Annotated in this window: 56 protein-coding genes, 1 pseudogene and 1 riboswitch (2 of these 58 only partly in view); of the genes and pseudogenes, 14 read left to right on the top strand and 43 right to left on the bottom strand. The window is 32.2% G+C overall.

The features are described 5' to 3' along the window. The 5 genes from ACVBFA_RS01010 to ACVBFA_RS00990 all read right to left on the bottom strand — a co-directional run. Positions 1-189: the 5' end (the start) of an ABC transporter ATP-binding protein gene (locus tag ACVBFA_RS01010; protein WP_002446392.1), read on the bottom strand. 507 nt of this gene lie to the left of the window's left edge; 189 of the gene's 696 nt are visible here — the first part of the coding sequence; the start codon lies at positions 187-189; its stop codon lies beyond the left edge, outside the window. A 2-nt stretch (positions 190-191) separates the two neighbouring features. Then, positions 192-968, bottom strand: a complete 777-nt coding sequence (locus ACVBFA_RS01005; protein ID WP_002487226.1) for an ATP-binding cassette domain-containing protein — start codon at positions 966-968, stop codon at positions 192-194. Beyond that, positions 931-1,785, bottom strand: coding sequence for a nickel transporter permease (gene nikC, locus ACVBFA_RS01000; RefSeq protein WP_002487215.1), 855 nt, complete (start codon positions 1,783-1,785; stop codon positions 931-933). Before nikC ends, ACVBFA_RS01005 begins: the two co-directional genes overlap by 38 nt. Next, the gene (gene nikB / locus ACVBFA_RS00995; protein ID WP_002499320.1) at positions 1,775-2,776 is read right to left on the bottom strand and encodes a nickel ABC transporter permease; all 1,002 of its coding nucleotides are present in this window, start codon (positions 2,774-2,776) and stop codon (positions 1,775-1,777) included. Before nikB ends, nikC begins: the two co-directional genes overlap by 11 nt. A 178-nt stretch (positions 2,777-2,954) precedes the next feature. After that, positions 2,955-3,293 (bottom strand): hypothetical protein, encoded by a 339-nt coding sequence (locus tag ACVBFA_RS00990; protein WP_070845941.1) that lies wholly within the window; start codon positions 3,291-3,293, stop codon positions 2,955-2,957. 247 nt (positions 3,294-3,540) lie between these two features. Between ACVBFA_RS00990 and pepF the strand changes: the two genes are divergently transcribed. Next, positions 3,541-5,352, top strand: a complete 1,812-nt coding sequence (gene pepF / locus ACVBFA_RS00985) for an oligoendopeptidase F (protein ID WP_126122776.1) — start codon at positions 3,541-3,543, stop codon at positions 5,350-5,352. A gap of 92 nt (positions 5,353-5,444) precedes the next feature. Here pepF and phoU read toward each other — a convergent pair whose 3' ends face one another. From phoU to cvfB, 6 genes are all read right to left on the bottom strand, one after another. Beyond that, on the bottom strand, positions 5,445-6,092 hold the full coding sequence (gene phoU, locus ACVBFA_RS00980) for a phosphate signaling complex protein PhoU (protein ID WP_002446398.1): 648 nt from the start codon (positions 6,090-6,092) through the stop codon (positions 5,445-5,447). A 6-nt stretch (positions 6,093-6,098) separates the two neighbouring features. After that, positions 6,099-6,974: a phosphate ABC transporter ATP-binding protein PstB gene (gene pstB, locus ACVBFA_RS00975; RefSeq protein ID WP_002446399.1), complete on the bottom strand. Its 876-nt coding sequence runs from the start codon at positions 6,972-6,974 to the stop codon at positions 6,099-6,101. Between the two features lie 87 nt (positions 6,975-7,061). Continuing rightward, a complete protein-coding gene (gene pstA, locus ACVBFA_RS00970; RefSeq protein WP_002446400.1) occupies positions 7,062-7,967 on the bottom strand; it encodes a phosphate ABC transporter permease PstA in 906 nt (301 codons plus the stop codon). Position 7,968: 1 nt separating this feature from the next. Next, entirely contained in the window at positions 7,969-8,895 is a 927-nt protein-coding gene (gene pstC, locus ACVBFA_RS00965) for a phosphate ABC transporter permease subunit PstC (RefSeq protein WP_001830936.1), read from the bottom strand. Between the two features lie 206 nt (positions 8,896-9,101). Continuing rightward, entirely contained in the window at positions 9,102-10,079 is a 978-nt protein-coding gene (locus ACVBFA_RS00960; RefSeq protein ID WP_002490009.1) for a PstS family phosphate ABC transporter substrate-binding protein, read from the bottom strand. Between the two features lie 617 nt (positions 10,080-10,696). Continuing rightward, complete coding sequence (gene cvfB / locus ACVBFA_RS00955; protein ID WP_002489980.1) at positions 10,697-11,593, bottom strand: RNA-binding virulence regulatory protein CvfB; 897 nt, start codon at positions 11,591-11,593, stop codon at positions 10,697-10,699. Positions 11,594-11,803: 210 nt separating this feature from the next. On the opposite strand from cvfB, the gene ACVBFA_RS00950 reads away from it, so the two are divergent. From ACVBFA_RS00950 to lysA, 9 genes are all read left to right on the top strand, one after another. Continuing rightward, positions 11,804-13,411 (top strand): ABC-F family ATP-binding cassette domain-containing protein, encoded by a 1,608-nt coding sequence (locus ACVBFA_RS00950; protein ID WP_002446403.1) that lies wholly within the window; start codon positions 11,804-11,806, stop codon positions 13,409-13,411. A 345-nt stretch (positions 13,412-13,756) separates the two neighbouring features. Next, positions 13,757-13,936, top strand: a riboswitch (Lysine riboswitch). Between the two features lie 53 nt (positions 13,937-13,989). Continuing rightward, entirely contained in the window at positions 13,990-15,222 is a 1,233-nt protein-coding gene (locus ACVBFA_RS00945) for an aspartate kinase (RefSeq protein WP_002446404.1), read from the top strand. Between the two features lie 70 nt (positions 15,223-15,292). Next, entirely contained in the window at positions 15,293-16,282 is a 990-nt protein-coding gene (locus tag ACVBFA_RS00940; RefSeq protein ID WP_046044544.1) for an aspartate-semialdehyde dehydrogenase, read from the top strand. A gap of 1 nt (position 16,283) precedes the next feature. Then, the gene (dapA, locus tag ACVBFA_RS00935; protein WP_002446406.1) at positions 16,284-17,168 is read left to right on the top strand and encodes a 4-hydroxy-tetrahydrodipicolinate synthase; all 885 of its coding nucleotides are present in this window, start codon (positions 16,284-16,286) and stop codon (positions 17,166-17,168) included. Further along, entirely contained in the window at positions 17,168-17,890 is a 723-nt protein-coding gene (gene dapB / locus ACVBFA_RS00930; RefSeq protein ID WP_126122645.1) for a 4-hydroxy-tetrahydrodipicolinate reductase, read from the top strand. Before dapA ends, dapB begins: the two co-directional genes overlap by 1 nt. Positions 17,891-17,911: 21 nt before the next feature. Next, positions 17,912-18,634, top strand: a complete 723-nt coding sequence (gene dapD / locus ACVBFA_RS00925; RefSeq protein ID WP_002490004.1) for a 2,3,4,5-tetrahydropyridine-2,6-dicarboxylate N-acetyltransferase — start codon at positions 17,912-17,914, stop codon at positions 18,632-18,634. A gap of 156 nt (positions 18,635-18,790) precedes the next feature. Beyond that, positions 18,791-19,942 carry an amidohydrolase gene (locus tag ACVBFA_RS00920; protein WP_002476112.1) on the top strand — a complete coding sequence of 384 codons (1,152 nt, stop codon included), beginning with the start codon at positions 18,791-18,793 and terminating at the stop codon, positions 19,940-19,942. A 5-nt stretch (positions 19,943-19,947) separates the two neighbouring features. Next, on the top strand, positions 19,948-21,021 hold the full coding sequence (locus ACVBFA_RS00915; protein WP_002476122.1) for an alanine racemase: 1,074 nt from the start codon (positions 19,948-19,950) through the stop codon (positions 21,019-21,021). Next, positions 21,022-22,287: a diaminopimelate decarboxylase gene (gene lysA, locus ACVBFA_RS00910; protein WP_002476125.1), complete on the top strand. Its 1,266-nt coding sequence runs from the start codon at positions 21,022-21,024 to the stop codon at positions 22,285-22,287. Positions 22,288-22,418: 131 nt separating this feature from the next. On the opposite strand, the pseudogene ACVBFA_RS00905 reads toward lysA, so the two are convergent. From ACVBFA_RS00905 to msaA, 3 genes and pseudogenes are all read right to left on the bottom strand, one after another. Then, positions 22,419-22,619: pseudogene (locus ACVBFA_RS00905) on the bottom strand (hypothetical protein); the annotation flags it as partial. 418 nt (positions 22,620-23,037) lie between these two features. Then, entirely contained in the window at positions 23,038-23,238 is a 201-nt protein-coding gene (gene cspA, locus ACVBFA_RS00900; RefSeq protein ID WP_001831260.1) for a cold shock protein CspA, read from the bottom strand. 180 nt (positions 23,239-23,418) lie between these two features. After that, the gene (gene msaA, locus ACVBFA_RS00895) at positions 23,419-23,727 is read right to left on the bottom strand and encodes a regulatory protein MsaA (RefSeq protein WP_002446415.1); all 309 of its coding nucleotides are present in this window, start codon (positions 23,725-23,727) and stop codon (positions 23,419-23,421) included. A 158-nt stretch (positions 23,728-23,885) separates the two neighbouring features. On the opposite strand from msaA, the gene ACVBFA_RS00890 reads away from it, so the two are divergent. Genes ACVBFA_RS00890 through ACVBFA_RS00880 form a run of 3 tightly spaced genes read left to right on the top strand, consistent with a single transcriptional unit; the run spans position 23,886 to position 25,974 of the window. Next, on the top strand, positions 23,886-24,155 hold the full coding sequence (locus ACVBFA_RS00890; RefSeq protein WP_126122560.1) for an acylphosphatase: 270 nt from the start codon (positions 23,886-23,888) through the stop codon (positions 24,153-24,155). Between the two features lie 39 nt (positions 24,156-24,194). Further along, a complete protein-coding gene (locus ACVBFA_RS00885) occupies positions 24,195-24,821 on the top strand; it encodes a 5-bromo-4-chloroindolyl phosphate hydrolysis family protein (RefSeq protein WP_033862497.1) in 627 nt (208 codons plus the stop codon). 22 nt (positions 24,822-24,843) lie between these two features. Beyond that, positions 24,844-25,974, top strand: a complete 1,131-nt coding sequence (locus tag ACVBFA_RS00880) for a toxic anion resistance protein (RefSeq protein WP_126122565.1) — start codon at positions 24,844-24,846, stop codon at positions 25,972-25,974. A 75-nt stretch (positions 25,975-26,049) separates the two neighbouring features. Here the strand turns inward: ACVBFA_RS00880 and brnQ3 are convergent, their stop codons facing one another. From brnQ3 to ACVBFA_RS00855, 5 genes are all read right to left on the bottom strand, one after another. After that, on the bottom strand, positions 26,050-27,393 hold the full coding sequence (brnQ3, locus tag ACVBFA_RS00875; protein WP_002457648.1) for a branched-chain amino acid-like transporter carrier protein BrnQ3: 1,344 nt from the start codon (positions 27,391-27,393) through the stop codon (positions 26,050-26,052). Positions 27,394-27,579: 186 nt separating this feature from the next. Next, the gene (locus ACVBFA_RS00870; protein WP_126122561.1) at positions 27,580-29,469 is read right to left on the bottom strand and encodes a vWA domain-containing protein; all 1,890 of its coding nucleotides are present in this window, start codon (positions 29,467-29,469) and stop codon (positions 27,580-27,582) included. Positions 29,470-29,481: 12 nt separating this feature from the next. Continuing rightward, positions 29,482-30,273: an ATP-binding protein gene (locus ACVBFA_RS00865; protein ID WP_002457650.1), complete on the bottom strand. Its 792-nt coding sequence runs from the start codon at positions 30,271-30,273 to the stop codon at positions 29,482-29,484. Between the two features lie 177 nt (positions 30,274-30,450). Further along, positions 30,451-30,654: a DUF6501 family protein gene (locus ACVBFA_RS00860; protein ID WP_001831030.1), complete on the bottom strand. Its 204-nt coding sequence runs from the start codon at positions 30,652-30,654 to the stop codon at positions 30,451-30,453. 24 nt (positions 30,655-30,678) lie between these two features. Further along, positions 30,679-31,488: a VOC family protein gene (locus ACVBFA_RS00855; RefSeq protein WP_002491006.1), complete on the bottom strand. Its 810-nt coding sequence runs from the start codon at positions 31,486-31,488 to the stop codon at positions 30,679-30,681. A gap of 200 nt (positions 31,489-31,688) precedes the next feature. On the opposite strand from ACVBFA_RS00855, the gene ACVBFA_RS00850 reads away from it, so the two are divergent. Beyond that, positions 31,689-31,862, top strand: coding sequence for a hypothetical protein (locus ACVBFA_RS00850; protein WP_001831077.1), 174 nt, complete (start codon positions 31,689-31,691; stop codon positions 31,860-31,862). 829 nt (positions 31,863-32,691) lie between these two features. Here ACVBFA_RS00850 and ACVBFA_RS00845 read toward each other — a convergent pair. The 24 genes from ACVBFA_RS00845 to ACVBFA_RS00730 all read right to left on the bottom strand — a co-directional run. Further along, on the bottom strand, positions 32,692-33,522 hold the full coding sequence (locus ACVBFA_RS00845; protein ID WP_002446423.1) for an ATP-binding cassette domain-containing protein: 831 nt from the start codon (positions 33,520-33,522) through the stop codon (positions 32,692-32,694). Positions 33,523-33,663: 141 nt separating this feature from the next. Next, complete coding sequence (sucB, locus tag ACVBFA_RS00840; RefSeq protein ID WP_002476124.1) at positions 33,664-34,926, bottom strand: dihydrolipoyllysine-residue succinyltransferase; 1,263 nt, start codon at positions 34,924-34,926, stop codon at positions 33,664-33,666. 18 nt (positions 34,927-34,944) lie between these two features. After that, positions 34,945-37,749 carry a 2-oxoglutarate dehydrogenase E1 component gene (locus tag ACVBFA_RS00835; RefSeq protein ID WP_002446425.1) on the bottom strand — a complete coding sequence of 935 codons (2,805 nt, stop codon included), beginning with the start codon at positions 37,747-37,749 and terminating at the stop codon, positions 34,945-34,947. A gap of 411 nt (positions 37,750-38,160) precedes the next feature. Next, a complete protein-coding gene (locus tag ACVBFA_RS00830; RefSeq protein ID WP_002446426.1) occupies positions 38,161-39,531 on the bottom strand; it encodes a HAMP domain-containing sensor histidine kinase in 1,371 nt (456 codons plus the stop codon). Continuing rightward, on the bottom strand, positions 39,528-40,187 hold the full coding sequence (locus ACVBFA_RS00825) for a response regulator transcription factor (RefSeq protein WP_002476128.1): 660 nt from the start codon (positions 40,185-40,187) through the stop codon (positions 39,528-39,530). Before ACVBFA_RS00825 ends, ACVBFA_RS00830 begins: the two co-directional genes overlap by 4 nt. 560 nt (positions 40,188-40,747) lie before the next feature. Further along, positions 40,748-41,515 carry a DeoR/GlpR family DNA-binding transcription regulator gene (locus ACVBFA_RS00820; RefSeq protein WP_126122562.1) on the bottom strand — a complete coding sequence of 256 codons (768 nt, stop codon included), beginning with the start codon at positions 41,513-41,515 and terminating at the stop codon, positions 40,748-40,750. 6 nt (positions 41,516-41,521) lie between these two features. Beyond that, entirely contained in the window at positions 41,522-42,847 is a 1,326-nt protein-coding gene (locus ACVBFA_RS00815) for an MATE family efflux transporter (protein ID WP_002490011.1), read from the bottom strand. Continuing rightward, the gene (locus tag ACVBFA_RS00810) at positions 42,834-43,688 is read right to left on the bottom strand and encodes a metallophosphoesterase family protein (protein ID WP_002446430.1); all 855 of its coding nucleotides are present in this window, start codon (positions 43,686-43,688) and stop codon (positions 42,834-42,836) included. Before ACVBFA_RS00810 ends, ACVBFA_RS00815 begins: the two co-directional genes overlap by 14 nt. A gap of 13 nt (positions 43,689-43,701) precedes the next feature. After that, entirely contained in the window at positions 43,702-44,598 is an 897-nt protein-coding gene (locus tag ACVBFA_RS00805) for a carbohydrate ABC transporter permease (protein WP_164539697.1), read from the bottom strand. Between the two features lie 15 nt (positions 44,599-44,613). Beyond that, positions 44,614-46,302 (bottom strand): extracellular solute-binding protein, encoded by a 1,689-nt coding sequence (locus ACVBFA_RS00800; protein ID WP_164539696.1) that lies wholly within the window; start codon positions 46,300-46,302, stop codon positions 44,614-44,616. An 11-nt stretch (positions 46,303-46,313) separates the two neighbouring features. Beyond that, the gene (locus ACVBFA_RS00795) at positions 46,314-47,270 is read right to left on the bottom strand and encodes an ABC transporter permease (RefSeq protein ID WP_002470606.1); all 957 of its coding nucleotides are present in this window, start codon (positions 47,268-47,270) and stop codon (positions 46,314-46,316) included. Next, positions 47,267-48,358 (bottom strand): ABC transporter ATP-binding protein, encoded by a 1,092-nt coding sequence (locus ACVBFA_RS00790; protein WP_002446434.1) that lies wholly within the window; start codon positions 48,356-48,358, stop codon positions 47,267-47,269. Before ACVBFA_RS00790 ends, ACVBFA_RS00795 begins: the two co-directional genes overlap by 4 nt. 350 nt (positions 48,359-48,708) lie before the next feature. Further along, positions 48,709-49,323, bottom strand: a complete 615-nt coding sequence (locus tag ACVBFA_RS00785; RefSeq protein WP_002476105.1) for a phosphatase PAP2 family protein — start codon at positions 49,321-49,323, stop codon at positions 48,709-48,711. A gap of 12 nt (positions 49,324-49,335) precedes the next feature. Then, complete coding sequence (locus ACVBFA_RS00780; RefSeq protein ID WP_002457662.1) at positions 49,336-50,409, bottom strand: undecaprenyldiphospho-muramoylpentapeptide beta-N-acetylglucosaminyltransferase; 1,074 nt, start codon at positions 50,407-50,409, stop codon at positions 49,336-49,338. Between the two features lie 17 nt (positions 50,410-50,426). Beyond that, positions 50,427-50,930 (bottom strand): GNAT family N-acetyltransferase, encoded by a 504-nt coding sequence (locus ACVBFA_RS00775; RefSeq protein WP_002446437.1) that lies wholly within the window; start codon positions 50,928-50,930, stop codon positions 50,427-50,429. A 334-nt stretch (positions 50,931-51,264) separates the two neighbouring features. After that, on the bottom strand, positions 51,265-52,740 hold the full coding sequence (locus tag ACVBFA_RS00770; RefSeq protein WP_002489972.1) for a S41 family peptidase: 1,476 nt from the start codon (positions 52,738-52,740) through the stop codon (positions 51,265-51,267). A gap of 344 nt (positions 52,741-53,084) precedes the next feature. Continuing rightward, positions 53,085-53,309, bottom strand: a complete 225-nt coding sequence (locus ACVBFA_RS00765) for a YozE family protein (protein ID WP_001831241.1) — start codon at positions 53,307-53,309, stop codon at positions 53,085-53,087. After that, positions 53,309-53,809: a PTS sugar transporter subunit IIA gene (locus ACVBFA_RS00760; protein WP_002446439.1), complete on the bottom strand. Its 501-nt coding sequence runs from the start codon at positions 53,807-53,809 to the stop codon at positions 53,309-53,311. The genes ACVBFA_RS00765 and ACVBFA_RS00760 overlap by 1 nt, the downstream gene beginning before the upstream one ends. A 12-nt stretch (positions 53,810-53,821) precedes the next feature. Beyond that, positions 53,822-54,250: a peptide-methionine (R)-S-oxide reductase MsrB gene (gene msrB, locus ACVBFA_RS00755; protein ID WP_002490000.1), complete on the bottom strand. Its 429-nt coding sequence runs from the start codon at positions 54,248-54,250 to the stop codon at positions 53,822-53,824. Beyond that, complete coding sequence (msrA, locus tag ACVBFA_RS00750; RefSeq protein WP_002457665.1) at positions 54,243-54,770, bottom strand: peptide-methionine (S)-S-oxide reductase MsrA; 528 nt, start codon at positions 54,768-54,770, stop codon at positions 54,243-54,245. Before msrA ends, msrB begins: the two co-directional genes overlap by 8 nt. Positions 54,771-54,872: 102 nt before the next feature. Continuing rightward, complete coding sequence (fakB2, locus tag ACVBFA_RS00745) at positions 54,873-55,721, bottom strand: fatty acid kinase binding subunit FakB2 (RefSeq protein WP_002446442.1); 849 nt, start codon at positions 55,719-55,721, stop codon at positions 54,873-54,875. 9 nt (positions 55,722-55,730) lie between these two features. After that, positions 55,731-56,216: a trimethoprim-sensitive dihydrofolate reductase DfrC gene (dfrC, locus tag ACVBFA_RS00740; RefSeq protein ID WP_126122262.1), complete on the bottom strand. Its 486-nt coding sequence runs from the start codon at positions 56,214-56,216 to the stop codon at positions 55,731-55,733. A gap of 40 nt (positions 56,217-56,256) precedes the next feature. Continuing rightward, positions 56,257-57,213 (bottom strand): thymidylate synthase, encoded by a 957-nt coding sequence (locus ACVBFA_RS00735; protein ID WP_002446444.1) that lies wholly within the window; start codon positions 57,211-57,213, stop codon positions 56,257-56,259. Positions 57,214-57,534: 321 nt separating this feature from the next. Further along, positions 57,535-57,671: the end of an ABC transporter ATP-binding protein gene (locus tag ACVBFA_RS00730; RefSeq protein ID WP_447158756.1), read on the bottom strand. It continues 526 nt past the right edge of the window; only the last 137 of its 663 coding nucleotides appear in the window; its start codon lies off the right edge, out of view; it ends in the stop codon at positions 57,535-57,537.

Here is a 57,671-nt window from a genome sequence, read left to right as displayed (position 1 = left end):
AGAATTGATAATTATTTTACCTTTTGTTGGCTTTAATTGACCTAATATTAAAGAACCAATGGTACTTTTTCCAGCACCGCTTTCTCCTAAAATCCCTATTTTTTCTCCACGTTGAATACTTATATTAATATCTTTTAAAACAGGCTGTTTTCGATGATACGAATAATCTACATGATCAAATTGAATCATAATTAGATATTATCCTCCTTTTGCAGCTTGCTTCTATAGTTTAATAATTGTTCTGTATACCGATGAAGATGGTGGTGATTAAATAATTTGTCTATTTCTCCGGATTCAATCATCATGCCATTTTTCATTACATTAAAATAATCAGCATATTTGAGGACATGATTCATGTTATGAGTGATGAGTAATACAGTATTATGATGATCTTTAACAATATGTTGAAGGAGTTGCATTATTTGATGACCGTTCACTACATCTAAAGATGCAACAGGTTCATCTGCAATAATTAATTCTGGATCTAACATTAAAACGCTAGCAATATTAACTCGCTCTAATTGTCCCCCTGAAAGTTGGAAACTATATTTATTAATGATTGATTCATCATTTAAGTTAACCCAAGTTAAAGCTTTTTTTATCTTTTTCAATGCATTATCCTTAGAAACATTAAAATGATAACGATAGATAGCTATAAGTTGTTTATCTAACCGAGTATATTCATTAAAACTTTGAGCATAATTTTGAGAGATATAGCCGATATGTTTACCTAAAAGTTGCTTGATACCAGAAGTATTTTGACCTTGCATTTTAAATTCATCGAAACTCATATGTAACTGAGTAGGTAAATGATTTAATATTGCTTTAACAGTCAAACTTTTTCCAGCACCACTTTCACCTATAATGACATTTAGAGATTGATGATATATATTTAAGTCGACATTTTTAATAATTGCTTGCCCTTCTTTATCACTGATGTTTAGATTTTTTATTGTTAAAAGTTTCAACTTGTACACCTCTTTGTTCTAATAAACGATCTCTTACTGCATCACCAGTTAAATTAAATATCAATATTGTACCTGATATCAAAGATGCTGGAGCGATAATCATGATAGGATGTGAAGTAATAAATTCACGCCCTGCTTGTAACATTGCCCCCCACTCTGGAGATGGTGGTTGTGCACCTAAACCTAAAAATGATAATGAACTAATGTATAAAATGATTTTTCCAAAATCAACTATCATAATAACAAATATCGATGGTAAAACTTTTGGTAGTAAGTGTTTAAATAATATATTCAAGGTTGAGACATTAAAAAATTGTGCCATCTGTATATACGATTGATTCATTTCGGTATTAACAATCCCTCTTGTCACACGAGTATAATTCATCCATTTTATGATTGTAATAGCTATTACTAAATTCCAAAGACTAGGATGAAAAAAACTTGCTAAAGCAATCATAATAACGAATTCTGGTATGCTTAATCCTATATCAATAATTCGCATGATAATCGTATCAACCCAACCTTTTTTATAGCCTGCAAGTAACCCTAAAGGTACTCCAACCACAACAGTGAACAGTAAAGTAAGTAGTGTAACAAACAATGTTGCGCGAGAGCCCACGACTAAACGACTGAATAAATCACGTCCGTAATCATCTGTGCCAAGTAAATGATTCATACTTATAGGTTCAAATGAGTTTGACAAATGGACCTGATACGCAGCTTTATCATTGACTATAAATTGTAATACAATAAGACATATAATATAGACCGTAAAAATGATAAATATAGTGTTTTTCTTTGGCGACTTAAACTTCATCGTTACGACCTTCTTTTTTATGTGAATTTAACCATTTAAACTTTAATGTTTCTTTTTGAGTAATAGTATAACGTTGTTTAGGATCGATGAGTAATGAAAGTAAATCTGCAATTGTGTTTATAATCACAACAAAGAAACCAATAAATAATACACAACCTTGAATGACTGGATAATCTCTCGACTTTATACTATCAACTAAAAAATAGCCTAACCCAGGAATATCAAATAAATTTTCAATGACTACTGTGCCACCTATCAAACTCCCAATGGATAAACCTAATAGAGGTATGATTGGCAGTATCGTAGGTTTTAGGATATCTTGAAAAAGTATATATCTTTCGGGCATACCTCTGAGACGAGACGATTCAACTATAGGTGTTTGATATTGATCTAATAAAGTAGAACGAATAAATCGAATATAATAAGCACACATTCCAATACTCATGGTAATTATTGGTAAAATATATGAAGCGAAACGCCCCTCATCTGACGTTGGCAAAACATTCAATTTTAAGCTAAATATATATAATAAAATAAGACCAATAAAAAATGATGGTAGGCTTACGGATAATGATGTCATAACACGAATTATCCTATCCCAAATTTTATGATAGTAAATCGCTGCTATAATCCCTAATGGTATAGAAATAACTAACGACATTATAAGCGTACCAAAAGTAATTATAAGTGTAGGACCAAGATAATTTGCTATTTCTCTGATTACAGGCTCATTTGTTTGATAACTTGTTCCTAAATCAAAATGAAACAATTGATTTAACCAGTGCAACCATTGAATAAAAATAGAATCATTTAAGCCAAGCTTATTCTTTGTTGTTTCTATTTGCTCATGAGATACATGTGAAATATCAAGATGTAATATTTTGTCTACAGGATTACCTGGAGAGAGTTTCATTAATATAAATGTGATTGTAGTTAATATAAATAGTACGACAATCATTTGTGAAAGTTTATAAATTATCATTTTAAACATATATTAGCATCCTTTCACTTTCAACGAATAGGAAAAATATTAAATAATAAATTTCATTAAATTGTTTTCATCAACATCTATTATAGTATGACTTTTTTTAATTAATAATAAAAGAGATAAAAAAAGAAATAAAAAACAACTTTGCTTAAGATAAGATGATAGCAAAGTTGAAAAGTTGTTATTTATGATGACGACGAAGTGACTCTTCATCATCATATTTGCGAATCTCTTTTTCCAATTTTATTTTTCTACGATTTTTTCTCCAGTTTCTAGAGAAATACCAAATAAGAAAGCTTATAATTAAGCTCATTATGCCTAAGAATCCCGCATATCCAAGCAGTGGTTGATACGAAATGCTTTGAAAATTTGGTATAAAAAAGGCAAGTACTGCTAAAATTACAAAAGTAATGATTGCAGATTGAAACCATTTATTTAATACAAGTGTGTAAAATACAGTTAATAAAATCATACCAAGAATGGTAATCCACAAATAGTTTGGCATATCAAATATTGTCATTGCACGTGCTCCTATAAGTAAAGTTTACTTACTATTATACAACTTATTAATATAATATCATTCAGACTTAAGAAGTAATCATTTTTTAACATTATTTATTTAACAAGATTATGTTAATACTTATAACATGATTATACTAATTATAACATTACTAAATGTTACATAACATCTGTTTAGGCGTCCTTTGTGAGATTGTTATTGAATTTTAGTATAATGTCATTAAATGATTTATAAAGGAGTGTCAAAAATGAGTGAAGGTTTACCTTTGAGAGAAGAGATTCCGGTAAGAGAAACTTGGGATTTGAAAGATTTATTTACAAGTGATCAAGCATTCTATCAAACATTGGAACAAGTAGTACAAATGTCTTTAGATTTTAATCATACATATTATCAAAAACTTAATAACATAGAAACAATAGAAAAGGCATTAGATGAATATGAAAGGATACTTATAGAAATAGATCGTTTATATAATTATCCAGAACTTAGATTAAGCGTTGATACGTCTAATGAAGAAGCACAAAAAGTTAACGCAAAACTTAATACGACTTCTGGAAAAATTGCTAGTTTATTATCTTTTGTAGATTCCGAAATTTTGGAGTTATCTGATGAGATAATAAGTGAATTAAGGTCTCAAACCAAATACCCACATTTTATTAAACAACTTCAAGATCGTAAGCCATATCAATTATCTGCTGATGTTGAAAAAGTATTAGCTACATTAACACCAACATTGAGAAGTCCGTTTGAATTATACGGTACTACAAAAAGTTTGGATATTAATTTTGAATCGTTTGATTATGAGGGTGTTACCTATCCATTGGATTATGCAACTTTTGAAAATGAATACGAAGATCATCCATCTCCTGAATTTAGACGTAAAAGTTTTAGAGCTTTTAGCGATGCATTAAGACAATATCAACATACGACGGCTGCAACATATAATATGCAAGTCCAACAAGAAAAGATTGAAGCGGATTTACGAGGATATGATTCTGTTATTGATTATCTTCTACAAAATCAAGAAGTAACAAAAGATATGTTCGATAGACAAATTGATGTCATTATGAGTGATTTAGCCCCAGTTATGCAAAAGTATGCAGAGATTATTCAACGTGTACATAACCTGGATAAAATGCGATTTGAGGATTTAAAAATTTCAATAGACCCTAACTTTGAACCAGAAATATCAATTGAAGAATCGAAAAAATACATTTATGGAGCGCTCAATGTACTTGGTGATGATTATGTGAAAATGTTAAAGTCTGCCTATGATTACCGCTGGATTGATTTTGCTCAGAATAAAGGAAAAGATACTGGAGCATATTGTGCAAGTCCATACGTTACACATTCATATGTGTTTATTTCATGGACTGGGAAAATGGCTGAAACATTCGTTCTTGCACATGAATTAGGACATGCAGGTCATTTTACATTAGCGCAGAAACATCAAAATTTGCTGGAATCTGAAGCGTCTATGTACTTTGTAGAAGCACCTTCCACAATGAATGAAATGTTGATGGCAAATTATTTATTTAATAGTAGTAATGATCCTCGATTTAAACGTTGGGTTATTGGTTCGATTTTATCTCGAACTTATTATCACAATATGGTTACTCACCTTTTAGAAGCAGCGTATCAACGTGAAGTGTACCGCCGCGTCGACAATGGAGAATCATTAACTGCCCCACTTCTAAATGAAATAATGTTGAACACATATAAAGCATTTTTCGGTGACACTGTTGAAATGACTGATGGGGTTGAATTAACATGGATGAGACAACCACATTACTATATGGGATTGTACTCATATACTTACTCTGCTGGATTGACAATAGGTACAGTTGTATCACAATGTATCAAGAATGAAGGTCAACCGGCTGTTGATCGTTGGTTAAAAACACTACAAGCTGGTGGTAGTCAATCTCCAATTGAATTGGCGCAAATAGCTGGCGTCGATATTACGACTGACGCCCCTTTAAAAGAGACAATTAACTATATTTCAAATTTAGTAGATGAATTAGAAGTATTAACATATCAAATAGAAGAAAATTCATAATGGTTAAAGCAAAATATCAAACCCCACCTGAAACTGTGGCATAGAATTCAGGTGGGGTTGCTCATTATAGAAATACAATAGGATTTGATAATTTAATCAAAAGTTTCAAAATGTTGACCTGTTAAATAATAATAAACACTTTCAGCAATATTGCTTATATGATCACCTATTCGTTCTAAGTGTCTAGCCGCTAAGTGTGCTTGACCAGCTACGAATGGGTCATTATCGATTAAGTAACTGGTATTGACGATGTTAACGTATAAATCATCAATATCTTCATCTCTTTCAATGACTTCTTTTATCAGTGGTAAATCTTTGTTTCTAATAGCGTTATTCAAATCTTCTAACATGAGCATCGCTAATTTACCCATGGTTTTTAAACGTGTAAACACATAGTTATCATTTATTTTAACTCTTAAACGTATATGAGCAATACTAGCGGCATTATCTCCCATTCGTTCAAAATCTGTAGAGATTTTGAGTGCTGCCATCATCATACGTAAATCTGTGGCAATAGGTTGTTGTCTAGTAATTAGCATGATTACCTTCTCGTTAATTTCATGATCTAAATGGTTAATTTCCTTGTCTTTCTCAATGGTTTGTCTTGCGAATGATTTCTTTTCTTCCCCTAAAGACACTAGTGCATTGTTAATATTAAAATATACACGAAGACCAAGACGCCGTAAATCTTTAATTAATCCATCTAGCTGACCTTCATATTTTTGTCTAATAATTGCCATTGCATCTTATCCAAAACGACCAGATATATAATCTTCAGTTTGTTTGTCTGCAGGATTTGAAAAGATTTTATCAGTATCATCATATTCATTGACATATCCATTTAAGAAGAAAGCAGTTTTATCTGAAACACGCGCAGCTTGTTGCATGTTGTGTGTAACCATAATAATTGAGTAATTTTCTTTTAATTCTTGTACAAGTTCTTCAACTCTTAATGTAGAAATAGGATCTAATGCTGACGTAGGTTCATCCATTAAAATGACATCTGGTTCAATTGCTAAACATCTAGCTATACAAACACGTTGTTGTTGTCCACCTGATAATCCATAAGCATTTGTATGCAATCTATCTTTTAATTCATCCCATATTGCAGCGCCACGTAATGATTTTTCTACGATTTCATCTAGAATTTTTTTGTTTTTAATACCGTGAGTCTTAGGACCATAAGTAATATTATCATAAATTGATTTAGGGAATGGGTTAGGTTGTTGAAAAACCATTCCAACGTTAGTACGTAGCTTCTCTTTAGAATACTTTGCATCAAATATATTTTGGTCACGATACAAAATTTTGCCTGCAGTTTTCACAGATGGAACTAATTCGACCATTCTATTTAAAGCTTTGATGTATGTAGATTTACCACATCCAGATGGTCCGATTATTGCAGTCACATTATTTTCCAATATATCTAAATTAATGTTTTGTAAAGCATGATTTTCTCCATACCATAAATCTAGATTTTGAGTTGAATAAACAATCTTCTTTTCACTGTCTGGAATTGTATATTTCTTATTGTTTTCAGTAGTAACTATTGTGGCAACTGAGTCTTGATTATTTGTTTGTGCGTCTAATTTCTCTTTGTCTGCTACTTGTGAATTAACCATAATTAAAAACTCCTTTATATCTTGAGACCTAGATGATATAGGTCAATAACGTTTATTTATAAAAATGCATTTCCCTTATAAGTTCGATTAGAATTTTTTACTAAATTTATTACGTAGAAGTATCGCTATAGCGTTCATCAATAATAAGATAACGAGTAGAACGATAATGCCTGCTGATGCAACGTTTTGGAATTCTGCTTGAGGCATTTTTGCCCATGTATAAATTTGAGTTGGTAACGCAGAGAATTGGTCGAGTAATCCGCTTGGTGTTGCTAAAAGTATCGTTGGTATACCTATCATTACAAGTGGTGCTGTTTCTCCTAATGCGCGTGATAAAGATAAAATGAAACCTGTTAAAATACCAGGTAATGCTGCCGGTAAAACAACTCTTCTAATTGTTTGCCATTTATTAGCACCAAGACCATATGATGCTTCTCTGACTGAACTAGGAACTGCTCTGATAGCTTCTTGACTAGCAACGATAATAACAGGCAAGATTAGTAGTGACATTGTAAGAGCAGCTGCTAACACGCTATTACCTAAACCTGCCGCGCCCACAAACAATGTATAACCTAGTAAACCGAACACAATTGAAGGAACACCAGCTAAATTAGATATACTCACTTTTACGATTTGTGTGAAAATATTGTCTCTTGCGTATTCTTCTAAATAAATGGCTGTACCTATTCCTAAAATGATGCTAATTGGAATAATACTTAAGATTAACCAAATGGAACCTACTAATGCCCCTTTAATACCAGCATCTGCTGGTGTTGAAGATGAAAAATTAGTGAAAAATTCGGGAGTTAGATGTCCCGCCCCTTTAACGAAGGTTTGAATTAATAGTGCTACTAAAACAATGAGCCCTATTAATGTACATAATAAAAATAACCATTTGTTTACCGAGTTTTTCTTATCACGAGAAGAAATATTTTTTTCTACGGCATCTTTATCAATCAATGTTTTATTAGCAGTATTTGAATTTGTAGACATATTAATACTCCTCTCTGAATCGTTTAGAGATCCATTGTGATAATAAATTCATAATTAAAGTGAAAATGAAAAGTGTAAATCCTACAGCGTAAATACTATAGTAAATATCAGAACCAAATGCTGCATCACCTGTAGCAATTTCAACAATATATCCTGTCATCGTTTGAATTGAACTTGTTAAACTTAGAGATGATGTTGGTGAACTACCAGCAGCTAAAGAAACGATCATTGTTTCCCCTATTGCTCTTGATATACCTAATACAATTGAAGCAACAACGCCTGATGTCGCCGCCGGTAATACAACTTTTGTAGCGACTTCAAATTTAGTTGCGCCTAATCCAAATGCACCTTCACGAATTTTATCAGGTACAGATGACATCGCATCTTCACTCATACTTGTAATCATAGGGACGATCATTATACCCACAACAATACCAGGACTGATTGAATTAAACTCTCCTAAGTTAGGAATTAGATTCCTTAATATAGGTGTAACAAATGTTAAAGCAAAGAAACCAAATACAATTGTAGGAATCCCAGCCAAAATTTCTAATATTGGTTTAATGATTCTACGTGAACGATCAGATGCATATTCATTAAGGTAAATAGCTGCACCTAAACCAATTGGAACTGCCACGATTGTAGCAATAACAGTAATTTTCAATGTGCCAATGATGAGTGCCCAAATTCCAAATTCTGGCGATGAACCAGTTGGGTTCCAGGTACCAGATAAAAAGAATTTAGATAATGGTACTCGTGTGAAGAACGTAATCGTCTCAGTTAAAAGTGTAAATAAAATAGCAATTGTAGTTAATATAGATATAGCTGAAATAATAGCTAAAATAATTGGGACAATTTTATCACTTAGTCCGCCCTTTTTAGCATTATTCTTAGCTATCATTTCTCTCACCTTTGTTTGTGAAGCCATGTAAAACCCTCTCTCTTATCTCCCAAAATAATTTAAAAAAAGAGTGGGAATTGCTTTTATGAGAAAATGAGTTTATTCATATTTATTAGAATATTTACTCATTATCTGCAAAGCTGAAAAGGGTTCGACAAAGTGGCACATTGACCACTTTGCCTGATACCCTTTCAAAAATTCCCAACCCTAGGTGTTTATTACCTTAGTATTCATCATTTATCTTCTGATTTTTTGTCGTCTTTCTTATCAGACTTTTGATGTTTATCTAAAAAATCTTTTAAGTCATCTAATTGAGATTTATAAGTTTTCTTAGGTGAAGCTACATAACCAGCGTCTTCAGCTGCTTGACCTTCATCTTCAAGTACAAATTTCATGAATTCTGACATTACTTTATTGTCTTTTAATGATTTGTCTTTAGCATAGATAAATAATGGTCTGCTTAGTGCGTATGAACCGTTTTGAATTGTTTTCTTAGTTGGTTCTGTAACTTTGCCATTGTCATCTTTGATTTTAACTTCTTTTAATTTATCTTTATTTTGTTCGTAGAAATTATAACCGAAGTAACCGATACCTTCTTTGTTTTTAGTTACTGAAGATACAATCGCGTTAGTATCAGCATTCTTCTCAGCTTTGATATCTTGTTTATCCATAACTTCTTCTTCAAAGAAGTCGTAAGTACCATGACTTGAGTTAGGTGAAACAGCATTGATTTTTTTATCTGGCCAACTAGAGTTAACGTCTTTCCATGTTTTAGCTTTTCCAGAGTAAATATCTTTTAATTGTGATTTAGTTAATTCTTTAACAAAGTCGTTATCTTTATTAACTGCAATTGTTACACCATCTTGTGCAATTTTGAATTCGTGATATTTAATCCCTTTATCTTCTAATTTTTTCTTTTCTTCGTCTTTAATAGGTCTTGAAGCGTCTGAGAAATCAGTTTCGCCAGCAATGAATTTTTGGAAACCAGCACCTGTACCAGCTTGACCTGAAGAAATTTTAGCGTCTTTATGATCTTTAGCCCATTTTTCGTTTAATTTTTCAACGATAGGAGCTACTGTAGACGATCCTTCACCTTTAGCAGAACCTTTAAGATCTTTGCCGTCTCCTGAACCTCCATTATTTCCGCCACAAGCGCCAAGTAAAACCGAAGCACCTAATACAGTAGTACCGACTAATTGCCACTTTTTCATTGAAACATCCTCCTAATGTAAATAACCTATAATGGTATATGTATTTCTTACAGTTCTCATGTTACATATCTTTTATTAAATCAAAATAGAGTTATTGTAAATTTTTTGTTAAGAATGAGATTTGAATTAATGTAACGTGTATTAAAATTTAATTTGCTAACATAGTTTTAAAAAGAATAAAAATACTTGATTGAATGAATAGATGAGACATTGGGGATTATTATAGTGGAGAGAGAATTTTAATAAATTGTATCTAATCTGGTCCTTTAAGGTCATATTATTTCTTTAATTAATTACGTTAACGAAATGATTTAGTTCTTTAAATGAAGCACTTTAAAATATATATCATTTAGGATTTTAAAATAAGTGTTAAACGTAAAAAAACACTTGAGTTATCAGTTGATATCTCAAGTGTGTATAACGTATAGGTAATATTATGATTAAATTAATTAAAAGTACGCTATTATTAAATTTTTTATTGTCAGTCAAGTTTTCCAAAATATAGAATGCTATAAATACTGTAATTTAGAGCTTATTTTCATGATGAGATAACGAATTCAATAAGAATTACTTTCTATCTCTACATTAATTAAGTGTATTAATGGATTTCATCCTCTTTAATCATCGACACGGCTCCACCCTTTTTTAGTAAGAGTGATTTTTCCTGTTTCTATATTGATTATCTTTTTCTTATATAAATGTCCAATTGCACGTTTAAACGAGCCTTTACTCATATTAAAGACTTCTTTGATTGCATCAGGACTAGATTTATCCCAAAAAGGTAATTCACCATCATACTCAACAAGTAAATCAAATATGACCTGTCCATCATCATCAAGACGTTCATGAGCTAATGGTAAAAATGACCCATTTAATTCACCTTTTTCATTATGACCTATAATTCGGACCTCTACTTCTTCACCTAACCTTGGCTCATGTTTGCGTTCTGATTCGTGAACAAAAATTTTATAACCCTCATTACTTAATAAGAAGCTACCTACTCTGAGTAATCTATAAGCACGTGCAGAAATATATTCGTTTTGTTTACTATCGTCATTTACTGGCGTGAACATCGACTCAACAATCGTTTCACTAGCTAATCGTCCAAACATTTGATTCGTACTGTCTATTCTTAAAGTAACTAGCAAGTAGTCACCTGCTTGAGGCCAAAGTTCTTTAAGTTTCGGTAAATCTTCCCATGGAACTAAGACTTCACGAGGAAGTCCTACGTCGATATGTGCACCGTCTCTATCGGTTTTTATAACTTTAGCAAAATCATATTTATCTTTTGTAATATCAGGCATGTTTTGAGTCGCAAATAAATCGCCTGATCGGTTTGGATAAACGAAAAAACTATATTCCTCACCTATTTCAAAATCATCTTCATCAGCAACTTCTGACTGATTGAGTTTGACACTTTCGTCATTTGGCCCTTTAAGTAAATATGTTGACCCTTGTAATCCTACAACTTCTAAAAATTCTATTGAACCTACTATATCTTTATCTAATGCCATTCTATTCTCCTTAATCTATTATTCACTTTCATTTACTTTTTTCTATTTAAATAGTTAGATTTAACTTAATAAACTATATTCGTATCTATAAAATTCTTATTAATTATAACATGAGTTACTTATTCTATCATTAGCTTAATTGTCAGGTCGAAACTCTAATTATTATATGATATAATTTCTCCGTTAGAATAACCAAAAAGGAGCAGATGAATGTTACAAGTAACTGATGTAAGTTTACGTTTTGGTGATCGTAAACTATTTGAAGATGTAAATATAAAATTTACAGAGGGTAATTGTTATGGATTAATTGGTGCAAATGGTGCTGGAAAATCTACATTCTTAAAGATTTTATCAGGCGAAATTGATTCACAGACTGGTCATGTATCTCTAGGTAAAGACGAGCGTTTGGCTGTATTAAAACAAGATCATTTTGCTTATGAAGATGAACGTGTTTTAGATGTTGTGATTAAAGGACACGAACGTTTGTATCAAGTGATGAAAGAGAAAGATGAAATTTATATGAAACCTGATTTCAACGATGAAGACGGTATTCGTGCTGCAGAACTTGAAGGAGAATTTGCAGAAATGAACGGTTGGAATGCTGAAGCTGATGCCGCTAATTTATTATCAGGATTAGGCATAGAACCTGACTTACATGATAAAAATATGTCTGAACTTGAAAATAATCAAAAAGTTAAGGTATTGTTAGCTCAAAGTTTATTTGGTGATCCTGACGTTCTTTTACTAGATGAGCCTACCAATGGTTTAGATATACCAGCAATAAGTTGGTTAGAAGACTTTTTAATTAATTTTGAAAATACTGTCATTGTCGTTTCGCATGACCGTCACTTCTTAAATAATGTTTGTACTCATATAGCTGATTTAGACTTTGGCAAAATTAAACTTTATGTTGGTAACTATGATTTCTGGTATCAATCAAGTCAATTAGCACAAAAAATGGCACAAGAACAAAATAAGAAAAAAGAAGAAAAAATGAAAGAGTTACAAGATTTCATCGCACGCTTCTCAGCAAATGCTTCTAAATCTAAACAGGCAACAAGTCGTAAGAAACAATTAGAAAAAATTGAATTAGACGATATCCAGCCATCATCTCGTAGATACCCTTACGTGAAATTTACCCCTGAACGTGAAATTGGAAATGATTTACTTACAGTAGAAAATCTTTCTAAAACAATTGACGGCGAAAAGGTACTAGACAATGTTTCATTCACTATGAATCCTAATGATAAAGCTATTTTAGTTGGTGATAGCGAAATTGCTAAAACAACATTGTTAAAAATTTTAGCTGGAGAAATGGAACCAGATGAAGGTACATTTAAATGGGGCGTAACGACATCTTTAAGTTACTTCCCTAAAGATAACTCTGAATTCTTTGATGATGTCGATATGAATCTAGTTGAATGGTTACGTCAATACGCCCCAGAAGACGAACAAACTGAAACATTTTTACGTGGTTTCTTAGGACGCATGTTATTTAGTGGTGAGGAAGTTAAGAAAAAAGCAAGCGTGCTTTCAGGTGGAGAAAAAGTACGTTGCATGTTAAGTAAAATGATGCTATCAAGTGCTAATGTACTTTTACTTGACGAGCCAACAAACCATTTAGATTTGGAAAGTATCACTGCTGTAAATGATGGATTAAAATCATTTAAAGGTTCTATCATCTTCACTTCTTATGATTTTGAATTTATTAATACAATCGCAAATCGAGTGATTGACTTGAATCAAGCTGGTGCCCTTTCTAAAGAAGTACCTTATGAGGAATACTTACAAGAAATTGGCGTATTACAAAATAATTAATAATTGTTTTAACATTTATACAAGAGTCCGGGACATTTATCAAAGTCTCAGACTCTTTGTTTATATCATTTAATCTTTATTCGGTTGTTATGGGTATTAGATTAATATTGTTATCGTTTCAGTTATAAACTTTTAATATTGATCAAAAATTAAAAATACATACTTTTAAATACTAATACTTAAAAATCTAGATAAGGTGTTTAATTTGTAATAAGCGTATTAAATTTATAAAAATTACTTATCATGTGAATTCACACGTAAATTTTCAGTATATTTTTAAAAATCTAAAATATTGGTTTACATAGATATATTGTCTATGTATAATGAAAACATATCAATTGAATAAGATTTTGATGAGGCGCATCAATCATGAGTAAACTTTAGATAATTTGTCTGCTAACAATTATAGAGTTAAAAGGGTGAGATGCCGAAATGATTCATAATAGCAGTTATGAATCGTTGGACTTAATGGTTAAGAGCTATAAGTTTGTCATTATTATTAAATAATGGAGTGCATCACTTGTACATAAATGTAGAACAAGTTCGGCATTCCGAACTTGTTCTTTTTTATACTGTGTATGTCTCCTCTAATTATAGGAGGACTGAAATTGAATAGAAGCGTTTTAAAATTTGGCGGTTCTTCCGTCAGTGATTTTAAAAAAATAAAAAATATCGCTGAAATGCTTAAAACACGCATTGAAGATGGTGAGGAATTAATCGTTGTTGTTAGTGCTATGGGTAAGACAACTGATCAATTGATGAATAATGTATCAAGTCTTACTTCTACCCCTAAAGATCAAGAACTCGCATTGCTATTAACAACTGGTGAACAACAAACGGTTTCTTACCTTTCTATGGTACTTAATGACATAGGTGTAAATGCTAAAGCAATGACAGGTTATCAAGCTGGCATTAAGACTGTAGGACATCACTTAAAAAGTAAAATAGCAGAAATTAATCCCAATATTTTTGATGAGGCTTTTAAAGATCATGACATTTTAGTTGTAGCTGGATTTCAAGGTATAAACGATGATTTCGAACTTACTACACTTGGACGAGGTGGTTCTGATACTACAGCTGTAGCTTTAGCAGCAAGCAATCAGATACCTTGTGAAATTTATACTGACGTTGATGGTGTGTATGCAACAGATCCTAGAATACTAAATGAAGCGAAGCGTTTAGAATATGTCTCTTATGAGGAAATGATGGAAATGAGTGCGCTTGGTGCAGGTGTACTTGAAACGAGAAGTGTTGAATTAGCCAAGAATTATGATATTCCTCTTTACTTAGGAAGAACTTTATCAAATATGAAAGGAACATGGATTATGTCTAAAAGTGATTTATTAGAAAAAAAAGCAGTAACTGGTGTTGCATTGGATACACACATGATGCACGTCACGATAAGTTATCCCCTACCGGATAATCAGTTACTAACACAATTGTTTACCGCATTGGAAGAAGAATCTGTAAATGTTGATATGATTTCTCAAATTGTAAATTTAGAAGGTTTACAATTATCTTTTTCAATTAAAGATAGTGATGCACATCAAATTTCTTCAATTCTGGAAAATTTATCAATACACTTCTCAGCACTTGATTATAAAATTAATGAAGCATATGTCAAAATATCTTTAATTGGATCAGGTATGAGAGATATGTCAGGAGTAGCATCAAAAGCTTTTATGACGCTTATCAATTCAGATATTCCATTTTATCAAACGACGACATCGGAAATTAGCATATCTTATGTAATAGACGAAGAAAATGGTGAAAAAGCAGTAGAAGAATTGTATCATGCCTTCGAAATTTAGCATTCATGTGATATATTTATTATAAATTTTCTAAAAATTACTAATATTAAGAATGGAGTGACTATTTATTATGACAAGATTAGCAGTAGCTGGAGCAACAGGATTAGTTGGAACAAAAATGTTAGAGACACTAGATCGAAAACAAATACCTTTTGATGAATTAGTATTATTTTCTTCTGCTCGCTCAGCAGGAAAAAAAGTTGAATTTCAAGGACAATCGTATACTGTTCAAGAATTAACTGATGAAGCAGCAAGTGAACATTTTGATTATGTTTTAATGAGTGCGGGAGGTAGCACAAGTGAGCACTTTGCCCCACTATTTGAGGCGGCTGGAGCCATTGTTATTGATAATTCAAGTCAATGGAGAATGGCTGAAGATGTCGATTTAATTGTTCCAGAAGTGAATGAGCCTCAATTTACACGTGGTATTATTGCCAATCCAAATTGCTCTACAATTCAATCAGTTGTACCTCTTAAAATTTTGCAAGATGCATATGGATTAAAACGTGTCGCTTATACGACTTATCAAGCTGTATCAGGTTCTGGTGTTAAAGGTAAAAGAGATTTAACTGAAGGCGCTAATGGAAAAGAACCTGAAGCATATCCCTATCCAATTTACAATAATGTATTACCACATATAGATGTTTTTCTTGAAAATGGGTATACAAAAGAAGAACAAAAAATGATTGATGAAACGAAAAAAATTCTTAACGACCAAAACTTAAAAGTAACTGCCACATGTGTACGTGTACCAGTACAAGATAGTCACAGTATTGAAATCGATGTGACTTTAAATCAAGATACTACAGTTAAAGAGATACAAGAATTATTTGCACAAGATCAACGTGTTGTTCTTGTAGATAATCCAAGTAAAAATGAATATCCATTAGCCATTCATTCTACTGGCAAAGATGAAGTATTTGTAGGACGTATTCGCCGAGATGACTCTCTTGAAAATACATTTCACGTATGGTGTACCTCTGATAATTTACTCAAAGGCGCAGCATTAAATGCAGTTCAAGTATTAGAACAAATTTTAACTTTGAAAGGGGCAAGATAATATGACACACATGTTTGAAGGCGTTGGTGTAGCATTAGCGACTCCTTTTACCAATAATGAGGTTGATTTCGACGCATTAGAAAGACATGTTCAATTTCTTTTAGATAACAATATCCAAGCAATTATAGTGAATGGCACTACAGCAGAAAGTCCTACATTAACTGACGAAGAAAAAGAGAAAGTATTGGCAACAGTAGTTAAACTCGTAAATCATAACGTTCCTGTTATTGCGGGTACTGGCACTAATAATACGTATAAATCAATTCAAGCTTCAATACGTGCGAAAGAAATTGGTGCAGATGCAGTCATGTTAATTACGCCCTATTACAACAAAACGAATCAGCGTGGTTTAATTCAACATTTTGAGACAATCGCAAATGAAGTGAAATTACCAGTAATTCTTTACAATGTGCCCTCACGAACAAACATGACGATAGAGCCAGAAACAGTTGAAATTCTCAGTCATAATCCATATATCGTTGCTTTAAAAGATGCGACAAATGATTTTGAGTATTTTGATGAAGTAAAACAACGTATTAATGCAAATGAATTTGCATTATATAGTGGGAATGACGACAATGTTGTGAAGTTCTATCAACGTGGAGGTAATGGTGTCATCTCTGTAATTGCGAATGTAATTCCACAAGAATTTCAATATTTATATGATAATAGACAAAATGAAACCGATATTACTAATTACTTTAAACCTATTGAAAAATTGTTAGAAGCGTTGTCACTTGACGTTAACCCAATACCTATTAAAGTTCTAACTGCATATTTGGGTTATGGTCATTACGAAGTGAGATTACCATTAGTGCCTCTAGAAGAAGCACAATGTAAACAAGTTGAAAGAGCATTTGAACAATTTAAAGCAGGTGAACAATAATGAACATACTACTAATTGGATATGGTGCAATGAATCAAAGAGTTGCACGATTAGCTGAAGATAAAGGTCATGAAATTGTTGGAGTCATAGACAGAACTCCAAAATCATCGACACCTTATTCTCAATATAAACACATTAGTGAATGTAAAGAAGCTGATGTTGCTATTGACTTTTCAAATCCTGAATTGCTCTTTCCTCTATTAGAAGAACAATTCAATCTGCCTCTTGTCATCGCAACTACAGGTAAAAAAGAAACGTTAATACAAAAATTGGAAACGCTAAGTCAAAGAACACCTGTATTTTTTAGTGCAAATATGAGTTATGGTGTCCATGCATTAACTAAAATATTAGAAACTGCAGTTCCCTTACTCGAAGATTTCGATATCGAACTGACAGAAGCGCATCATAATAAAAAAGTCGATGCTCCTAGTGGCACATTAGTTAAATTGTATGATGTCATTAAAGAATTACGTGACAATGTCTCACCTGTTTATGATAGACACGAAAAAACTGAGAAGCGTACACATGATGAGATAGGTATACATGCTGTTCGTGGCGGTACGATTGTCGGGGAACATGACATTTTATTTGCAGGTACTGATGAAACAATTACTATCTCACATAGAGCACAATCAAAAGATATCTTTGCAAATGGTGCCATTGGCGCTGCAGAAAAATTAATTCACAAAAACCCAGGTTTTTATACTTTTAATAATCTATAAATCAAAGGAGTTATTCAAATTATGGTACAACATTTATCAGCTCAAGAAATCATTCAATATATTAGCGATGCTAAGAAATCAACACCACTCAAAGTTTATGTAAATGGTCATTTTACAAATGTGACATTTCCAGAATCTTTTAAAGTTTTTGGCTCAGAACATTCAAAAGTAATTTTCTGTGAAGCAGATGAATGGAAACAATTTTATCAACAAAATCATTCATTAATCACTGAATTAGAAATTGAGATGGATCGTCGTAATTCAGCTATACCTCTTAAAGATTTAACAAACACAAATGCTCGTATTGAGCCAGGTGCGTTTATTCGTGAGCAAGCTATCATTGAAGATGGTGCTGTGGTTATGATGGGTGCTACGATTAATATTGGAGCTATTGTAGGTGAAGGAACAATGATAGACATGAACGCAACACTTGGTGGCCGAGCTACAACAGGAAAAAATGTTCATGTTGGTGCAGGAGCTGTTTTAGCTGGTGTCATTGAACCTCCAAGTGCTTCCCCAGTTGTCATTGAAGACAATGTTTTAATTGGAGCAAATGCTGTTATTCTTGAAGGTGTACGCGTTGGTGCAGGAGCTATTGTAGCAGCTGGAGCTATTGTAACTCAAGATGTGCCAGCTGGTGCTGTAGTTGCTGGTACGCCTGCTAAAGTAATTAAACAAACTTCAGAAGTTCAAGACTCAAAACGTGAGATTGTGTCTGCATTGCGTAAATTAAATAATGAATAACGACATAGAATAATTGTGTAGATAAAAAATATGTTCAAGGTGGAATCCAATGATTAATTTATATAGGATGCATTAATCATTCATTTCGCCTTTTTATTATAGAATGATACACATTGAAATATTAATGAAATAGTTATACAAGGGATGGATGATTTTATGAACGAGTTAGAATTCGTTACATTGCACAGAAGACATTTACATCAATATCCAGAATTAAGTTTACATGAATTTGAGACGACATCGTATATAACATCATTTTTAGAGGATTTAGGCGTACCTTACGACCGACCACTTAAAACTGGTGTTATTGCTTATTTGGAAGGTAATAGTCATCACACTATTGCATTCAGAGCAGATATAGACGCGTTACCAATTTATGAAGAAAATGATATTGATTTTAAAAGTAAAAATGATCACGTCATGCACGCGTGTGGTCATGATGGACATACGACAGCACTTATGCTTTTTGTTAAAAGGTGTAAAGCATTGTATGACAAATCTGAATTACCTCATAATGTAGTGTTTATATTTCAACCTGCCGAAGAAACTGGTGGAGGAGCTAATCGCTTAATCAAAGCTGGCGCTTTTGACAAGTACCCTATTGAAGCGGTATTTGGTTTTCACGTTAATCCGTTTGAAAAAGAAGGTAAAATTGTAATTCGGGATGAAGAAATCACTGCAAGTGCCACTGAATATCGCTTCTTTTTAAAAGGATTATCTAGTCATGTTGCTGATAAGGAGCAAGGTCATTCATGTGGTGAGGGGTTACAACATGTCTTAAGTCAAATCGGTCAAATCCAACAGTTTCATTTGAATGGATTGAAACGTAACATTATTCATATGGGTCATTTTGAAGCTGGTGAAGCTATTAATACAGTACCGAGTCATGGTTATCTTGAAGGTACTATTCGTACATATGACACTGAAGATTTGGCTATTGTAAAACACCAAATGCATAAAATAGCGGAAAGTGTTCAATTATTATTTAATGTTGAATGTGAGGTTAAATTTGAAGAAGGATATCCACCAACAATGAATCATCCACAATTACGTCAAGCCGTTGAGAATGCTATAGAAGGTGCAAATTTAGAAGTTGTTGAAAAAAAGCTCCCCTTCCTGTTCGGTGAAGATTTTAGTTTTTATGGTCAACAACTTGCCCCTTCATATTTTGTATTTGTTGGTACTCAAAACAAGGAAAAAGGTTTTGTGACTGGTCTTCATACTGCACATCTTAATTTTGATGAGAAAATATTAATTGACGTTGTAAATTATTACGAGCATTTGTTAAGAAATTATAAAGAGGTGTAAAGCAATTGACAGCAATTTGGTCATTAGATACAGAAGCATTTTATCAGAATGCAGTAAAAGTAAAAAATAACGAACCAATAATGGCAGTTGTAAAAAACAATGCATATCATTATGGACTTGAGTTTGCAGTGAAAACATTTTTAAAAGCGGAAATTAATACATTTAGCACAACTTCATTAAATGAAGCTATACGAGTTAGAAAAATAGCACCTGAAGCAACTATATTTTTAATGAATCCTGTTTATGATTTTGATTTAGTAAAACGTTATGATATTCATATGACACTCCCCTCTTTAAACTATTATTATAAATATAAACAAGATTTAAAAGGCATTCATGTACATTTAGAATATGAAAATTTATTACATCGTTCTGGTTTTAGAAATATCGAAGAAATACGTGAAGTTTTAAAAGATCATGATCAAAATAATCAAGATAAAATGATTATTTCAGGAATATGGACGCATTTTGGCTATGCAGACGAATTTGACGTAGATGAATATAAAATGGAACGTGATGCTTGGTTAAACTTGATAAATACACTTTTAAATGAAAATTATCATTTTGATATGATACATTCACAAAATAGTGCAAGTTATTTTCGTGAGAATCAAATGTTACTTCCTCATCACACTCATGCTAGAGTTGGAATTGCCCTTTATGGTTCAAGACCATATAGTCTTATAAATGAAGAACGCATTACTCAATCTTTGACTGTTAAAGGTAATGTTATACAAGTTCGTGATGTAAATAAAGGTGATTATTGTGGATATAGTTTCGCCTTCGAAGTAAAGAATGACCACACTCAATTAGCTGTTGTTGATATAGGTTATGGCGATGGTATTCTAAAATCAAGAGCAAAACACGAAGCTATAATTAATGGTAAGCGATATCCAATTAGAGCATTAATGATGAGTCATATGTTTATTGAAGTTGATGACGAAGTTCATGCACAAGACGAAGTCATATTATATAATAAGGATATACGCATAGATGAATTTACATTTAAAGGTGTTGGCGCAAATTCAGAACAATTAAGCGCAATGAATCACGATTCTCTTATAAAGGAGTATTTATAAATGGTAGTTAATTATAACGATAACGGCGAACTGACAATGGGAGGTACAAGCTTAAAAACTATTGCACAAAGTTTTGGTACACCCTCGATTGTTTACGATGAAGACCAAATTCGTAATCAGATAAGACGATATCATAAAGCATTTGAAGCAAGTGGTTTAAGCTACAATATATCTTATGCCTCAAAAGCTTTCACATGTATTCAGATGGTCAAATTAATTGATGAAGAAAATTTACAATTAGATGTTGTTTCTGAAGGTGAACTTTATACTGCTCTTGAAGCAGGATTTGATTCGAAACGTATTCACTTCCATGGGAACAACAAGACGAAACGCGAGATTCAATATGCTTTAGACAATCAGATTGGTTATTTTGTAGTGGATACGCTCGAAGAAATAGATCTTATTGATAAATATGCTGATAGTAATGTGAATGTTGTATTACGTGTGAATCCTGGTGTTGAAGCACATACACATGAATTTATTCAAACTGGACAGGAAGATAGTAAATTTGGATTATCAATCAAACACGGTCTAGCATTAAATGCAGTTAATAAAGTAAAAGCAACGAAACATTTGCAACTTAAAGGAATACATTTCCATATTGGCTCTCAAATCGAAGGCACTGAGGCGATGATTAAGACAGCTAAAATTGTGCTTAATTGGTTAGCAAGTGAACGAATTGAAGTGAGTTTGCTTAACATAGGTGGTGGTTTCGGAATTAAATATGTCGAAGGAGATGAAAGCTTCCCTATTGAGCAAGGAATATCTGAAATTACTGAAGCTATTAAAGAAACTGCACAAGCATTGCAGTACAATATTCCTGAAATTGGGATAGAACCTGGCCGTTCAATTGTTGGAGAAGCAGGTATCACTTTATATGAGGTTGGTACAATTAAAGATATTCCTGGAGTTAATAAATATGTATCAGTTGATGGCGGAATGAGTGATCACATACGAACTGCACTTTATGGTGCACAGTATGAGGCGTTGTTAGTTAACAGAAATGAAAAAGCTAATGAATCTGTAACAATTGCAGGTAAACTCTGTGAATCTGGTGATATTATCGTACGAGATGCTCAATTACCCTCTTCTGTTCATAGAGGTGATTATCTAGCAGTACTTTCTACTGGTGCGTATCATTATTCAATGGCTTCAAATTATAATCAAATGCAAAAACCTTCAGTATTTTTCTTGAAAGATGGAAAAGCACGTGAAGTGATTAAACGTCAATCATTGAGACAATTAATTATTAATGATACAAAATAATTCTAAAAAGTGAGCGAGTAAAAGCGCATCTACTATCAATATGATTTCGCTTAAAATCTATTTAAAAACGCCTTGGATAGGTTCAGTATATCTATCCGAGGCGTTTTTACTTACTTTAAATTAAATGAAATTTAAAATTGAATTTTTCTGAAAATCCTAATTGCTAAGAGGTAAATAATGATTATATAAACAATAGTAATAGAGCTCATTATTGATAAGTTTAAAATAAAACTTTTATCGGTATCTAAATTTGTGAAATTTGAAGGGAAAAACTTGATTTTATTAATATTGTCTGTAATCTTTATGACCACATAACATAAAATCATACTGATATATGAATAAATTATTTAGTCTTAATTTTTTAATTTTAAAATTTACCATTTAATGAAACGACCACGGTAACCAAAATAAAAACGACCAATTGAAACCTGCAATAATTTAAAAGGATTTGGCATAACAATATATCCTTTACCCTACTTATTACTTATATTATAAAGAGCTTAAAATAATAAATCAATAAATGATTATATTGGAGACTATATTATTTAATGGAAGTTTTGGAGAAGTTATGCTTTTCTTTAAACACAGACATGCAAAAAAATAATGAGATAGTCATAATTCTTATTTTGGGCATAAAAAACAGAAAGAAATTAAAATTAATTTCTTTCTGTGATACGGTATGTATTGATATAAAAAACACCTTACTGCTTGGTAAGGTGTTAGTTAAAGTCAATGATTACAATCTATTTATTATAGTTTAACAACGTTTGCAGCTTGAGGACCGCGATCGCCTTCAACTACTTCAAATTCAACTGATTGACCTTCTTCTAATGATTTGTATCCTTCTTGGTTAATTGCTGAGAAGTGTACGAATACGTCGTTTTCTCCTTCAACTTCGATGAAACCAAAACCTTTTTCGGCATTAAACCATTTAACTGTACCTTGTTTCATAACTCTGAAACCTCCAAGACTAAATTCTTTCAATATGCATTATTCGCATATTACAAAAAATACATGTCTAAAATCTAATATAAATCAAATATTCTTTGCAATATGGAATAAAACAATTGCTTAATAATCATTATAGTTTAGTCATAGCTAAATTGCAATACAATTATAGAAAATTATCATTCAATCTATTTTTGGAAGATTAAAATAAACCTCATTATTTTTTAAAATAATAAAACTATAAAATATTTGTAAATCTTCCTCACAGTCTTCACAAAAGTTTAAATCACAATTGTTGTAAAAAGCATGTATATTATACTTCCCTACTACATAATTGTCGTAACATTTCTTACTATGGTTTAGTACATTTATGTAATACTCCATCATTTGTTCGTATGTAGTAAATTCTGATTGCTCCACAATTTTTTGTGGCCAATCATCAAATAGCCACCAACCTTCGTAGTCAGCCCTGATCTTGACTACTGTCCACATAATAATTTCCCCTTCCCTACTATAAAGCTACAACAATAATTTTAACTTTTCATGTTTTAAAATCAAGTTTCAAGCCTTGTGATATAAACAATTTTTTGAATAGCAAATATTAGTTTTTTACAATTAAAATACGTATAATAAAGACAAGAGGTGATTTTATGCAACGTAAACATATTCAAGTTTTTGGTACAGTACAAGGTGTAGGATTTAGATTTTACACGCAACGTATTGCTCATCAATTTAATATTAAAGGTACAGTCCAAAATGTTGAGGACTATGTAGATATATATGCTCAGGGCGACGATACAAAATTAGAACAGTTTATTGATTCTGTGATCCAAGGTGCTTCACCGGCTTCACAAGTGTCTAATTACAATATTGAAGAATTAGACCTTGATGAATCTTTATCAGAGTTTAAGACAATTTAGGTTTATAATATAAGACTTTAATATAAAGGAAGATGACACTTGAGATATAACATTTCACGTATATTTGGAGTGTTAGTGGGTATACCAGTGGCCTTTATTGTTTGGCTTATTACTGTTTTTGCGTTGGATTTATCATTCATTATAGACATGCTTATCAGTTTTGGTAGTTTCATTGCATCATACTTCCCTACGCAAAGGCTCACTTCACGAAAGTATCTTAATGAAATTGGTTTATCAAGAAGAGATTACAGATATGTTCAATCACAGCTTCATCATGCACATACTAAAATTAGAACTATCTTAAAGTCATTTATTAATATTCGTTCAATCAAAGATTTTAGACAAGTAAATGATATATATCGAATTTCTCGTTCTATTCATACAAGCATTAAGCAAAGACCCGCGATGTTTTTTAAAGTTGAAAGCTTTTTCTATTCTCATTTAGATAATGCCCTTAACTTAATAGACTCGTATACACGTCTTGCAAGAATGCCACGTAAGTCGCAAGATGAAAAGCTAAAATTAGAACAAACACGTATTACTCTGGATGAAATAAAAAGAACGCTCATTGCTGATCTTAAAAGGCTTAATGAGGAAGATTATGAGCGACTAGATGTTGAAATAGAATTAAATAGATTAGAACAGCAACGTCGACATAATAATTAATAGAAATGGAGAGATGAGTGAGATGGTAAGTGAACAAAGTAGTAATCGGTCACATCCACTTGATTACTATATGGATAATCAATCAACTGATCATCATACAATCGCTGAAGATCTTGAAATGCAATTAACTGAAAATGATAAACAAAGAATTAAATCAATAAGTGAGCAAATTGAGCCACTTAACCATGAAGGATTATTAAAATATGGTGCTAATCTTCAACAAAAGATGTCTCATTTTTCTCATCAAATTTTAGATGACGTTCAATCAAAAGATATGGGACCAGTTGGGGAAACTTTAAGTCAATTAATGGGAAAATTAAAATCTGTAAATCCAAATGACATAAATCCAGAAAAACAATCTAGATTAAAGCGTTTATTTAGACGTACTAAAGCTTCTATTAATGAAGTGTTTTCTAGAATGCAATCTGTAAGTTCTCAAATTGATCGTATTACTATTCAATTAGAAAAACATAAAGATCAGTTAACTAAAGATGTTGAATTTCTTGATCAATTATATCAGGAAAATAAAACATATTTTGATAACGTTTCTTTATATATCTTAGCGGCTCAGAAAAAGAAAAAAGAAATATTGACAGAAACCATACCCCAGTTACGAGAAAAAGCGCATCAAACTGGTAATCAAATGGACATTCAGGCAACTGCTGATATGGAACAGTTTGTTGATCGTTTAGATAAGCGCATTTATGATTTACAATTATCTAGGCAAATTGCTATTCAAACTGCACCTCAAATCCGTATGATACAAAATGTCAACCAAGCTTTAGCCGAAAAAATTCAAAGTTCAATTTTAACAAGTATTCCTTTATGGAAAAATCAAATGGCTATTGTCCTTACTTTGATGAGACAAAGAAATGCTGTTTCAGCACAACGTTCGGTTACCGATACTACGAATGAGTTACTTACTCAAAATGCGTCAATGTTAAAGAAAAACGCTATTGAAACGGCAGCTGAGAATGAGCGTGGCATCGTTGACATCGAAACGTTAAAGACAACACAAAATGACATTATTGAAACAATTGAACAAACACTTCAAATTCAAGAAGATGGTAGGCAGAAACGTCAAGTTGCAGAGAAGGAACTTAATGAATTAGAACAAGATTTGAAGCAGCATCTATTATCTATGCGCAAATAATAAAAAACACTCGTCACATGTGATTTAGATTTAGTCTATCACTTATTTGACGAGTGCTTTTTATTTTAAATTTACTTATTCTTTTTGATATACAATGTTAGATTGTTTAACAAAATAACTAATCATGTAACCAACAAGAGTTGCTACAACAGCAATTGGGAACCATTCAAGTGAATATTCTTTTAAAGGTAAACTATCTATAAATGAAATACGTATCCACCCTTGTGTCGTTATTAAGCTTAAGATTGATTCAATTGCTACAATAATTAACGGTATTTGTTGTGCAATACGTTTTGTAGGTATGAAGCGAGCAATGAGTATTAACAAAATAACTGTAATAGCCACTGGATAGATTACACTGAGTACAGGGACTGACATTTTAATTACGGAATTAAGTCCTTGGTTAGCTAAAATGAAACTAACTAAAATGAAAAACACCACAAATACTTTATAAGGTATCTTAGGTATTATTCTATGGAAATATTCACTTACTGATACGATTAATCCACAAGCAGTAGTTAAACATGCTAATGATACGATAATACCAAGTAAGTATTTTCCGAAAGTACCAAAGCCCTTCGTTGCCATTGTTGTGAGTAAATACGTCCCTATATTTTGATCTTTAGCTTTCAATTCCTTTAGAGTATCTGAAGGAATATTGATATGATTGCCTATGTACCCTAGCGAAATATATATAAATACTAATGCGATTGCAGCTATGAGACCAGCAATAATGGTCTGTTTAAAGATTTTATCAGCATGCTGTATTCCTGTTGTTTTAATCGCATTAACAACAATCATTGAAAACGCAATAGAAGCAATAGCATCCATTGTAAGGTAACCTTGTGTAAATCCTTGTGAAAATCCACTTAAATTGGAATGATAAGCATTTGTCATGCCGTAATTTGAAGAATGTCCACCAAAATCTACAAAACCTTTAATGATCATAGCGACAATGGTAATAAGTAATAAAGGTGTAAGTAATGAACCAATACGATCTATCATCTTATTAGGATTCAAGCATAAATAAAGAACGATTAAAAAATAGATTACTGTAAAAATAAATAATGCTAAATTCCCACTATTATGTGCAATAGGAGTAACAGTCATTTCAAATGAAGTTGAAGCTGTACGTGGTATCGCAAATAATGGTCCTATAGTGAGATAGATGATAATCAAAAATATTAATGAAAATCGTGGTGATATTTTATTAAAAGACCCAATATAACCATGTTTATCAAGCGCGCCTACCACAACGCCAAGAAGCGGTAATCCAATACCCGTAAGTGCAAAGGCTAGTATGGCTGGCCAAAAGAAATGACCACTTTCGAGTCCAAGTTGTGTTGGAAATATAAGGTTACCTGCGCCAAAAAACATAGCGAATAAAGTAAAGCCTATAATCCACGTATTTTTATTCATAATGCTGCTCCTTTTTATCTAATAATGCAACATTCAATATTCTATCATAATAAAGAAATATTAGTCTATATAAAATTTCAGAAAATTAAAACATTATACAATTGATGTAATTACTTCGTCAAAAATACGTAATGATTTATATTAATGAAGTTACAAGTTAGAAATTTTGAATTGATAAACTAACTTTTATAAAGATTTAAGTAACAATTTTTTTAGTAATGGTGATAAGTGACTCGGTAAATGTTCCACGCCTTCGACAAATATAGCAAATTGGCCATATATGTTATGAATGGTTTGTTCGATGTCTTCAGTAATTGGCTCTTGGCTAAGAAAGACATTAAATACTTCTATACCAAATTTGCGCGCACGTTCAACAGCTTCATACGTATCTAAAATACCATCTTGACTGTAATTAAATGCAGACGGTTCTCCATCTGAGAATACGATTAAAAAGCGTTGTTCATGACTTCTTTGTAATAAACGCTCGCTCGCAATTCTGATAGCTACGCCATCACGATTATCATCTTGAGGTTCTAATGTCATGATACGTGGGCCTTCTTTTTCAAAGATAGAGTAATTATAATTAATGATTTCATCAATGATATTTGGTTGTTGACGTTCGTCAGCTTCAAAAGCATCTTCATTAAATGCTAGTATTTCATGTTTAATATTCAAAGATTTTAAAGTTTCATGGAACAAAACGACACCCTTGATCGTTTCATCCATTTTATCGTGCATACTCGCTGATGCATCGATGAGTAATGTAAATGTTGCATCGAAAGTCTTGCTTAAATCCTGTTTTTTGTAAAATAACTTAAATTGATCATCAATAAACCAATTAATAAGGTCTTTTTGTAAGCGTCCCTTTGTTAAATTGTGTCTTTCATCTTCATGTTCTCTGTCGATGGTCTTTTCGATAATTTGTATTAAATCTTTAATTTCAAACTGTACATCATTTTTTGAATATTGATAATCTATCACATTTTGCGGTGTAATATCAGGGATATTCCATTCAATACTTACGTCTTTATTAATGCCTTTTAAAGCAAAAGTCTGGTTTTGTCCTGTAAATCCACCTTCATCGTGATCAAGTGTATTTTCTGACCCTTTACCTTTTTTGGTCATCATATCAGTCATATCATCAGTGCTGTCACCTTCTCGAGCCGTATCATTATCAGCCATAACTTCACTGTTTTCACCCTCATGTAGCTCCATTTCTAAATATGCCCCGCCTTTAGACTCACTGTCTGCGGCTTTTGTTTCAGCTTCAGCTGTTTCTACATCTTCCTCTGTCTGATGATTATCTTTACCATCAGTATTGCTCGCATCTGTACGTTTTAAGTCTTCAAAACTATCTGCATAAATATCTTCATATAATTTTTGAGGTAAGTAGTAATATTCATTTAGCATATCTTCCTTTAATAAATCATCCACTTGATACATGATACGTTCTGCTAAATACATATTATCTTCTGATGTATGATTCTGAAAAATATTTGGTAAGTACTGATACATATGAACTAAAATGTCATCAAATGCTGGATGTATGGATGGAATATTAAAAAAGTTTTGACTTAAAAATGCATGCTCTAAATAAAGAAAAAGTAAATCAGTATATACAGTTTTAGTTTTGTAAAAATTAATTTGAGATTCTGTGAAAGATAATCGTGTTTCTATGCGTAAATCAATCATTTTTGTAGTGCTAGGTCTTTGTTGTCTAATATGTTCAAATATACGTACATCCTCTAAAAGTTTAAATAATTGATGAAAGAACTTAGGGTGTTCGAAATCATTGTTGTGTAAAACTTGATTGATGATTGAAAGATTCATATTCAGATATCCATACGTTGCGAGTAAGACATCTGTTTTCAGTCCAGCTTGTTCAATATGTTTCGGTCTATGAGACCAAAACCAACTCGCAATGAGTGTATTACTATAAGGATTATAGTAAGGGAATTTTTGTATTTTAACTTGTGTTTGTTCATTTTTTAAAAGTAAACGTGCTAAGTCTTGTAACATCATTACTTGTTTTGCATCTAATTGTTCATCGTTGAATTTTATAAAACGATCACTCATTTTTATCCCTCTTTAAAAATTAAGCTCGATAGCGTTAAGTATCGCTTGTTGTTCTCGCTCATCCTCTAATTTATCAATAATTGTACGTTGTACCGCACGTTCAATAGGCATGACAGTTGCTAAATCACTAAGGTCGATTAAAGCTCGAATACTTGCAGCCTCTTCAGAAATTTGACCTTGCTTGGTCATAGTACGTAAATCTTCGTTAAATTTAATGATATGTTGAATCAATTGTTCATCTTGTAATTTACTTTGCTCTTTAATGACTGTTTTAAGAATGTCACCATCTATATAATCTACTTCTATGACGATAAATCTATTTTTTAAAGCCTCATTCATTGGTAATGTTCCTACATAACCTTCATTAATAGCAGCAATTACATTAAATCCAGGAGCTGCTTTAATCACTTCACCAGTATAAGGGTTTGTCAATTGACGTCGATAATCTAATACACCGTTAAGTATAGGTAATGTTTCCGGTTTTGCCATATTAATTTCATCTATATATAAAATGTGACCTTCTTTCATTGCTTTTATTACAGGACCATCAATGAAGACAATTTCTTGGTGACCTTCTTCATTAGTTTGAATTGTTTTAAAACCTAATAAGCTTTCAGTATCTAGATCTACTGAACAATTAACTTGATGCATAGGTAAATTCATAACATGACTTAACGTTTCGGCAAGCTTGGTTTTTCCTGATCCTGTTGGCCCTTTTAGTAGTATGTTCTTATTTAATTGAAATAAAGCTTTAGCATCCTCAAAAACTGTTTGATCTGAATTTTTGTAAACTGTTTGTACCATAATTCCCATCCTTTAATGTTAAAAAAGACTAAGACATTAGTTTTTGGTGCATAGTCTTAGTCTTATTTAAAATGATTAAAATAAATGACTTATTTAGTCATTATTGAGTTAATGTAAACTGATGATTGAAAAATATATCCATTGCAATGATAACGTATTTAGTTGAAAGAGATTAAATTATATCTCTTTGAAGTAGTCTTTGTAATAGCCACCTACTAAACCTGAATTATCTATAATTTGATAATATTCTTCAGTTTCGTTAATAACATCATACTGTTTGCCGATAGTTAGCATATCTGCAACTGTAAATTTTTTGGCATCAGTATTTGTCACTTCTACTTTTTTAATTGGTGTACGTTCTTTCCAAGTTTCATGTAACATGTAATAACCATCCTTAAATCATATTTACTTTTCAAGTGTATAAATAAATGAAATGCCACTATTTTCAGTGATTCTAAGAGATTCTGAAGTATCCTGTTCAAGAGTTTGATATGGAACACCTATCTCATCTAAACGATTTTTTGCTTGAAGATACAATTGAGTATCACTTGTAGAGAATTCCACTTGCTCAATAGGCCCGTGTGTATTCATTTGAATATCTTCATCGCTTTCAAATAAATGGATTTCACCACCAAGACCACCTTCACCTATACGAAACACTTGAATAGGTTGTTGTGCATCTTCATGTGGAAGATATTCAGCAAATAAATCTAATTGAAATACTTGTGTGAGAATAGAAGTGGTGACAGATAACTCGTTCACCTTAATAATGACTGGACCTAAGCCTTGAACTTGATGTAAAGGGTTAACAGGACTATCGAAAGTAGGCATACCTAAGCCTATACCAGTATTTAACTCGTTAGAATAAATATCAAATTTTTGTTGATTATGATCTTTAAAAGTGAAATGTTTAAGTCCATTAAGTTCAGTGATTGAACTATAGGATATATTAAACTTGTCAAAAATAGTTTGATATTCTACTAATCCAGAATCAGAAGGTGTTCTAAGTCCAACACTATCTATGTGTGGATTTTTATAATCTTCCTCTGGAACCTCAACAAAGTGAACACGCGTTCCAGGACTTAAATTAGCGTCACCAAATCTTATGGCATGTTCATTTTTAGTTGAATGTTGTAAACCAATGATGTGGTTAAATAATTCTTTCGTTTTAGATAAATCGTTCGTTCCTAAAGTGACACTTCTAAGTCCACTCATTAACTGACACTCCTCTATTTATCTTTACAGATAACATTATAACGTATTTTGTAACACTTGAATATGATGAACACTCATATAAAGATAGATATTTATTTGTTGTTGATTTATTATTTATTAGAAAAATAAAACATACAGATTGGCTAAATATTTTGTATGTATTAAAATGTAATTAAAGAAGTAATCAAGGAGGCATGAGTATGTCTAATTTATGGATTATATTTGCAGTTACTGTACTAATAGCAGTTTATTCCGCAATTGAGGTATTTACAAATTTAAATCATAAACAACAACCAAGATTTAAATATTTTACTATCGCATTTGTTGTGTTTATTATCTTAGCGATTATAGAAGTTATATTTCTTGCTCAATGATGGATGAATTTAAAAAGTTATAGTTTACCTGTAAAGAAATCGGTGCTATTTAATTTCTTCACAGGTATTTTTATTTGCATTCGATACTATTTTTAGTTTTTTATTAGAATGAACGATTCTTATATTTAAAATTACTTTTGATCTGATTTAGTGAAAATCATAATATTTAAACCAATTAAGATTATAATATAAATAAAGATAGTAAAAGTTTTTATTAGCAACATAGCATTATCAGGGGTATCAGATTTAAAAAGTGTAATTAAATCTCCAATTGGAGGAACTGCCCATAATATATAATTCAGTAATGAATATGATTGTACTAAAGAAGGACGACTGAGACTAACAATTATTATAAGCGCTATAAATAGGAAAGTGTACTTATAAGATAAGAAATTAATATTATGAATTAAAGTAGAAATGAGCATCCCAATAATGCTTACAACAATATGTAACGTTAGTGCGATTATATATTGATTGAGAGTAATATCTTCGGAAAACCTATTTAGTATTAATGGGTAGAATAAAGATAGTAAAATTAACATTAAATGAATTAAAGATATGAAAAACCACTTACTAATGAGAAAAAGTAATTTAGATTCTAATTGGGTAAAGAGCAAATATTTTTCGTTCAAAGATTCTAAATTCCAAATGCTAATAGTTAACCAACACGAGATAATCAATAAGCCTATACTGCTAGATGCATAACTAGAAAGAATAGGTTGACCTTTGTATAAATATTGAATGATGATCCATATCACAAAGAAGAGTATAGGTGGTATAAATTGATAAGATTTAAAATAATTTCTAAACTGATATTGTGTAAATGCAATCAAAAGTTTTTCACATCCTTAATCTCAAGAATTTCACAGTTATGCACGATTAATTGTTTCAGTACTAAATTCAAATCGTTTTGATTAGTTTGGATGGATATTTTGTTATTGTCAGTATATGTAATTTTTTGATTTTGTATTTCTTTTAGTAAGTTAATTGTAACAGAATCATTTTTAACTACAATTAGTTTTGAAGTAACTACTAAATGATTTTTATTTATATCGTTAATATAAAAAATACCTGTTTCAATATTTAAGATATGCGTAGTAATATTTATAAGTTGATTCAATTCATGAGATGTTAAAATAATTGTTGATGATAATTTTAACCACTCTAGATAATTTATCAGAAATTTTGTAGCATTCTGATCTAATCCAGAAAATGGTTCATCTAAAATATATATGTCAGCGTTTTTAATTAAACATTGAATAACATTGACTTTCTGCTTTGTACCTTTTGAACAGTCTTTTAATTTTTGGTTCAAAAATGACGATAATTTAAGATGATTTATAAGGTAATTAAGTTTGACTTTAGTTTGATTATTAGAATGAACTTTTAATAGAAATTCAAAATATTCGTTAATCGTTAAACTTAAATTATTAGGAAAGATATCTACAGCATAACTAATTTTGCCATTTATTAATAATGATCCATCAAATTGAGTAATTAAACCAGCAATAATTTTTAAAGTTATACTTTTACCTGAACCATTTTTACCATTTACTAACGTTATTGAATGTTTCGGTACTCTAAAATTTAAATCATTAAGTATGTTTTGCTTATTAAATTGTTTTGTAATGTGAACTCCTTCAATAGCACTAAGTGACATTTTTTACTCCTAATAAATATAGTATACGTTTAATATATATTCTATCAATAAATAGTTCAATTTTCCTAATACCTAGTGCATATTAAACAAAAAAACAACGACGATTTACGTCGTTGTTTTTTAAGTATGTTAGGTTCCAAATTATGATTCAAGTAATAAATCTTCAGGATTTTCAATGAGTTCTTTAATGGTTTTTAAGAATCCTACAGCCTCTTTCCCATCGATGATTCTATGATCATAGCTTAATGCGATATACATCATTGGACGATTTTCAATTGTATCTTTATCAACTGCAATTGGGCGTGTAATAATTGAATGCATACCTAAGATAGCTGCTTGATTACCATTTATAATCGGTGTACTCATCATTGAGCCAAAGATACCGCCATTAGTGATGGTAAACGAACCGTTAACCATGTCATCAAGGCCTAATTTTTTATCACGAGCTTTTACGGCTAAATTAGCGATTTCTTGTTCAATTTCTGCAAAATTTTTCTTATCACAATCTCTAACAAATGGTACGAGTAATCCATCGTCAGTGGATACTGCAATGCCGATATCGTAAAATTGTTTAGTAATCATATCATCGCCATCTATCTCAGCATTTACTTCAGGATATTTTTTGAGAGCTGCAACGGCAGCTTTAGTGAAGAAGGACATAAATCCTAATTTAGTACCATCATGGTCTTTGATAAATTGCTCTTTTTTACGTTTACGTAAATCCATAACGTTTGTCATATCAACTTCATTAAATGTAGTAAGCATAGCTGTTTGATTTGATACTTCTAATAATTTTTTTGCAGCAGTTTTTTTGCGTCGAGACATTTTTTCACGAATAACAGGTTTTGATGGATTGTTATTGGTTTGTTTAGAACCACTGTTTTGTGATTTGCTTTCACTTTTAGCTGTTTCACTCGAAGATTTTTGACTATTTTCAACATCATCTTTTCTTAAAACATCATTGCCTTTTCCGGATACTTCGCTTAAATCAACGCCATTTTTACGTGCATGTCGACGTGCAGATGGTGTTGCACTGATACGTTGTTGGCTATTATCTTGTGTATTTTTACTTTCACTAGAATTCGAATTAGATTGTTTTGGCGTTTCTTTCTCTTTAGCTTCATCTTTTTGTGAAGATTCGTTAGAACTATCGCTAGATGTGTTTACTTGTCCTTCTCCTACTACAGCTACAGCTTGACCTACTTCAACTGTATCGCCTTCCTCGGCTAATTGTTCTGATAATACCCCAGCTTCTTCAGAAACTACTTCGACGTTAACTTTATCTGTTTCTAGTTCTAAGATAGCTTCACCTTTATCTACATTATCGCCTACATTTTTTAACCATTCTGCAATGGTACCCTCTGTGATTGATTCTGCTAATTCTGGAACTTTTACCTCTGCCATACTTATTTTTCCCCCTAGTTAATTGTTAATGCTACTTTCAATAATTTTAGTTTGTACAAGTTTATGAATTTCTCCATCGCCTTCAGCAGGTGCAGCTCTTTGTATTCTACCGTGATAAGTTAAATCATATTTATTAGCAACAAGTGCTTTTAGATAAGGATACACAAATAACCATGCACCTTGATTTTTAGGTTCTTCTTGAACCCATGACACATTTTCAAGATGAGGTAACGATTTTAATACTTCTTTAATTTCTTCTTCTGGGAACGGATATAATCTTTCTACTGCTATGAGAAGAATAGAATCGTTAGGATTTTTAGCTAAATATTCTTTTAGGTCAATATACATCTTTCCTGATGCTAAAATCACTTTTTTGACTTTTTGTTCATCGATATCTTCTGTGATGATAGGTTTAAAACCGCCAGATGTAAACTCATCAATAGGTTTAGCTACTGTTTTATTTCTTAAAAGACTCTTAGGTGACATGACAATTAATGGTCTCATTTCTAATGTATCTAAACTAGCGGCTTGCGCACGTAGTAAATGGAAGTAATTACTTGCACTAGATAGATTAACTACAGTTGAATTATTTTCAGCGGCTAATTGTAGAAATCTTTCTAAGCGTGCCGATGAATGCTCTGGTCCTTGCCCTTCAAAAGCATGTGGTAAGAAAAGTGTTAAACCTGAACGCTCACCCCATTTTGCGCGAGAACTTGAGAGGAAATTGTCAAACATCATTTGAGACATATTAGAAAAGTCGCCATATTGAGCTTCCCATATGTTAAAGTTACCTTTATTTTCGACGTTATAACCATACTCAAATCCAACTACAGCTGCTTCAGATAGCGGCGAATTATGAATATCAAAAGTAGCCTGTTGTTGAGGTACATGATGCAATGGCGTGAATGTATTACCATTTTCTTCATCATGAAGCACAGCATGTCTATGACTAAATGTTCCCCTTTCACTATCTTGACCTGTTAAACGAATTGAAGTTCCATCTTGTAATATGGTTGCAAAAGCAAGTTGCTCTGCTTGAGCCCAATCGACGAGCCCCCCTTCTTTTTCAAAAGGTTCTCTACGTTTTTCAAGTACTTTATTGAGCTTTTTCAGTACATGAAAATCTTTTGGATAATCAAGCATTGCATCATTGATTTCTTTTAAATGATCAAATGAGAAATCTTTCGTATCACTTTGTAAAGGTAGTTGGAGTGATTCTGGTTTTTCCATATCTGGGTTATTCATTTTGTCATTTTTATCAATTTTATCATGTGCTGTTCGCATTTCTTTTTGAACACTGTCAATGACTTCATTCATTTCGTCTTCAGAAATAATACCTTCATCAACTAACTTTTTACCATATAAAATTTCAACTGAATCATGTTTTCTAATATTTTGGTATGGAACTGGATTAGTAATAGAAGGCTCATCCATTTCATTATGCCCATAACGACGATAACCTACTAAATCAATAACTACATCTTTATGAAATTCTTTACGGAACTCCATTGCAATTTCAATAGCTTCAATTGTTGCTTCTACATCATCGGCATTTACGTGTAGTATTGGAACATCGTAACCTTTAGCTACGTCGGAAGAGTACGTTGTTGAACGTCCATCAAAAGGTTCAGTTGTAAAACCGATTCTATTATTTGTAATAATATGAAGTGAACCACCTGTAGAATATCCTTTTAAACTACCTAAGTTCATCGTTTCAAAATTAATACCTTGACCTGGATATGCCGCATCACCATGTATAATAATCGGCATTGCTTTATGGAAGTCGGTAGATGGACCTCCTACTTGATGTGTATTATCTTGTGCTGCTCTTGTTTTACCAGCAACAACGGGTGCAACGATTTCCAAATGACTTGGATTATTCGCTAAAGAAATACGTTGTTCTATTCCATATGAGTTAGTCGTTTTAACGCCACCTAGGTGATACTTCACATCTGATGTCCAACCTGAAGTTAATTCTAAACTACCATCTTCTGGTAAAAACTTCATTGGATCTGTATGCATAAATTCTGAAATCATCATCTCATAAGGTTTTTCCAAGACATGCGTTAATACATTTAAACGTCCACGGTGAGCCATACCGATTTGAATGTTTTTAATCCCCTCGTTACCTGCTAATGTGATTGTGTGTTGAAGCATTGGAACTAACGTATCGACACCTTCAATTGAAAAACGTTTAGCCCCAACAAAATTTTTGTGCAAATATTTTTCAAAACCTTCTACGTGTGCGAGTTTTTTGAAAAGTTCTTTTTTTTGATTATCGTTTAAACTTGCTTTATAAGGCGTTTCAATTCTTCTTTTTAACCACACACGTTCTTTATTATTATTAATGTGAGTGTATTCAAAAGCTATCGGTCCTTTGTAACGTCTTTCCATACGAACAATTGCATCATAGGCATTGTCATAAATGTCTTTAAAATGTTCAGAGACAATTCCAGATGATATTTTTTCCAAAGTTTCTTTATCTAAATCAAAATCTTCGATTTCTAATTTAGGAACATTTTGACGCTCTGGAGGATTTACTGGATAAATATCTGCTTTTAAATGTCCGTATTGACGAATATTATCGATTAAGCGCATAACACGTTTAATTGTGCTATCTCCCGCTTGTGAACCACCCCCATCAGTGGTAGGTTTAGCTTCGATATGAGCTTCACCTGTTTTAATTGTACTGAACAAGACTTGTAAATCTTCAGGTACGGATGATGGATCTTGTAGATAATCATCATACAAATCTAGCATAAGGCCAAGATTTGCACCGAAGTTTACAGGAGCCTCTGTAAATTCTTTCTTGTTCTTAGTCATTTAACACCCTCCACAAAAATGATGAAACGCTTACATGGTTATCATAGCATTATTTCATATATTGTTAAAGTACATTTACCTATTATTATACAAAATAGGAGCAAGACAGAATTTACTCCAAATTCATAGTCTCGCTCCCGTATGATCGCTATCTCCATCTATCAAGTTTAGATTGTCAAGTCTATAGTAAGAGAACTTTTGTGAAGAAGTTCCTTTCATTAGTATGACATGATATAGCTATTCTAATCAGCATCTTAGTATAATGTCCGTAATCTTTATTTATAATGATAGGTGTCAATGGATTTAATCATTTATAGTACTAGTTTAAGGATTGTTAATATCTAAGCCTGTAATAATTTATTTGTCCCTTGTTTGATCGTAATCATTCGTTACTTAAATAATACTATTTATTTAATTTAGTACTGGAAAACTGATTTTGAAAGTCGTGTAATTTTGTAGTTCACTTTCAACCTGAATCATACCACCGTTAAGTTGTACAATTTTTTCAGCTATTGATAGTCCTAATCCATTGCCTCCCTGACTACGTGCACGTGATTTATCTACACGATAAAATCTATCAAAGATAAATTCTAAGTCAGCTTTTGGTATACCCATACCATGATCAGTAATATCAATCATAATCATTTTATTTTTTAGTTGAGTAACAATTTTAATGTGCTTATGTTCAGTATCGTATTTCATTGCATTATCAATAAATATGAGTAAAAGTTGTTCAAACTGATGACGGTTAATTTTTAATTGGATAGGTTTAGTAGCAAGATGTGTTTCAAAGGTATAATCTGGATGTAGGTGTTGCAGTGACTTCACACGTGACTGAATCTCGCTATTTATGTCTACATTTTCACATTCCAAAACATTATGATTGACTCTATCTTTGGTAAGTAAAAGTAGTTCTTCGACAAGTTTTGTTATTCGATTCACTTCCTCAATTGAAATATTCAAAGATTCCTCCAAAACTGCTGGATCTTTTTTTCCCCAACGTTGAATTAAATTGAGATGACCTTGAATAATCTGTAGTGGCGTTCTTAATTCATGTGAAGCATCCTCGACAAATTGACGTTGCTGATTAAAAGATTCTTCTATTTGATACATCATTTCATTAAAGGTATCAATTAAATTGTCTGTTTCTTCATAATTTGTAGTTAATTCAAGTTTATTTTGAAAACCATCTCTTCTAATTTGATTCATTTTATTGGACATTGTAACTATTGGTTTAGTAATTTGCGAAGAAAAGATATAACTCACGCCGGCGGTTATAATGGTTGCAATTAATCCAAAAGCAAGTGCAACGATATAAAGTGATTTAACGAGATTATCATAATTTTGAAGAGAATGGACTAATACACTGTATCCAGAAAATTCCTTCGAACGTATAGGTTCAGTTATTACTAAGTAATTAATACCGTGGCTTCTATGAATATGTATACGTTCAGGATGTTTGAAATCAATTTTGTTATCATAAGCAAGTGTATTATCATTTGATGTTTGAATTAACTTTCTACCCTTATCATCATAAATCAATATTTCTTGAAAATTTTCTAAGGATGCATTTAAATCCAATGCAGATATATCACTTAAAGATTTTGAATGGAACAGATTGGCGATATCATTTGAACTTCTTTCAGCTTCGTCAATTTCACTACTTCGTAAAGTATCTTTTAAAAAGAAAATAATAATTAAGCAGAAAAGTAATATTGTCGTGAAGGTAATGAGCGTCGTAATAAGCATCCATTTATATTTTAATTTTTGACGCTTAATCATCGAATCACATACCCTACGCCACGTACTGTTTCTATGGATTTTTCTTTATTAAAAGGTTTGAGTTTATTACGTAAATAACGAATATAAACATCAACGACATTCGTTTCTACTTCACTATTATACCCCCATACGTGATTGAGAATTTGTTCACGTTGCATGACGTGGTTACGATTTTCAGCTAAAACATATAGTAAATCGTATTCTGTTTTAGTTAATTCTAATTGATGGCCATTAACAGTAACTTTAAAGGCATCTTTATCAATGATAATACCATTGATATCTAAAACATCTTTATCTGGCTGTCTGCGCAATACCGCTCTTATTCTTGCAAGCAATTCTTCTATATCAAAGGGTTTTACAATGTAGTCATCTGCCCCATAGTCCAACCCAGCTACTTTATCATATGTCTCGCTTTTTGCAGTAATGATGATAATGGGAGTAGTTGTTTTTTGACGAATTTGTCTACAAATTTCTAGACCATTTATGTTTGGAAGCATTAAGTCTAAAATATATAAATCATAGGGCTTAGATAATGCTTTGTCCAAACCTGCCTTTCCATCATTCTCTATATCAACAGTATAATTTTCATGAGTTAATTCAAGCTCTATAAATCTAGCAAGATTTTGCTCATCTTCTACGATTAAAATATTTGTCATATTTGCACCTCACGCTACATCTTAAACAATTAACTCGTATTTCTAAAGATGTAATTCAAAATTGTAAATGATTTGTTATGAAACTAGTATCATTTTACCATGAACCACCTTAATAGATAGTCGAATAAGTAGACTGTCTTTAGAAAAAGTCACTCTAGCATTATCATTATATTTAAATTAAATCGAAAAAATGTATATATTTCTAATTGACAATCATTATCAATCATGTATAATGTTAATTGAAAATGATTATCAATACCAATTGAAAAACATTCCCCCCACATACAAGTTGTTCTTTTGGATTGGTCATTTTCAACTATCCCCTTTTATATGCCCGTAAAAGACTAACGTTAAGATAGGACGTTTCAATAAAAGCAGTAGGCCTTTGACACTTGAGGTCTGCTGTTTTTTAGTGCCACTGCAACGAAAAAAATATTCATTGCTAGTGGCACTTATACTTGGGCAAAGCCTCAGGTGTTACCATTCGTAAAATTAAATAAAGCCTGAGGCGTCTTCTTTTATTTAAAAAAGACGAAGTCTCAGGCTTCATTTTCTATAAGTTAAATCTGTAACCAATGCTTCTGATTAAAATATTCTATATTCTGAGGTTTAGCATAATCAGAAATCATATAATCAATTTCGCTAAACCCATCAATACGATACGACGCATGCGCATCTCGCTTACTACTATCCGCTAAGAGATAACTCAGTTGACTTTTTTGAATCATAATGTGACTTGCATGCGCTTCTTCCAGATCAAATTCATAACAATCACTCGTATCAAACGAACCACATGAAATAAAAGCTTTATCAAATTTAAAACGTTGTAATAACTCATTCGTCATATGCCCGCGCACAACATCTTGTTCAGTATTCGTCTTTCCAGCAAGCATAATCACTTCTGCTTGAATTCGTTGCTCCTCTATAGCACGATTCAATTCATCCGCAATCTTCAGAGAATTCGTCACAATCGTGGTCTGAGTAATATCATTGAGATATTGAGGAATTCGCCCTTTTGTGGTTCCACCATCGATGACAATAATTTCTCCAGACTGTATTTGCAAAGCAGCTTTCTTAGCAATACGCTCTTTTACTTGTGATTGTTTCTGCCACTTATTCGCATATGATTTCTCTTTATTAATATGATTGTATTGTATCGCACCTCCATGTGTACGTGTAATCAGTTTATCGTTTTCTAAGGTTTCTAAATCCTTTCTCACGGTTTCAGGCGTAACTTGTAAGAATATAGCTAAATCTTTTACTGCCACCTGTCCGTACTGATCAACACGTTTACGAATAAGATTCAAACGTTCATTTCTTTTATACATAATTATCTATACTCCAATCTGCTTCATTCGTGCTTGCCAACGATCATTTCGCCATCTAAGATACATAATGATAAATCTCAGCGCTTCATCAGCAATACTCACTAAAATAATTCCTGTATAACCTAATCTCCAATGAATACCTAATAGATAACTTCCAGGTAATAATAACAACCATGTGGTCACAACACTCACGGTGACTGGATAACGTACATCCCCTGTCACGTTTAATAAATCTACAATTAGATTATTAATTGCACGTATCGGTTCTAATCCAAAAAGTATAACAAGATAGTAAATGATTAAATGATAGGTTTGTAAGTCGTGTGTTATCCAACGTCCACACACTATAAATCCTATAAATACACACGTCATAATCATGAAAGATTGTGTGATATTAAACCAAATACTTTTTATAACAACTTTCTTTAAAGTACGGTAACGTCGACGGGATATAAATTTTCCTAAATAAATTTGGCTAGCAGCACTAAATGCCATAGCACAACTAAAAGACAGGCCGCTTAAAACAGTAGAAACAGATTTCGCAGCGATGACTTGAGTGCCTAACATCGCAATAAATGCAGTTGTAAATGTCTGTGCAAAATTATAAGAAATTTGTTCACCTGCTGTTGGGATACCTAATGTCGAAACCTGATATATTTTCTTCCAGCTCAGCTTGAAGTAATGCTTGAATGGACGGAAAATTTGTATCAGCGCAATTAAAGCTAAAGTACATCCCAATAAACGACTGAACGCTGTTACCACCGCGACACCTAATACAGGGTTACCTACATATTCTGGAATAATAAAGAGTACGATACCGTTCAAAATGATATTAGTCACATTACTAATGATAGTAATGCGTGTAGCTGATGATGCATGATTCATGACACGTAATACAGTACCAATATACATGTGACAGGTCGTTAAAGTGAGTACACTCAATATAATCATTCCAAATTGATAGGTCAGTTTGAATATATCTTGAGGTACCTGAAAAAGTCGTAAGATAAGTTCGAATGCGATCCCAATCACAATCGTAAATACGATAGATACTATGATATTGAACAACAAATTATGATAAATCTCTTGTGAAATACTTGAAGGTTGATGTTCCTTCAAGTGAACAATACGTATATTTGTACCCACATGAATGATTGTAATCAGAAACGTGATGAGCATGAGTATTTGGCTTATCATTCCCGAAGCAGCAACGGCATCAGTGCTATAGCTGTTTAACATCAATGTATCAGCTTGACCCATGATGAGTATGAAAAGTTGTTCTATTAAAATAGGAATGTATAATGACCGAAAAGTTCTTTTAGAAACGATCATCAAATTCTAACACTTTCGATTTATATATAGCGTCAGGTTGCAACTCAATTAATCTAGCCCCACGTTGTAAATCACCATAAGTATTGTAACCACCAACACGACCAAAGCTAAGGCGAATCCCATATAAATTAATCGTAAAATCATTGTCATGGTCATGACCGCAGAACATACCTTCAATATCACCGTTTAGTAACATCTGACTAAATAATCCGGAATTAATTTTTGAGCACGCAATAGGTTCATTGAAAATGCCATGATATTCACCAATATTCTCAACTTCTCTATATTCTTGTAATGGAATATGTGTAAATAATAAGTTATGTTGAAAGTTGTGTTGAAATTGAGTTTGATATGCTTGATGTGTTTCCCTAAGCCAATTCACATGTTCAGGTCTTATAAAATCATAATCACCTATGCCAAATGGATTATAATCTCCTCCATCAATAACATAAAGCACATGTGTGACTGTATCGTTGTTTACAACTTCTATTGTATAAGCTTCTTTATCATCAACAATGAGGCTATGATTTTTCTGTACATAGTTGGTAGAATATTGGTCCTCAATAGCGCGTAAGTCTGAACGTTTGAGATGCCCCTCTGTATCGTGATTACCAAATGTCGTTGCAATTTGCGTATCATATCGATTTAAATACTCCATTAATTTCTTATAAACGCGACCTGAATCAATGACGCCTTCAGACCAAATTTGGTCACCTGTTAATACTGTGATGTCAGGTTGATAGTGTGTCATCATATGATGAATTAAATCGTAAGTTTTTTGATCTTTTTCATCATTGTGTGGCCCAATATGTAAATCGCTTAATTGTAGAATTGTAGTCATTGTTTCGTCTCCTTTACTCTTTTGTCGAACCGATAGTTATACCTTTTACAAAATGCTTCTGAACAAATGGGAAGAGGAATAATACTGGAATTGTTAATAGTACAATCATTGCCATCTGCATTGAGTCCCCTGTAATTGTCAACTTGTCTAACATCGCATATGAACCTGACTTTTGTTTTAAAGCATCTGCAATGGCAGCTTGTTTCGTTAACATATCTTGTAAAACAGTAGCTAACGGTTTGAGGTTTGGATTACGTACGAAGAATGCACCTGTAAACCAATCATTCCACTGACTCACGGCGTTAAATAATGTAATTGATGCCACCACGGGTTTACTCATGGGTAAGACAATTTTCCAAAAGATTTGAAAGTCATTACAACCATCTACTCTAGCGGCTTCAATCACACTACTAGGTAATTGATTGAAGAATGTACGCATAATTAAAATGTTATAAACGCTATAAAGTGACGGTAAAATGTATACCCAGAATGTATCAGTTAAATGAAGTTGATTTAATAGGATATAAAGTGGTACAACACCGACACTGAATAACATCGTAAAGACTAGGAAGAATGAGATGATTCTTCGAAACGGTAAACTTTTGATTGTTAGAACGTATGCAGCCATAGCTGTTAATATGACGCTTAGTATCGTTCCTATGACTGTCTTTGCGATACTAATAAATAATGCATTTAATAACGTGCCTTGTTTAAATATCTCCTTAAAATTATCTAGTGAAAATTTACGCGGGTAGAAAGTGATGCCACCTTTTTGAGCATCTACCCCAGAGTTAAATGCTAAGGCAAAGATATTAATCATCGGGAGGATAATCGTGATTACTAAGCCAATAATAATGATTAATGAGATAATACGAATGATAAGTGCACTTTTATCTTGTGAAACTTTCATTGTCTCTGCCACCTCTTAATAAATAATTTGAGTTCCTTTTTTATCTCTTTGATTTTCAACGTATCTTTCAAATTGATTTAAGCCTGCCTCTTCTAAACGTTGCTTAGCACTATCAATAATTTGTTTCGCTTCCTTGTCTGATTGAGAATAATAAGCACGTTTAATAGCGTCACTATAATCATCGAGTGCAATTTCTAAATCTTCGCCATATTCATATTTAGATAAGAATGACTTTACTGTGAGTCCGTTTACGATTTTGGCGTGTTTCTGTCTTTCATCATAATGCCACATATCAGCAATCTTTTCAGGAGTCGTCTTTTTCGTTTTTGTATTATCTCCGTATTCAGTTTCACCGAAATCAGCTTTATTATCTATATCAGTATAACCAAGATGATCTGCCCAATAAGAACCCGCACCTCTAAAACCACGTTTTTTAGCTTCGTCTGGATTATTTTCAACTTCTTTTAACACTTCAGGTTTAACATGAGGGTTACCTTTCTTATCTAACGTATAGTCACGTCCTTTAATACCGTACTGACCGAGTAATTTACCTTTGCGACTTGCAAGGAAATCAGCGAGTTTAACGACGTCTTCAGGATGTTCAGTCGTACTTGGTACAGCCCAACCGTTTGCGCCTGATTTATATGGCTTTTCAACTCTAAATTTACCTTTGACTGTATTGAGTGGCCCAAGTGGAACGTATTTCATACTTTGATTTTCAGTAACATAGTTATGTAAATCTGAAACAATGCCCCATGAGCCATTAACGAGTCCTTCTTTTGCTTTATTTTCTTCCATTGTATAGAACTCTTTTGTCATTAAGCCTTTCTTCATAAGGTCTTTAACGTAATGTACACGTTTAAGTGGATATTCGGTTTGTGATTCATGTATAATTTTCTTACCTTTATTTAAAAATTTCTCATCAGACTGACCAGTCCACACAAGGTCATTATAGAATCTAGTACGATCGTCACCGCCCCATGCTGTTGGGCCAATAGGTGTGATTTCTTTACCATTATCATCTTTGAAGTGGTGTTCTTTCATCTTTTCAGCAAGTTTTTCTACATCTTTGGACGTCTTGATAGAAGCAGGGTCGATATGAAGTTTATCCATGATATCTTTTCTGACATAAGGACCACCTACAGTGCGACGTTCTTCTTGTCCTGGATGACGGTTAATCCCCATATGTACAAGGTACGTTCCATCTTGTTCTTTATTAAACATGATGTTATCTTTCGTATCTTTTGGTAAATATCCTTTTTTGAAATACTTACTATAAATTTTTGTGTTTTTAAGCATTTTCGTTAAGTCTGTGAGTCGACCTTGTTTCGCTGCTTTATTTAGTACTTTCATTTCAGGTCGTCCACTATCGTCTAAGTAATAAACGATGAAGTCGGGTAAATCTCCTGAAGCGAGTCCTGAAGTTAATGCTTCTGTGGAATCTTCATTAGAAACGGTTTGAAGTTCTAACGTGATGCCAGTCTTTTTCTTAAGTTCTTGAGCGACTTCTTTATTCATTTTAGGGGAGGCATCGTTATCACTTTGAAACACAAGTCCTTTAAGTTTTCTATCTGCCATCCATGTATCTGGTTTACCTTTAGCATCTGCTTCTCTTTTCGCTTCATCTTGCGTTTTATCTTTGCTACATGCTGTTACGAACAAAATGACTGCAATCATTAAGATGAGCATAGGCTTTCTAAACATGTACATTCTCCTTAATATAGTGATGTATCCAGTTTCTTATCTGCGAATTTATTAATAATGACGACAGCGATAAGTCCTATCACACCCTGTAATAGGCTAATCGCAATTGCGTAACTGAAATCGCCTTGTTCAATACCAGTACGAATCACAAATGTATCCAGTATTTCTGAAACGTTAGCGTTACCTGGTGTTTTGAGTAGGTAAATTTGATCGAATCCTGCTTTTAAAATATCGCCTAGAGAAATGATGAATAAGATAACAATTGTTGGCGTTAACATAGGTAAGGTAATATGTATAATTTGTTTGAAACGATTCGCGCCATCAATCGCAGCTGATTCATAAATTTCAGGATTAATACTCATAATTGCTGCAAAATAAATAATGGAATCCCAGCCTACATTCTTCCATATATAACTAGAAAACATGATGGTGTGAAAATACTCAGGGTTCATCATAAAGTAAGTCGACCCGTCGCCACCAAATTGATGGATCAGTTGATTCATAAGTCCATCATCTGGAGCGAGTAATTTCTTGAAAATACCGATAACTACAACCCAAGATAAAAAGTGAGGGATGTAAAGTACGCCTTGAAATAAACCTCTAATCTTACCTAATTTAGAATCTTTAATTTCGTTAAACATAATGGCTAAAATAATTGGAAATGGTAGAGCTAAAATCAATTTCATGCCACTTATAATTAGCGTATTCATAATAATTTGAATACAGCGAGGGTCAGAGAAAAAGCGTTTAAAATAGTATAGCCCTTTCCAATCACCGCCGATGATACCAGTATCGAAGCGGAAATCTTTGAATGCCAGAACAAGACTTGTCATTGGAATATAGTTGAAAATCAAGAAAAAGAGTAAACAAGGTAAAATCATTAAGTAAAGTACTTTGTGTTCCCACATTCTTTTTAACAAAGGTTTTTGATGAGCGGATTGAAGGCTTTGTTTTTTGTTTTTACTCATGATAAAACCTCCTCTTGTACTCTTTCGCCTGAATCAGAATCGAAAAAGTGTGCATCTTCCGTTTTTATACCGAAGGAAACTGTTTGTCCTAATTCAAAATCCAAATTACTATCTACAGCTGCTATGATTTTATGCTCATTGTGATGACAGTGAAGTAATTTGTATGAACCAGTTAACTCAACTAAGTCTACAGTGAATTGAGAAAGTTGGATTGGATAATTACTTATTTCGTTATCATTAACAAGATGTAAGTCTTCAGGTCGTATACCAAGTCTGTATTGTGCATGCGATGCAAGTTGAAGTAATGTAGCATCAGCCACTTTTTGTCCATCGAAGTACCAAGCATCCATGTTGTAGGTCATTGGAACCATATTCATTGATGGGCTACCAATGAAAGTGGCAACAAATTCATTGACAGGATGACGATAAATTTCTTCAGGCGTACCAATTTGTTGTATTTCGCCTTGTTTTAATATGACGATACGTGATGCCATTGTCATAGCTTCAGTTTGGTCGTGTGTCACGTAAATCGTTGTTGCTTTCATTTGTTTATGTATTTTTATAATTTCGCTTCTCATGTTACTTCGTAATTTAGCATCTAAATTAGAAAGTGGTTCATCCATGAGAAAGATTTGAGCTTCTCTAACGATAGCTCGACCAAGTGCCACACGTTGACGTTGTCCTCCAGATAAGGCTTTAGGTTTACGGTCGAGGAGGTTTTCAATTTCTAATATTTGAGCTGCATGTTGAATTTTTTCGTCATAAATTTTCTTCTTGATTCCTCGCATTTTTAAGCCGAAAGCTAAATTTTTATAAACTGTCATATGTGGATATAATGCATAGTTTTGAAAGACCATAGCAATCTTACGATCTTTAGGTTGTAAATCATTGATTACTTGATCGTTGATACTAATTGTCCCTTTGCTCACATCTTCAAGTCCTGCAATCATACGTAACGTTGTTGATTTCCCACATCCCGAAGGTCCTACAAATACTACAAATTCATTGTCCTCAATATCTAGATTGAAATCTTTAACTGCGTGACTACCATTGTCGTAAACTTTGTTTAAATCCTTGATTTGTATCATGTCTTTGCTCCTTTGAAGATTTAATCACAAGTTCAGTATAAGTAATCGCTATTAAAGTAAACTTTTTTCAAATTTAAGTTTTCGTAAATCAAAATTTTTTGTTTGTAATTTTTCAAAAAACAAAAGACTTAAAACATTTATAAGACAACATTTTAAGTCTTTTATTAACAAAAATGAAAACAAAGAAATTAATATAAGATAAATATTATTAACATTGAGCTTACAAACAATATTTATTTAAAAACGCCGATTTGAATATACTAAATAAACCACTAAAATCATTGTTTACTCACAATCATTTCAGTGGTTTGGTCAATACCTATTTAATTTAAAATTCCAACCGCGCTTCTTTATACAGCGAGTTGTTTTTTCAATATTAACGTTGATAAAACAATGCAGAAGGCACCACCAATAATGCCGGCAATAATATCTGTAGGGTAATGAACGCCTAGGTATACTCTAGAAGTTGATATTAATAAAATGAAAAGTGCGCATAAACCGATTAACACGCCTTTAGAGATACCCGAATCATGACGGTTTATTACATATATAGCGCTTCCAAAGAATGAAGTTGAGCCCATAGCATGACCACTTGGAAAACTAAAGCCGGAAATGTCAATTAAACGCAATAATGTTGGACGTTCCCTATCAAAGATATTCTTTAATAGTGGATTGAGTGTACTAGATAAGCTCATTACTATTACAAAGAATAATGTCTCAATCTTGAAACGTTTTAGCATAAGGTAAGCAACTAATAATAAGGATAGCGCAACCATTGCCCAAACTTCACCAATTTTTGTTGCACCTAACATAATAGATGTGGTAATGAAACTTTCAGATGAATAAATAAATTCATATACTTCGTTATCTATCCATTTTCCAAGCCTTGACTCATGAAAAAAAGCTATTATACCAAAAATAAGTGTAAAAACAATCAGCAATGAAATGCGTTTCCATCGATTCATTATAGGTGCCCCCTACTTGTTTAATGCATCATGAATAATTTTATCAAATAAATCTTCTTTCGTGTAACTCTCTTGATATGTTTCCATTTGTTTAATAATAGATTCACGATGTAATTCAATATCATTTAATTCTTGCAATAAGTTAACTTCTGTAAGTTGATCTTCAGGAATATGACGACCATAACCCTTAGATTCAAAGTTTTTAGCATTATCAATTTGATCTCCTCTTGATTGATCAAGTCCTAAGGGGATGAGTAGCATCGGTATTCGCAGCGTTAAAAATTCATAAATTGCGTTAGAACCTGCGCGACTTATAACAGTATCAGTGATTGCTAATAAATCAGTTAAGTCGTCTTTAACAAATTCAAATTGAACATAACCTTTTTTATTAATTGAGTCATCAACAAGCCCTTTTCCAGTTAAGTGTATAATTTGATAATCATGGAGAAGTGCCTCAATATTTTGACGAATGATATTATTAAGTTTTTTACTACCTAAACTTCCACCCATGACCAATAACACTTTTTTGTTTTTATCAAAATCAGTGAGTTGATAACCTCTTTCTTTATTCCCTTGTTTTAAGTCCTCACGTACAGTAGCTCCAACAAAATCAGCTTTATCTTTTGGAAGATATGCAAGTGTATCTTCAAAGGTTGTGTATATTTTCTTAGCAAATTTTAAAGAAATTTTATTAGCTAATCCAGGAGTTAAATCTGATTCGTGTATGATAGTTGGAATTTTTAAAGAACGTGCGGCTATAACTACCGGAACACTAACAAAACCACCTTTTGAAAAGAGTAAGTCTGGTTTTTGTTTTTTAAGTATTTTACGTGCATCTAAAATTCCTTTCAAAACTTTAAAGACATCTTTTGCATTTTCAAAGGATAGATAACGACGTAATTTACCGCTTGATATTGGATAATATTGAATATTGGGGAGTTGTGACTCTATCATTTCTCTTTCAATACCATGTTTTGAACCAATATAAAATGCTTCGTGTCCTTTTTCAATCGAAGTAGGAATTAAACTTAAATTCACTGAAACATGTCCTACTGTTCCTCCACCTGTATATGCAATTTTTGTCATAATTACAACCTCTATTCTTATATGTTTTTATAATAAGCATAAAAAGGTGCCCCTCTATCAAAAGGATGATAATCTATCTCTATCTCATCAACTTTAGTAAAACCAAACTTTTCAAATAATCCTTGAGCAGGTTTATTGAGGGCAAATGTATCCGTTAAAATGACATGAATATCATGTTCATTTGCTAAGTCCATGGCAAATTGGAAAAGTTCAGTCGCAGCACCTTTATATTGTTTTGATCCAGCTAATCTGTGAATAACGTATGCTCCATTTCGATTAACAGGCCAATCAATGTCATCATACCACTCCGATTGGTTTTGGTCGATAACAATAAAACCATAAATTGTATGATCAACGTCTAAAACGTATAGTGTTTTATTTTCGATGTCTTCTTCAAAATGCTCTTTCGCGGGATATTCATCATCCCATTGGTTGTTGTTGAATTCTTCCATAATCTGTTTAGCCTCTTTGACTAATTGAGTAATACTAAGTAAATCATCTTTAGTTGCTAATCTAATCATCTTACTAAAACACCTCTTTTTTTAAATTTTAACGAGTAGTAACAATAAATTTAAATCATATTGATACTTTCAAGACTCAATCAATTAACGAAAATCTGAAAATGTTAAGAAATGATTGGGACCATACCTTAATAGGAATAACTTTTATAAAAGTTGTATTTCCAACTAATCAGAATTATCAGATATGATTAAGAGCCTGTACATATACTATATGTCTCAGGCTCTTAATTCAAACGTGAATGGTTATTAAATTTAAGAAATCCAACTCTTTAAGAATGATATTACACTTAAAGAGTTGAATGCGTTCTTTTCGTTTAATGGTTTTCTCGCAAGTTTATTTTAGTTTGTTTAGTAAATCGTTTAAAACAGTATCTTTTTTATTCGCTTTTTCAACAAGTTTTTCAGTAAATTTATCATTTGTTTTTTTATCAAAATTGCCATTAACTTTTAAATTATTGTCTTGTTGAAATGTTTTAATAGCGGATTCTAATTGTTCGTCAAATATGTTTGTTTCATTATCAATTTGATAACCTAAAGCTTTTAGACCTATTTTCATCGTTTTAACATTTTTATCTTTTTCACCCTGATGATAAGTTTTGTTATCTGGAATGACATTGAGTGATTGGTATTTTGGTGTTGAGATACTAACATCTGGTCTAATTCCTTTACCATGTATATAATGGCCATCAGGCGTTAGCCATTTCATCTCTGTATATTTAATTAATGAACCATCACTGAATTCACGAGTGGTCTGAACGATACCCTTACCAAATGTTTTAGAACCATAAACTTTAGCTTTATGATAGTCTTTCATAGCACCTGTAAACACTTCTGAAGCACTAGCTGATCCCTCATTAACTAAGATGGATACTTTCATATCTTTTGCTTGTTTTAGTGCTTGATTAGAAGTTTTTAATTCTTCCTTATCCTTACCTTTTTCCAATTGAACGACTGTATTTCCCTTATCAATAAAGATGTTTGCCATCTTGACTGCTTCATCTAATAAACCACCCGGATTATTTCTCAAATCTAAAATGATATGACGGACGCCTTGCTTATGCGCTTTTATGATTGCAGATTTGAGTTCACCAGAAGTATTGCTCTGGAATTTATTGATTGTTAAAACGCCTACATTGTCCTTTTTCTCATACTCTACACTCTTAACGTGAATGGTATCGCGTTTAATCTTAATATCCTTTTCTTGCGAACCACGTTTTATAGTTAAAGTAACATATGTTCCTTTTTTACCTCTGACCATTTTAACAACTTGATCAAGTGGTTTACCGACTACCGAATGATGATTCACTTGTGTGACGATATCTTTAGGTTGAATACCAGCTTTTTCTGCTGGTGAATCCTTCATTGGACTAGTAACACTTATCTGTTCATTTTTCTTTTGCATTTCGGCACCTATGCCAACGAAATCACCTGATACACCTTCATTAAATTGTTTTGTTTCTTCAGCAGTCATATATTCTGAATATGGATCTTTCAGTTCTTTAACCATACCATTTATGGCAGATTGAGTTAATTTATCAGAACTTTGCTTTTTGTAATAATCTTTATTAAGTGTTTGATAGACATATTCAATTTTTTTTAAATTTGCACGTTGTTCTTTATTTAAACCACTTTTTTGATGGCTAATTAAAATCGTTGATACTACAGTTATGATAGATGTTAAAAGAATAATGCCCAAAATAATGAGTATGAAATGCCATAATTTAATTTTTATTTGCTTGCTATTTTTAGACGGTGTTGACTTTGTATTATCATCTTGAGATGTTGCATGATTTTTTTGATGATCATTCATGGTATCACATCCTTATACGTTCATATTGAGTTATACAAAATATAAATTCATGGTTATATTTATACTTAATCATTAACAAGTTATTGAGGAATTTTCATCTTGTATGTATTCGAATATTTTTAATTATGATGTATGTAAGTAAAAATCACATGAGGCTTGAGTAGTACATGCTAAAAATTACTATATTAAACGTATGTTTCATTGAGAAAACAGTGTAATTATTCTGTGTACGTCAAACAAAAGTTATAACTAAAAAAGTGTAGAGTTTGAATCCCTTTACATTAAAACACCTGAGACAATGAGTCGTGTCCCAGGCTCTATCAATATTTATTAGTGAAAAGAATTTAAAACTTCAACCATTCCGTATAGTCATCATACAAGTCATCAAAGACAGACATTGGTAGGGTGAATTCGCTATGTGTCTCAATATATTCAGATAATGTATTAAAATCATCTTCGTGTTTTGGAAAGGCAAGGTCTTCAAAAATTTGCTCAGCAAAAACCCCTTTATCATCTTTTCTTCCACGCACGGTCATAATAAATTGATAAAATGAATAATTCTTAACCATTAGCTTACTGTCACATCAATAACTTGTGTTTCCCCTTTAACTACTGCTTGTACGTCTTCAATATGAATTGATTCAGTTTGATCAGAGTTTGTAATAATAATAGGGGAAATAATAGATTTTGCATTATTATTAATATATTCTAAGTCAAAACGTATAAGAGGATCACCTATTTTAATGTCATCCCCACTTTCAACAAGTACTTCAAACCCTTTGCCATCCAATTGAACGGTATCTAATCCGATATGAACTAATAACTCTAATCCATTTTCGGCTTTTAACCCTACAGCATGTTTTGTTGGAAAAACATTATCGACTTTGCCTTCAATCGGTGAAACAACCTCACCCTCTGTAGGATTAATACCAAAGCCTTCTCCCATCATTTTTTGCGCAAAGACTGGATCAGGAATATCTTCAATCTTGACATACTCACCTGTCAAAGGTGCGTAGATTTTAATGTTTTTGTCAATTTCTTTACCTTTTCCAAATAACTTTTTAAACATGTAAATGCACTCCTATTTTTTGAAATGTTTAATTAAATCTCCATATCCTAACTCTTCTAGTTTATCATAAGGTATAAACTGAATCGCAGCAGAGTTAATACAGTATCTTAAACCACCTTTTTCTTTAGGTCCGTCATTAAAAACATGCCCCAAGTGGCTATTCGCTTTTTCTGATCGAACTTCAGTTCTAATCATACCAAATGATTTATCAACAAGTTCTACGATTTCATCATCATTTAATGCTTTGGAGAAACTTGGCCAACCGCAATTAGATTCAAATTTATCCTCTGAAGTAAATAATGGTTTGCCGGACAATTTATCAACGTAAATTCCTTTTTCAAAGTGATTCCAATACTCGTTTTGAAACGGAGGTTCAGTACCATTTTCTTGAGTAACTAGATACTCCATGTCATTCAGTTCATCTTTGTTTTTTTTAATCATTTTGAGACCCCCAGTGTGATTCGATAAATGCTTTTCTACCAGATCCACGTTGGTATTGTTCATAATGCGTAGGATTCTTTTTGTAGTAATCTTGATGATATTCTTCTGCAGGATAGAAATTTTTATATGGTTTAATCGGTGTGATAACCGGTTTTTTAAAGATACCCTCTTCGTCAATTTGTTGTTTCTTTAACTCGGCAGCTTTGCGTTGATTCTCATCATGATAAAAAATGACAGGTTGATAGCTTTCACCCCTATCAAAGAACTGCCCTCCGTCATCAGTTGGGTCAAACGTTTTAAAATAAACGTCTAATATATTTTCAAATGTTGTAATATCAGGATCATATTCAATCTGTACAGCTTCCACATGCCCTGTTTGATTTGTGCATACCTGTTCGTATGTTGGATTTTCTACATGTCCTCCACTATATCCGGAAACGACTGATTTTATTCCAGGATATGAGGTGAAGGGTTTAACCATGCACCAAAAACAACCTCCAGCTAGTGTTGCATATGCCATGTTATATTCCCTCCTTAAGTTATCTGTTTGTTTAAATTTACGCTATATTGTCGGGAATTTAAAGTATTTAACTCAGAATCTTATATGTGATTTTGTGACAACTTAGTTCAACGTATCTCTTAATACCACAAGTCCAATAGCACCTTGTCCAGTGTGCGTCGAAATCACTGGAGTTGTTACATTAATATCAAATTGGTTAAAATCAAATGATTCTGTAAATGATTTTTTGATTTTATCAACGAAATCTTTAACGTTGGCGTGAGCAATCCCTATTGATTTAATTTTATGATCTTTAACAAAATCTGTAATTTCTTTTTTTAAATATTGGACACTAGAGTTTTGAGTTCTAGAATTATGCACTAGTTCAAGTTGACCATCTCTTAAAGTTCCGATTGGCTTAATTTTCATAATGTTTCCAATTAAACCTTTTGTTTTACTTATCCTGCCACCTTTAATGAGTTGATTAAGCTGACCGATAACCACAAACAGTTGCAAGTTATCACGTAATTGTGTCATTTCTTCCACTATTTTTTCTGTTGATGTACCTTGACTTATTAATTCAACAATTTGCTTAATTTGATAACCTAACCCAAACGAAATAGATTTAGAATCAATCACTGTGATATTACCATCTACCATATGACTCGCTTGAACAGCAGTATTATAAGTACCACTTAAACCTGACGAAAGATGAATACTTATAATTTCAACGTCATCTTGAGCTAATTGCTCATATGTTTCAATAAATCGACCAATAGGTGGTTGACTTGTTTTGACGTCTGCATCATTTTCAATATAATCGATATACTCACTTGAAGAGATATCAACTTGATCAGTGTAAGATTTTCCGTCGATTGTCAGGCTTAATGGTATAACATGAATGTTATGTTGTTTTAAATATTCATGTGATAAATCAGAGGTTGAATCTGTGACGATAATTTGTTTAGCCATAATTGCCTCCTATTCCCCTTTTCTACGCACTAAATGTAAGAATGTATGCGGTATAGTATTTTTTTCATCTAGTTGACCTTCCACTGAAGATTCGACCTCCCAGTTTTCGAATGTGTACGGTGGAAAGAAAGTGTCTCCTTGAAACTTCCTATCTATTACTGTGATATACATATCATCTACCTGGTCAATCATTGCTTCGAATAACGTTTGTCCTCCAAATATAAAAACATGACCAGATAACTCTTTAATTTCATCAAGAGAGTTTATAACATCTACCCCTTCATGGTGAAATGAAGCTTGGTTAGTGAGCACAACGTTACGTCTATTTGGCAGTGGTTTCCCGATAGAATTAAAAGTTTTTCGACCCATTACAAGTGTATTTCCAGTGGTCAGTTGTTTAACATGCTTTAAATCATTTGGTAAATGCCATGGTAATTGATTTTGGTACCCAATGACTCTTTGTTTATCGTGAGCGACAATTATTGATAATGTCATGGTATACCTCCTTTCTGTATGCGAAATATTAATGCATTTTTTATACCGCAATAGGTGCTTTAATAGCAGGGTGTGATTCATAATTTATCAATTCTAAATCTTCATAATTAATATCAAAAATTGATTTATCTGTATTAATTTTTAATTGAGGTGGTAGATAACTTTCTCTTGATAATTGAGTATGTATTGCATCCATATGATTGGAATAAATATGTGCATCTCCAAACGTATGAATGAATTCACCCACTTCAAGTCCACATTCTTTTGCAACAAGATGTGTCAATAAAGCATAACTTGCAATATTGAAGGGAACACCTAAAAATATATCAGCACTTCTTTGATATAATTGACAATTTAATTTACCCTCTTGTACATAAAATTGAAACATTGTGTGGCAAGGTGGTAATGCCATTGAATCGATTTCAGTAGGATTCCATGCTGAAACAATGTGTCGTCGAGAGTTTGGATTGTTTTTAATTTGTTGTATAACTGATTTTAATTGATCATAATGATTACCATTTTTATCTTCCCAATCTCTCCATTGTTTACCATAAACATTCCCTAGGTTGCCATATTTTTTAGCAAATGCATCATCGTTTAATATACGTTCTTTAAATTTTTTCATTTCTTCTTTATACTGCTCGTTAAATTCAGGGTCTTGCTGAGAACGATGTCCAAAATCTGTCATGTCTGGTCCATGATAATCATTAGACTGAACATAATTTTCAAAAGCCCATTCATTCCATATATTGTTATTATATTTAAGTAGGTATTGAATGTTTGTATCTCCTTTAATAAACCATAATAATTCAGTTGCTACTAATTTAAAAGAAACCTTTTTGGTTGTAAGTAAAGGAAACCCTTTGGTTAAATCGAAACGCAATTGATGCCCAAATTTGGAAATTGTCCCTGTATGTGTGCGATCATCGCGTCTATTCCCTATTTCTAATATCTCTTCGCATAAGCCATGATAAGCTTCGTCGAATGGATTATACATGCGTACAACTCCTTATAAAAATATGTATTATCTTAATGAACATTATACTAGAAAAGATGTATCGATAGAAGAGAGAGGGTTTTGAGTTTATAAAATTTTAAATCTTTTATGTAAAATATCTCATATAAAACAAATTAATAAATGGGAATGTGTTGAATTGGTTGTTCAATCTTGACAATATGAATTTGAGTTGTGAAATTTTCTTACATAAGATTTTTTAAAGACTCAATGGACTGTTTTTTTATAAAAAAACCGAGTCACAACAAATGTTGACTCGGGAATTTCAAATATGAAATGCAAGTAATTATGAATATTTTATTTCTATTGGAGTGAAAGAAGTCCATCCTCCATGAAATATGTTTTATCACAAAAATGAGTTAAACGTTCATCATGAGTAACAATCACACATGTTTTATTTCTTTCTTTCGTTTGTTCTTGAAGTATTTTCATTACAGCCA

It is taken from the genome of Staphylococcus sp. MSU001, assembly GCF_052976705.1.
Note: the sequence above shows the minus strand (reverse complement) of the source record. Positions and strands in the feature narration are given on the sequence as shown.

Bases quoted from the DNA above. Each gene is read 5' to 3' on its own strand.
- ACVBFA_RS00765 (WP_001831241.1), bottom strand. From the start codon at position 53,309: ATGGTTAAGAATTATTCATTTTATCAATTTATTATGACCGTGCGTGGA.
- ACVBFA_RS00940 (WP_046044544.1), top strand. From the start codon at position 15,293: ATGACAAGATTAGCAGTAGCTGGAGCAACAGGATTAGTTGGAACAAAA.
- ACVBFA_RS00890 (WP_126122560.1), top strand. From the start codon at position 23,886: ATGCAACGTAAACATATTCAAGTTTTTGGTACAGTACAAGGTGTAGGA.
- ACVBFA_RS00855 (WP_002491006.1), bottom strand. From the start codon at position 31,488: ATGAGTGGACTTAGAAGTGTCACTTTAGGAACGAACGATTTATCTAAA.
- nikC (WP_002487215.1), bottom strand. From the start codon at position 1,785: ATGAAGTTTAAGTCGCCAAAGAAAAACACTATATTTATCATTTTTACG.
- nikB (WP_002499320.1), bottom strand. From the start codon at position 2,776: ATGTTTAAAATGATAATTTATAAACTTTCACAAATGATTGTCGTACTA.
- ACVBFA_RS00845 (WP_002446423.1), bottom strand. From the start codon at position 33,522: ATGTCACTTAGTGCTATTGAAGGAGTTCACATTACAAAACAATTTAAT.
- ACVBFA_RS00815 (WP_002490011.1), bottom strand. From the start codon at position 42,847: ATGATCGTTTCTAAAAGAACTTTTCGGTCATTATACATTCCTATTTTA.
- pepF (WP_126122776.1), top strand. From the start codon at position 3,541: ATGAGTGAAGGTTTACCTTTGAGAGAAGAGATTCCGGTAAGAGAAACT.
- ACVBFA_RS00820 (WP_126122562.1), bottom strand. From the start codon at position 41,515: ATGTATAAAAGAAATGAACGTTTGAATCTTATTCGTAAACGTGTTGAT.
- ACVBFA_RS00850 (WP_001831077.1), top strand. From the start codon at position 31,689: ATGTCTAATTTATGGATTATATTTGCAGTTACTGTACTAATAGCAGTT.
- dapD (WP_002490004.1), top strand. From the start codon at position 17,912: ATGGTACAACATTTATCAGCTCAAGAAATCATTCAATATATTAGCGAT.
- ACVBFA_RS00825 (WP_002476128.1), bottom strand. From the start codon at position 40,187: ATGACAAATATTTTAATCGTAGAAGATGAGCAAAATCTTGCTAGATTT.
- pstC (WP_001830936.1), bottom strand. From the start codon at position 8,895: ATGGCTTCACAAACAAAGGTGAGAGAAATGATAGCTAAGAATAATGCT.
- dapB (WP_126122645.1), top strand. From the start codon at position 17,168: ATGAACATACTACTAATTGGATATGGTGCAATGAATCAAAGAGTTGCA.
- dapA (WP_002446406.1), top strand. From the start codon at position 16,284: ATGACACACATGTTTGAAGGCGTTGGTGTAGCATTAGCGACTCCTTTT.
- ACVBFA_RS00860 (WP_001831030.1), bottom strand. From the start codon at position 30,654: ATGTTACATGAAACTTGGAAAGAACGTACACCAATTAAAAAAGTAGAA.
- pstB (WP_002446399.1), bottom strand. From the start codon at position 6,974: ATGGTTAATTCACAAGTAGCAGACAAAGAGAAATTAGACGCACAAACA.
- lysA (WP_002476125.1), top strand. From the start codon at position 21,022: ATGGTAGTTAATTATAACGATAACGGCGAACTGACAATGGGAGGTACA.
- fakB2 (WP_002446442.1), bottom strand. From the start codon at position 55,721: ATGGCTAAACAAATTATCGTCACAGATTCAACCTCTGATTTATCACAT.
- ACVBFA_RS00835 (WP_002446425.1), bottom strand. From the start codon at position 37,749: ATGACTAAGAACAAGAAAGAATTTACAGAGGCTCCTGTAAACTTCGGT.
- brnQ3 (WP_002457648.1), bottom strand. From the start codon at position 27,393: ATGAATAAAAATACGTGGATTATAGGCTTTACTTTATTCGCTATGTTT.
- ACVBFA_RS00880 (WP_126122565.1), top strand. From the start codon at position 24,844: ATGGTAAGTGAACAAAGTAGTAATCGGTCACATCCACTTGATTACTAT.
- ACVBFA_RS00830 (WP_002446426.1), bottom strand. From the start codon at position 39,531: ATGATTAAGCGTCAAAAATTAAAATATAAATGGATGCTTATTACGACG.
- ACVBFA_RS00990 (WP_070845941.1), bottom strand. From the start codon at position 3,293: ATGACAATATTTGATATGCCAAACTATTTGTGGATTACCATTCTTGGT.
- ACVBFA_RS00945 (WP_002446404.1), top strand. From the start codon at position 13,990: ATGTCTCCTCTAATTATAGGAGGACTGAAATTGAATAGAAGCGTTTTA.
- pstA (WP_002446400.1), bottom strand. From the start codon at position 7,967: ATGTCTACAAATTCAAATACTGCTAATAAAACATTGATTGATAAAGAT.
- ACVBFA_RS00800 (WP_164539696.1), bottom strand. From the start codon at position 46,302: ATGTTTAGAAAGCCTATGCTCATCTTAATGATTGCAGTCATTTTGTTC.
- ACVBFA_RS00770 (WP_002489972.1), bottom strand. From the start codon at position 52,740: ATGAATGATCATCAAAAAAATCATGCAACATCTCAAGATGATAATACA.
- ACVBFA_RS00760 (WP_002446439.1), bottom strand. From the start codon at position 53,809: ATGTTTAAAAAGTTATTTGGAAAAGGTAAAGAAATTGACAAAAACATT.
- ACVBFA_RS00780 (WP_002457662.1), bottom strand. From the start codon at position 50,409: ATGACAAAAATTGCATATACAGGTGGAGGAACAGTAGGACATGTTTCA.
- ACVBFA_RS00735 (WP_002446444.1), bottom strand. From the start codon at position 57,213: ATGTATAATCCATTCGACGAAGCTTATCATGGCTTATGCGAAGAGATA.
- ACVBFA_RS00960 (WP_002490009.1), bottom strand. From the start codon at position 10,079: ATGAAAAAGTGGCAATTAGTCGGTACTACTGTATTAGGTGCTTCGGTT.
- ACVBFA_RS00950 (WP_002446403.1), top strand. From the start codon at position 11,804: ATGTTACAAGTAACTGATGTAAGTTTACGTTTTGGTGATCGTAAACTA.
- cvfB (WP_002489980.1), bottom strand. From the start codon at position 11,593: ATGGCATTAGATAAAGATATAGTAGGTTCAATAGAATTTTTAGAAGTT.
- ACVBFA_RS00785 (WP_002476105.1), bottom strand. From the start codon at position 49,323: ATGAATCGATGGAAACGCATTTCATTGCTGATTGTTTTTACACTTATT.
- dfrC (WP_126122262.1), bottom strand. From the start codon at position 56,216: ATGACATTATCAATAATTGTCGCTCACGATAAACAAAGAGTCATTGGG.
- sucB (WP_002476124.1), bottom strand. From the start codon at position 34,926: ATGGCAGAGGTAAAAGTTCCAGAATTAGCAGAATCAATCACAGAGGGT.
- ACVBFA_RS00810 (WP_002446430.1), bottom strand. From the start codon at position 43,688: ATGACTACAATTCTACAATTAAGCGATTTACATATTGGGCCACACAAT.
- cspA (WP_001831260.1), bottom strand. From the start codon at position 23,238: ATGAAACAAGGTACAGTTAAATGGTTTAATGCCGAAAAAGGTTTTGGT.
- ACVBFA_RS00805 (WP_164539697.1), bottom strand. From the start codon at position 44,598: ATGAAAGTTTCACAAGATAAAAGTGCACTTATCATTCGTATTATCTCA.
- msaA (WP_002446415.1), bottom strand. From the start codon at position 23,727: ATGTGGACAGTAGTCAAGATCAGGGCTGACTACGAAGGTTGGTGGCTA.
- msrB (WP_002490000.1), bottom strand. From the start codon at position 54,250: ATGATTAAAAAAAACAAAGATGAACTGAATGACATGGAGTATCTAGTT.
- ACVBFA_RS00795 (WP_002470606.1), bottom strand. From the start codon at position 47,270: ATGAGTAAAAACAAAAAACAAAGCCTTCAATCCGCTCATCAAAAACCT.
- ACVBFA_RS00790 (WP_002446434.1), bottom strand. From the start codon at position 48,358: ATGATACAAATCAAGGATTTAAACAAAGTTTACGACAATGGTAGTCAC.
- ACVBFA_RS00865 (WP_002457650.1), bottom strand. From the start codon at position 30,273: ATGGTACAAACAGTTTACAAAAATTCAGATCAAACAGTTTTTGAGGAT.
- ACVBFA_RS00920 (WP_002476112.1), top strand. From the start codon at position 18,791: ATGAACGAGTTAGAATTCGTTACATTGCACAGAAGACATTTACATCAA.
- ACVBFA_RS00870 (WP_126122561.1), bottom strand. From the start codon at position 29,469: ATGAGTGATCGTTTTATAAAATTCAACGATGAACAATTAGATGCAAAA.
- ACVBFA_RS00775 (WP_002446437.1), bottom strand. From the start codon at position 50,930: ATGATTAGATTAGCAACTAAAGATGATTTACTTAGTATTACTCAATTA.
- msrA (WP_002457665.1), bottom strand. From the start codon at position 54,770: ATGGCATATGCAACACTAGCTGGAGGTTGTTTTTGGTGCATGGTTAAA.
- phoU (WP_002446398.1), bottom strand. From the start codon at position 6,092: ATGGCAATTATTAGACAAAAATATGAAGGTCAGCTAGATGGATTAATT.